The organism is Lachnoclostridium sp. An138 (assembly GCF_002160765.1).
Classification (GTDB): Bacteria; Bacillota; Clostridia; order Lachnospirales; family Lachnospiraceae; genus Laedolimicola; species Laedolimicola faecalis.
In genome coordinates this window covers 230687-288357 of sequence record NZ_NFLF01000001.1, presented here as the reverse complement: position 1 = coordinate 288357, position 57671 = coordinate 230687, and the positions used below count along the sequence as shown (strand labels likewise).

The following is a 57671-nucleotide window of genomic DNA, read 5'->3' as shown; positions in this document are numbered from 1 at the left end:
TCTACAAGCACCAGTTCCAGGATCTGTCCGCAGTGATTTCACGGATTAAAAACCGGAATTACCGCTTTATTATTTATATGGACGACCTGTCCTTTGAGGAATTTGAGATAGAGTATAAATATCTGAAGGCTGTGATTGAGGGCGGTATGGAGACGAAGCCCGACAATGTGCTGATTTATGCCACCTCAAACCGGCGCCACATTATCCGGGAGACCTGGAGCGACCGCAGCGACATGGAGCAGGATGACGGTATGCACCGCTCGGATACCATGCAGGAAAAGCTTTCCCTGGTGGCCCGTTTTGGAGTGACCATCAGCTTCTCCAAGCCGACGCAGAAGGAATATTTCCGGATTGTGACGGAGCTTGCCAGACGGTATCCGGAAATTACGCTGTCGGAGCAGGAACTCTGCGCGGAGGCGAACAAGTGGGAGATGAGCCACGGCGGTATCTCCGGACGAACGGCGCAGCAGTTTATCAATTATCTGGCGGGAAAGGAGTTCTATGGGACAGAGCATGGAAGAAAGCCCGGTGCTTGACTGGGATCTGGAGGAGCTGTGGCGGCGGATGGAAGAGCGTCAGCATAAGACCTTTTATACAGCAAAGGGACTTCCCTTTACCTACGAAATACGGGGAGGGGAAATAGTAATCGATCGGAGGAGCAAGACCATTACAAAGGCCACAGTCAGCCGGGCGCTGGAGAAAATTCAGGAAAATCCGGCGGCCGTCACGGGGGCGAAAGCTCTGAATGTGTTTGGCGCGCCCTACATTCTTGCGGTGCTGCGGGCCTTTTAGAGCGGTAAGAGCTGGCAGACTGATAAGAGTTATGTATCTCAGGAGGTGCTTTTGCATCTCCTGTTTTCCCATCCGAAAACGCAGGGACCTGTTGACAGGGGCTCCGGCGTCTGGGGAGTGGAAGTCAGTTGTTCAGATTTTTTTCAGATACAGTTTTTCCGCCAGATTCAGGCACTGATACAGGCACATGGCCAGGATGCAGAGAATTACAATGGACATCAGCACCATATCCAGCTGGAAGACCTGGCTCCCGTAGATGATAAGATAGCCCAGTCCTTCCCGGCTTCCGATGAATTCGCCGATGATGACGCCCACCAGGCAGAGGCCGATATTGACTTTCATCGTATTCAGAAAGATAGGCACAGAACCGGGCAGGATGACTTTGGTGAGCACATCCCTTTTCCGGCCGCCCAGGGTATAAATGAGTTTGGTTTTCTCCGGGTCCACTTCCAGAAAGCCGGTGTAGACGGTGAGAATGCTTCCGAATATGGCCACGGACATACCTGCCACGATGATAGTCCGCATATTGGCTCCCAGCCATACGATGAGAAGCGGGGCCAGAGCCGATTTCGGCAGGCTGTTCAGGACTACCAGATAAGGCTCCAGGATGCGGGAGAGGGATCTGCTCATCCACAGCAGGACCGCGGCCAGGATGCTTGCGGCAAAGACCAGGAAAAAGCTTAACAGGGTTTCCAGAAGGGTGATTCCGATATGCCGGAAGATAGATCCGTCTGCGGCCATGGAAAGAAAGGTTTCGGCCACCCTCGCCGGACTGCTGAAAATAAAGGCATCAATCAGGCCAAGTCTGGTGCTGGCTTCCCAAAGCATGAGAAAGACCAGAAAAATCAGAATGCGGACCAGAGTGACGGTCCGCAGTTTCTGCTGCCGTTTTTTCAAAAAGCGCTTCTGGGCAGATGAGGGCTCAGCCATTGGTATTCAGCTCCTTCCATATAAGATTGAAATATTCCTGAAATTCAGGCGCGCTCCGGGCGCGCATGGGAGTCCGCTTTTCCATTTCAAAATGAATGGGTACTTCCCGCTGTATCCGGCCGGGACGGCGGGAGAGTACGAGAATCTGGTCGGCGACGCTGATAGCCTCCGACAGGTCGTGGGTGACGAGGATCGCGGTCTTATCTTCCCTTTTTATGATTTCATAGATATCGTCGCAGACGGAAAGCCGCGTCTGATAATCCAGGGCGGAAAAGGGTTCGTCTAAAAGCAGCAGGTCCGGTTCCAGAGCCAGGGTGCGGATCAGAGCGGCCCTCTGGCGCATGCCGCCGGAGAGCTGAGAGGGGCGGGCGTTGCGAAAATCGGAGAGACCGTAGGTATCCAGCATGGCGTCTACTTTCTGCAGACGATCGGGCGTCATTTTTTTCTGTATTTCCAGTCCAAGCACCACATTGCTGTAGACGGTGCGCCATTCGAAGAGATGGTCTTTTTGAAGCATGTAGCCGATATGGGCTCTGGCTTCCTGAAAAGGGAGGCCAAAAAGAGAAATGGTTCCCTCTTCCGGAGTGAGAAGGCCGCAGATCAGGGAAAGAAGCGTGGATTTGCCACAGCCGCTGGGTCCCACCACAGCCAGAAATTTACCGGGCTCCAGGTCAAAGGATATATCAGAAAGAGCCGGAGTCTCGCCCTCTGCTTCGTGATAGGAGAAGCTGACATGGGAAAGCTTCAGCAGTGGATTCATGGGAATGCCTCCTTTTTGTGTCTGCGGTCCGCTGTTCCGGCACCGCCGCCCAGACAGCGCTGCCGCGGCAGGCGCGGATAGGGGCCGCTTGTTATACACCTATTTTATGAAGTCTTATCCCTTTTGTGCATGATGCAAATATGATACAATTTGGATGCAGAATAAGGATGGGTCCATGGCGGTCCTGTAGAGGGCTGGCGGACAAATTCTGATGGAAAGCGGATGAGGGGAGACTATGATACGGATTCTGGTAGTTGAGGATGAGCACGCGATTTCCAATCTGATCGCAGTAAATCTAAAGAAGGCAGGCTATGCCTGTGACTGTGTCTATGATGGTATGGCGGCCGCGGATGCTCTGGACAATGGCCCTTATGATTTGATTCTTCTGGATGTGATGCTTCCGAAGGTGGATGGCTATGAACTGATGAGCTATATCGCGCCCCTGGAGATTCCGGTGATTTTTCTGACTGCGAAATCGTCAGTCACAGACCGGGTGAAGGGACTGCGCCTGGGAGCCGATGATTATCTGACGAAGCCTTTTGAGATTATCGAGCTTCTGGCCCGTGTGGAGACCGTGCTGCGTCGTTACCACAAGACGGAGCAGATTCTGACGGAAGGGGATCTGGTGATCGATACAGCTTCCCATACGGTAAAGAAAAACGGAGAGCCGGTAGGTCTTACCAAGAAGGAATATGAACTTCTGCTCCTGTTTGTGCGGAACAAGAATATAGCTCTGTACCGGGAGACGATCTACGAGCGGATCTGGGGCGGGGAATATATGGGAGACAGCCGGACTGTGGATCTGCATGTGCAGCGCATGCGCAGAAAGGTAGGCTGGGAGGATAAGATTGTGACCGTTTATAAGGTGGGCTACCGCCTGGAAGGATAACGGCCCGGCCTGCGGCGTCAGGCCGGAAATGGTCTTGTGAGAGGGAGAACGCAAATGAAATTTTCCTGGAAAATCTGTGTGTCAGTGCTGGCCTTCAGCCTGCTGATTGTAGGTATCGGGGGATACGCGCTTTTATCAGCCCTGTTTCAGTCCAGTTTTCAGAGAGAGGTGAAGAGCGCGGCGGATGAAAACCGGATGCTGCAGTATTCCTTTGCCGCTTACTGGACCACGACGGTTCAGGACCGGTCTTCCGGATTTCCCGAGACGGATGTGCGGCGCGCCGCCCAGGCCATGCAGGAGGGAATGAGTGGAACAGAACTTCGTTTTCAGCTTTACAATCAGGAAGGAAGGGAGCTTTACGACAGCGGGGCGGAGGAGATCCTGAGGGACAGCCAGCGGGAGGCTCTTTTTTCTGCTGCTTCCGGCGAGACGGGAGCACGGATGATGGTCCGGACCGGAGAGGGCTTCGGCCTGGCGACGGTGAGCACGGTTCTGATGGAAGACGGAACGCTGCTTTACCTGGAGACAGACCGTGATGTGACGGCGCTTTTTGCTGATCGAGAGTCCCAGTATGGAATTTACCGGCGGTGGATGGCGGGGCTTCTGCTTCTGCAGGGGCTTGGCTGTTATCTGATCGCGGTCTGGCTGCTCCGGCCTCTGGGACGGCTGTCCAGAGCCTCCCGCCGCATTGCGGGCGGAAATCTGGAAGTGCGGGCAAAGGTGGAGACCGGAGATGAGATCGGCCAGCTGGCGGAGGATTTTAACCATATGGCGGACAACCTGGAGAAACAGTTTAAGGAGCTTGAGGATGCGGCCCGCAGGCAGGAGGATTTTATCGGAAGTTTTGCCCATGAGCTGAAGACGCCGCTGACTTCCATGATTGGCTACGCGGATATGCTGCGGACCAGAGAGATGGACGAGGAGGAGCGTTTCACCGCCGCCAATTATATTTTCCGGGAAGGAAAGAGGCTGGAAGCTCTGTCTTTTAAGCTTCTGGATCTGATGGTAATCCGCCACGGCGTGCTCCAAAAGCGGAGTGTGAATGCCCGGTGGCTGGCGGAGGAGATACAGGGCGTTCTGAAGCCGGCCCTGGAAAAGGCCGGCATTGCGCTGCAGGTGCTGGTGGAAGAAAAACAGATCCTGGTGGAGCCGGACCTGATGAAGACTGTGCTTCTGAATCTGATGGATAACGGACGGAAGGCCATGGAAGACGGCGGACGGATGTATCTGCTGGGACGTACGGAACAGCAGGGATTTTCCTTTTATGTGCAGGATACCGGGAAAGGAATGCCGGAAGAAGAGCTTTCCCGGATTACAGAGGCTTTTTATATGGTAGACAAGTCCCGGGCAAGGCGCCAGGGCGGTGCGGGACTCGGACTTTCCATCTGCGCGGAAATTGTGAAAAAGCATGGGGGAGACTTGAGCTTTCAGAGTATTCAGGGGAAAGGAACTCTGGCCCGGGTCTGGCTGCCCTCTTAAGAGCGGGGAGGCGGGAGTATGAAAAGACATTTCAGGTCATCTTATGTCAAAGCGGGAATCATCCTGTTTCTGGCGGCAGCGGCAGGCTTTGGCCTTCCCTGGGTTCTGCTCCGTTTTGGGGATGAGCAGCGGCTGGGCCGGGTAGAGCAGGAAGAAGTGTCACAGATGGAGCTTACCGATCAGCCGGTTCTTACGATTGTAGAAAAGATCCGTCTGATGCAGAGAGCTTCTTCCAATTCCATGGTTCTTGCTAAAGGCAGAAATTACAGTACGGATACCATTGGAGCCAGGATAGCAGGCGAGCTGGACGCGCTGTCGGAGCTGGGCCTTCCAGTGCCTTCTGCGGATCTGGAGGACTCGGTATTTTCTATGACACCTGTATTTATGATGGATGTGGAGAGTGAAAATTCCTTTATTGTATGGACTGGAGAAGTGTATGCAGACAGCGGCGTACAGATGGAGCTGTCTCTGGATGATGAGACCGGCAAGATCCTGAGCCTCAGCTGTGTTGGCAGTGTATATGAGGAAATTGGAAGCGGCACGGACGCGGCGGACAGCTTTGGCGGGTATCTGGGCTGTCATGTGGCATCAAAGAGTGTTTCGGATTCTGAAGTGACAGGGTATCTGGATGAAGAGATGAAAAAGATTTATGAAAGTGAGATACAGAACCAGGCAGAGAGCGGCAGTACCTGGGACGACGCCCGGGCTCAGGTGAATGAAAGATGGGGGCTGGATAATCTGGGTTATACAGTCAGCGTGAATTACGGGGATGAGAGCGGAATGGAGGTTCAGTACTGGATATCTGTATCCGAGGGAGACGGAAGCCTGCAGATTCTTCCCAGATAAGACAGAGCATGATACATTTCTGATGCAGTTTCCCGTTAGACTGTTCCTCAAGAGGTGAGAGGAACATGAAAGAACAGAGAATGGAAGAATGGGGAAGCAGGGCGAAAGGCGGCCAGAGAAGCAGACAGGGGCAGCGGCGCCGGAGACAGCAGAAAGCACTCCACAGGAAAATATTCGGCTTCTGCCTGTTCACATTTCTTCTGGGCGTCCTGTTTGGAAAAGCTGTATTTGCGAAAGAGACGGGACTGCTGGTTCAGGCGGGAAAAATGATTCCGTCATCAGCGCAGGAGACCGCAGAAGAGACTGGTCTGGCGGCAGACGGAAAAAGCGGCACGGTTTCAGACGGCGCTTCTCTGTCACGGGAGACGGAAAAAAGCTCAGACTGGAAGCTCACACTGGTGAACGCGTCTCATCCTATGGAGGAAGGGTATGAGCCGGAGCTTGCTGAAATCGAAAATAATTATTATTTTGATGCCCGGGCAGTGAAGTATCTGCAGGAAATGCTGGCTGATGGAAGAAAAGAAGGACTTGACTTTTGGGTTTGTTCGGCTTATCGTACCATTGAAAAGCAGAGAGACCTCTATGAAGATAAGGTGCGCCGTCTACAGGCAGAAGGCATGAGCAGCAGGACGGCTCTTAAGGAAGCGGGAACCGTAGTGGCATATCCGGGGACCAGCGAGCATAATCTGGGGCTGGCTGTGGATATCGTGGCCAAAGATTATCAGATGCTGGATGAGAAGCAGGAACAGACAGCCGAACAGCAGTGGCTGATGGAAAACTGCTGGAAATACGGCTTTATTCTGCGGTATCCCACAGACAAGACGGAAGAGACCGGCATCATTTATGAGCCTTGGCATTACCGCTATGTGGGGCGGGAAGCTGCCCGGGAAATCATGGAGCAGGGAATCTGTCTGGAAGAATATCTGGGAGAGGCATAAGGAATGAACAAGATAAATTATCAGAAAGAACTGGAGAAGGAACTTGAGCGTGTTTTGGCGTCCGGGCGTACGCCCCGGCTGCTGCTGCACAGCTGCTGCGCTCCCTGCAGCAGCTATGTGCTGGAGTATCTGTCGGATTATTTTTCCATTACGGTATTCTATTATAATCCCAATATCTATCCCCCGGAGGAGTTTGGAAAACGGGTGGAAGAACAGAAAAAACTGATTCGGGAACTTCCCATGAAGAATTCCGTGTCTTTTCTGGAAGGTCCTTACGAACCGGAACGCTTTTATGAGATGGCCAAAGGGCTGGAGCGGGTGCCGGAAGGCGGAGAACGGTGCTTTCGCTGCTACCGCCTGCGGCTGGAGGAGACAGCGCAGATGGCACGGGCAGGGAATTTTGACTATTTTACTACGACTCTTTCTATCAGTCCGCTGAAAAATGCGGAAAAGCTGAATGAGATAGGCGCGTATCTGGCGGAGGAATATAAAGTGCCCTACCTGTTCAGTGATTTTAAGAAACGGAACGGCTATAAGCGTTCTACGGAACTGTCAGCGGAGTACGGACTGTACCGGCAGGACTACTGCGGCTGTGTGTTTTCCCTGCGGGAGCGGAAAGAGCAGGAAAGGGGCCGGGATTAACACGGATGTTAATCCCGGTCTTTTTCTGCTCAGAAATCCTTGAATCCCTTTTCCAACTGTGCTACTATGAAAACCAGTCAGACACCAGCGGCGGCAGCGGAGCGTATGTTCAGCCAGTCCTGTCGGCCGAGGGAATATCACAGTGATAAGAGAGGAAAATACATATGGCACAGCTCTGGGGAGGCCGTTTCACCAAGGAGACGGACAAGCTCGTATACAATTTCAACGCTTCAATTTCATTTGATAAAAAATTTTACAAGCAGGACATGAGGGGAAGCATGGCCCATGTGAAAATGCTGGCAAAGCAGGGAATTCTGACAGAGGAGGAGAGAGATGCCATCCTTGCCGGAATCGAAGGAATTCTTGCGGATGTGGAGAGCGGAAAGCTTAAGATTACCGATGAATACGAGGATATCCACAGCTTTGTGGAGGCTGTGCTCATCGACCGGATAGGCGATCCGGGAAAGAAGCTTCACACAGGCCGCAGCCGAAACGATCAGGTGGCTTTGGACATGAAGCTTTACACAAGAGACGAGATTACAGCCATCGACGGCCTGGTGGGGGATCTGCTGGCAGTTCTTCTGCGCCTGATGAAAGACAATACGGAGACTTTCATGCCGGGCTTCACCCATCTTCAGAAGGCCCAGCCCATCACGCTGGCCCATCATCTGGGCGCTTATTTTGAGATGTTCAAGCGGGATCGGAGCCGTCTCCATGATATCTATGAGAGAATGAACTACTGTCCCCTTGGCTCGGGCGCTCTCGCGGGAACCACGTATCCTCTGGATCGGGAATACACGGCGGAGCTTCTGGGCTTTGCGGGACCGACACTGAACAGCATGGATTCTGTGTCGGACCGGGATTACTTGATTGAGCTTCTGTCAGCCCTTTCCACGATTATGATGCATCTGAGCCGTTTTTCTGAGGAAATCATCATCTGGAACACCAATGAATACCGTTTTGTGGAAATCGATGACGCCTACAGCACGGGAAGCAGCATCATGCCCCAGAAGAAAAATCCGGATATCGCTGAGCTGGTGCGGGGCAAGACAGGCCGTGTCTACGGAGCTTTAATGTCTCTGCTTACGACCATGAAAGGGCTGCCGCTGGCATATAATAAGGATATGCAGGAGGACAAGGAGCTGACCTTTGACGCCTTTGATACGGTAAAAGGCTGCCTGGCTCTCTTTACCGGGATGCTGGATACCATGAAGTTCAACAAAGCAGTCATGGAAGAGAGCGCCAAGAAGGGCTTTACCAATGCCACAGACGCGGCGGATTATCTGGTGAATCACGGAGTTCCCTTCCGGGATGCCCATGGAATCATCGGCCGTCTGGTCCTTTACTGTATCGAACAGAACAAAGCCATCGAGGAGCTGTCCCTGGAAGAGCTGAAAACTATCAGTCCTGTTTTTGAAAATGATATTTATGAGGCGGTCAGCATGGAGACCTGCGTGAACAAGCGTTTGACCCTGGGCGCCCCCGGAAAGGCGGCCATGGAGCAGGTGATTGCTCTGAATGAGAAATGGATGGAAGAGCACCCGGTTCTGGAAGAGAAGTAAAAGGCAGAGCTGCAGAAAAGAAAAAATACTTGCAATTTTTCCAAAACTGCGGTAGTATACTTTAAGAAAAAGACATATGTACGCGTCACAAAGACATAGACAGAGGAGTGTATGAGAAAATGAGCAAGAAGCTGAGAGTAGGAATTTTAGGCGGAACCGGAATGGTAGGACAGAGGTTTATCTCCCTTCTGGAGAACCATCCCTGGTTTGAGGTAGTGACCATTGCGGCCAGCGCAAGAAGCGCGGGAAAGACCTATGAGGAGGCGGTGGGCGGCCGCTGGAAGATGGATACGCCCATGCCGGAAGCAGTGAAAAAAATCGTAGTCATGAATGTGAACGAGGTTGAAAAGGTGGCAGCAGGCGTGGATTTTGTGTTTAGCGCCGTGGATATGACAAAGGAGGAGATCCGAGCCATCGAAGAGGCTTATGCGAAGACAGAGACTCCGGTGGTATCCAATAACAGCGCGCACCGCTGGACGCCGGATGTTCCAATGATGATCCCGGAGATCAACGCGGATCACGCGAAGATTATCGAGAAGCAGAGAGAGCGTCTCGGCACAAAGAGAGGATTTATCGCAGTAAAGCCCAACTGTTCTATTCAGTCCTATACGCCGGCTCTGGCAGCCTGGAAGGAGTTTGAGCCTTATGAAGTAGTGGCTACCACCTATCAGGCCATCTCCGGCGCGGGTAAGACTTTTAAGGACTGGCCTGAAATGGTAGAGAATATCATTCCCTATATCGGCGGAGAGGAAGAGAAGAGCGAGAAAGAGCCTCTGCGTGTTCTGGGAACCTGTGAGGACGGCGAGATTAAGCTTGCAGCAGAACCGGTGATCACCTGCCAGTGCATCCGTGTGCCTGTGCTGAATGGCCATACGGCGGCAGTTTTCGTAAAATTCCGTAAAAAAGCCACGAAGGAACAGCTCATTGAAAAGCTTCGTTCCTTTAAGGGAGCGCCCCAGGAGCTTGAGCTTCCCAGCGCGCCCAGACAGTTTATCCAGTATCTGGAGGAAGATAATCGTCCCCAGGTGAAGCTGGATGTGGATTACGAGAATGGAATGGGCGTTTCCATCGGACGGCTCCGTGAGGACCATGTGTACGACTGGAAGTTTGTGGGACTTTCCCATAATACAGTCCGGGGAGCGGCCGGAGGAGCAGTGCTTTGTGCGGAGCTTCTGAAGGCCCAGGGCTATATCGCAGCTAAATAATGGTCCCTGCCTGAATTATTTGAGAGTTTTTATGAAGAAAAAGAGTGTAAAAATGGTCATTTCTGCCGCAGGAATGGCCATTTGCCTGTTATGCGGAAGCTGCGGCGGAAAAGAAGAATCCAGGGGTGCTCTTGAGATGGAAGGGACTGCTGGTAAAAAAGCGGAAGAAGCGTCCCGGCAGGTCTGGGAAGAGCAGGAAGAACGGAAGCAGCAGGAGGCACAGGAAAGGGCCGCCCGGCTGGAAAGTTACCGCACCTGCAGCTCCGGAACGCGGATCAAGGACGTTCTGTCAGAGGAGGAGACAGACAGCCTGTTTTACGCCTCTGAGATACCGGCGGAGGTTTTCCGGCGGATGAACGGAGTCTCTTATGTGGAAAATGACAATATTGCCCTTGCGGATCTCAGGTATCTGAGGATGCTTTATGTGGGATTTGACGGTGAGCCCCACGTGGGCGAAATGGTGGCCAACGTCCAGATCGCGGATACACTGCTTGAGATCTTCCGTACTCTGTATGACAACGGATACCAGATAGAGAAGATGCGCCTCATCGATGATTACGGCGGCGATGATGACGCTTCCTGCCTGGACAACAACACCTCCTGCTTTAATTACCGGGTGGTGGAGGGAAGCACGCGCCTGTCCCGCCACGCCTATGGGATGGCCATAGACATCAATCCTGTTTACAATCCTTATGTAACTTATGAAAACGGCGTCGAACATATCTCGCCGGAAGGCAGTGAGCCTTACGCGGACCGTTCGGCTGACTTTCCCCATAAGATTGGCGGCGAGGGAGAACTGTGCCTGGAATTGTTCGAGGAGCAGGGCTTCACCTGGGGCGGAAACTGGCGGACCCTGAAGGACTATCAGCATTTTCAGATGAGCGGCACCTGACCGACGCGGGATTAAGGCCTGCGGGATGACGGCGGTATACTTGCGGCCTATCGCCGGCCGGGGAGAAATTTTTTTCAAAAGAGTCCGTTTTTTTGCAGCAAATCCGGAGTTTCCTTCGTTATTACTTATAGAGGAGCAGAAGAGATAAGATAAGTAGAGAAGGACGGACGAAGGAGGAGTGGGCATGAAAAAGAAGTACGGGGCCCTGATTTTGATGCTGGCGGTTCTGCTGGCGGCGGCAGGCTGCAGGAACAGAGAAGAAGAAGCAGTGGCAGCCAAGCCGGTGATTTATCTGTATCCGGAAAAAGCGGAGGAGGTCAGCGTCTGGCTGGACTATGACGGAGAACTGACCTGCACGTATCCTGCCTATGAGGATGGCTGGCATGTGATAGCAAGACCGGACGGCACGCTTCAGAATTTGAGGGACGGACAGGAATATTCCTATCTGTTCTGGGAAGGAACGGGGGATGCCCGGTATGATATGAATTCAGGGTTTGTGGTAAAAGGAGAGGATACGGCAGGCTTCCTTCAGGAAAAACTGTCTGAGCTTGGCCTTACGCCTGCCGAGTATAATGAGTTTATCGTATACTGGCTTCCGAAAATGCAGGGAAATCCCTGGAATCTGATTACCTTTCAGACCAGTGTCTACACAGAGCAGGCGAAGCTTCATATTGAGCCGGAGCCTGACAGTGTCATCCGGGTTTTTATGGCGTACCGGGCGTTGGAAAAACCGGTGGAAATGCCGGAACCCATACTGTCGTCCATGCCGAGAAAAGGGTTCACCGTGGTAGAATGGGGCGGAACAGAGGTAAAATAGAAGCAGTATTTTCGCTTTACTCCTGCGGGCAATGAGCCAAATGGAAGCGGCCCAGGCCGCTTTCTTAACTTTGCGCCTGCGCGTCCATTTGGCGAATACCGTGAGGGTAAGTGCCTTGTGGGTGCAAATACCCCACTCTTTGGAGGATTGCTGGTTTGATGCCCTGTTGCTTGCCGCGGGGTGCTTGACTGACGGCAGTTTCTGTAATTTTCTGTGAAAAAATGATTGATTTGTCCTGGAGTTTATGCTATTCTGCATATATCAGCCGGATCTGCTGATTCAAGAGGAGAGATTCTCTCCGCATTTCCCGATTTATATGAATTTCCACTAAATACCGGAATCACAGAAGGAGGCGGCGCTGCGAGCCGCGGCGGCCGGAAAATACAGAAGATACGATTTTCGGAAAGAGAGCGTTGAAACATTGCGGAATATTTTATAAAATGAGGAGGAAAACAGTTGCATAAAACCTTAAAAGAATTGACGCTGCTGACTCCGGCACAGACTGAGAAGGAGCTCAGGACAGCCCCCTGGCTCCGTTCCATCCGCCTGGATGTCTATGCCCTGGATAAAGAGCTCTCAGTCTACAGCACAGAGATGCAGAAGGAATACAGGAATGATCTGGTGAAGCGCAGCAGATATTACCAGTCTCTGATTGACTCGCCGCTTCTGGAACCGGGCAGTGTAAATTTCAACCAGCTCAATAATACTTACATGATTCTCATTATGCCTTTCGATCTGTTCGGGCTGGGGAGGTACTGCTACACTTTCCAGAACTGCTGCCGGGAAGAAAAAGCACTTGAGAGGCAGGCTGGGAAAGCAGAAGGCAGAGTGGAAGGGAAAGCAGAAAGCATCATAGAGCTTCTGGAGGAGCTGGGCCCGGTGCCGGAGGAGCTCCGGAAGAAAATTATGAAGGAGAGGGCGCGGAGACTCTGAAAGGCTGGCTGAAGCTGGCGGCGAAGGCAGCATCTGTGGAAGACTTCTGTTTTCTGCTTGACAGCAGAGAGAAAATATAATAAGATAGACCCAGAAAAACGAACAGACATTCGAAATAAATCTGGGAGAAGGATAAGGAGAAGCAAATGGTTAAGGAAGAGAAGCAGAAAGCGCTGGAAGCGGCGCTGGCGCAGATTGAAAAACAGTTTGGAAAGGGCTCCGTCATGAAGCTTGGCGACAAGGGAGCCAATATGCAGATAGAGACGACGCCTACAGGCTGCCTGAGCCTGGACCTGGCTCTGGGACTGGGAGGTATTCCAAAAGGACGAATCATTGAGGTATATGGTCCGGAATCCAGCGGTAAGACGACGGTAGCGCTTCACATGGTGGCCGAAGTACAGAAGCGGGGCGGAATCGCAGGCTTTATTGACGCGGAGCACGCGCTGGACCCGGTCTACGCGAAAAATATCGGCGTGGATGTGGATAATCTTTATATCTCCCAGCCGGATAACGGCGAGCAGGCTCTGGAGATTGCGGAGACCATGGTGCGTTCAGGCGCTGTGGACATTATTATCGTAGACTCTGTGGCAGCTCTGGTGCCGAAGGCAGAGATCGAGGGGGATATGGGAGACGCCCATGTGGGCCTTCAGGCGAGACTGATGTCCCAGGCATTAAGAAAGCTGACTGCAGTCATCAGCAAGTCCAAGTGCACGGTAATCTTTATCAACCAGCTTCGCGAGAAGGTGGGCGTCATGTTCGGAAATCCGGAGGTGACCACAGGAGGCCGGGCCCTGAAGTTCTATTCGTCCATCCGTATGGATGTGCGCCGGATCGAGACCCTGAAGCAGGGTGGAGAGATTGTGGGAAACCGGACCCGGATCAAGGTTGTGAAGAATAAGATTGCGCCGCCCTTTAAAGAAGCGGAATTTGATATCATGTTCGGAGAAGGAATTTCCAGGGAAGGAGATATTCTGGATTTGGCGGCCAATACGGGCGTAGTGAACAAGAGCGGGGCCTGGTATGCTTACAATGGAGAGAAGATTGGACAGGGACGGGAGAATGCCAAGGTATATCTGAAGCAGAACCCCGCAGTCTGCCAGGAGATTGAAGAAAAGGTAAGAGAAGGCTTCGGTCTGGATTCCGCCGGTCTGGAGAAGGAAAACGGAGAACAGGGAAGTCCGGAGAAAGGAAAAGAGAAGCCTGCGGAAAAGCCTGCAGACAAATAAGCGGTGATTTCAGATGAGACAGAGACAGCCAGGAAAAGACGCTGAGAAATCAGGCGACATCAAGCGGGCCAGGCACCGGGCTCTTCATATTCTGGAGCGCAGCGACAGAACGGAAAAGGAGCTCCGCGCGAAGCTGGAACAGAATTATAAGCCGGAGGCTGTGGAGGATGCAGTAGCCTATGTGAAGAAGTATCATTATCTGGATGATATGCGGTATACGGTGAATTATCTGAACAGCCGCGGCAGGGTTAAAAGCCGCCGGCAGGTAGAACAGGAGCTTCTTTACAAGAAGGGAATTTCAAAGGAAATTCTGGAGGAGGCCCTGCAGGAGGCAGAGCCTCAGGATGAGCGGGAGCAGATCCGGCGCTGGATGGAGAAAAAGCAGATTCATCCGGAGACTGCCAGTCAGGATGAACTGAGAAAGTTTTATCTGTTTCTGATGCGCCGGGGATTTCGAAGTGAAGATATTTTGAGTGAGATAAGGGTTGCTGCTTTCTGACTTCCGGAAAGCAGCAGAAAATTAGAAAATTCTGCTGAAGGCCGAAGGGCAGGGAACAGCAGGAATACAGGATGGGCGGAGCCTCAGGAACCGAGGTCATCCGCCCATTCTGTATATTCGATGTTTTTATGAGTTTTTCCCTTCCTTCCCGGACAGGGAAAGAGCAATCTTTTCCGGGGTAATCGGAAGCTCCCTGTGCCATACGCCGGTAGCCCGGTAGATGGCGTGGGCCAGGGCCGGGGCCGGGGTGTTGATTACGATCTCGCCGATGGATTTGGCACCGAAGGGGCCGGTAGGCTCATAGCTGTGCTCAAATTCCACGTGGAGCTTTCCCATGTCCAGACGGGTGGGAATCTTATATTGCATAAAGGAAGATCCGATGGGTTTTCCATTGTGATCGTAGCGCACGTCCTCCATCAGTGTGTGCCCGATACCCTGGACGATACCGCCCTCCGTCTGGATGCGCGCCAGAGCGGGATTGATGGGAATGCCGCAGTCCACTACGGCCATGTAGTCCAGGATGGTGACAAGTCCGGTCTCCTTGTCCAGCTCGATTTCCACCATGCCCACCATGTAGGGAGGAGGGGAGACCGGAGAGGAGTGGCTTGCGGTGGCTTCGGCTGCCTGGGTATTGAATACCTGGGATTTGTAGCCGATATCCGTAAGGCTTACGGTCTCTTCTGTGCCTATCCGGCGGACCTGCCGGCCCTCAAAGACCATTTCCGAGGCGGCGCAGCCCAGCATTTCCGCGGCGATGGAGCAGATCCGTTCCTTCAGCTCGGCACAGGCCTTTTCCACAGCTTTTCCGGTGATATAGGTGGTGGAAGAGGCGTAGGAACCGGAGTCGTAGGGAGAGGCATCGGTATCCGCGCCGAAGACAGCGATATCGTCCACGCTGCAGTCCAGGCATTCGGCAGCCATCTGGGCCAGAATCGTATCGCAGCCGGTTCCCATGTCCGCCGCGCCGATGATCAGGTTATAGGTACCGTCTTCACCAAGCTTTATGGTGGCGGAGCCCACATCCACATGGGAGATACAGGACCCCTGCATGGCCATGGCCACGCCGGCTGTCCGTACCTTGCCGTTCCCCATATCCCTGACCGGGTATTTTTCGTCCCAGTGGAACATCTGCCGGCAGTGCTCCATACAGCGGTCAAGGGCGCAGGCATTGGCAGTTTCGTTATAATAGGAGGGCATTTTCATGCCTTCTTTTACCATATTTTTATCGCGGATCACAGTGGGGTCCATGCCCAGCTGTTCCGCCAGTTCGTTGACAATGGATTCCAGCGCAAAGATGCCCTGGGTGGCTCCATAGCCCCGGTAAGCCCCTGCCGCCTGGAGATTGGTGTAAACCACGTCATAGCTGAAACGATAGGCCTCCAGGCCTCCTGTGTACAGGGGAATCGCCTTGTGCCCGGACAGGCCCACAGTGGTGGGGCCATGCTCGCCGTAAGCGCCCGTATTGGATAGCGTGTAAAGATCAACGCAGCGGATATGGCCGTCTCTGCCGGCTCCCAGGCGGATGCGGATCTCCATCTCGTGGCGGGGAGAGCCTGCGATCTGAGACTCTTCCCGGGTATAGATCAGCTTGGCGGGCCGCCCGGTCTTCAGAGTGACGAAGGCGGGATAGACCTCGCAGACTGCAGTCTGCTTGGCGCCGAAGCCTCCTCCGATACGGGGCTTTTCCACCCGGATTCTGCTTTTGGGAATGCCGAGGGCGCGGGACAGTATTCTGCGGCAGTGGAACACGATCTGGGTGGAGGAGATGACATGAAGCCTGCCGTAACGGTCCAGCTCCGTATAGGTGCGGAAGGTCTCCATCATGGCCTGGTTAAAGGCTTTGGTGTGATAGGTGCGGTCCAGGACAATATCACAGTCGGACAGCACTGCTTCCACATCTCCATCGCTGTTTACCTCGCTGGCCACCAGATTTCTTTTGGGATCACCGCCCACCTGGCAGGGAGGAAACCAGTCCTCCTCCGGGTGGACCAGAATGGGATTATCCTTGGCCTTACAAAAATCCAGAACAGGCTCCAGAATCTGATATTTTACCTTGATCATTTTCATGGCCCGAAGAGCCGCTTTTTCGGTCTCAGCGGCAATGATTGCTACGGGATCTCCCACAAAACGTACGTGCCGGTCCAGAATCAGACGGTCATAGGGAGAGGGCTCCGGATAGGTCTGGCCTGCGATGGCGAACCGGGTTTTCGGCACGTCCTCCCAGGTATAGACGGCGGCTACGCCGGGAACCTTCAGGGCTGTGGAAGTGTTGATTTCCTGGATAACAGCGTTGGCGTGGGGAGAGCGCAGAAGCTTGACGACCAGCGCATTGCCAGGGGTAATATCGTCCGTGTAGACAGGCCTGCCCAGCAGAAGCTGCATGGCGTCCTTCTTGCGGACCGGTTTATTGATGGATTTATATTCTTTCTGTTCCATAGCTGTCTCCTTGCGTATTCCTTACACTATGCGCGGTGTTCTTTTCTGCGGCTCTCCAGATAATTCCGGATTCCCCTCAGCTGTCCGTCATAGCCGGAGCAGCGGCAGAGATTACCGGCGAGAAACATGCGGATTTCATCGTCGGTGGGATCGGGATTTTCCCGCAGAAGGGCGATGGTGTTCATGACAAAGCCGGGATTGCAGAAACCACACTGATCCGCGCCCTGGTCGGCGATAAAACCGGCGAAGTCAGCTGCTTCCTCCTGCAGTCCTTCCAGCGTATGGATGCTGTGTCCGGCTGCCCGGGCGGCCAGCATGGAGCAGGAGAGGATGGGGCGTCCGTCCATCAGTACGGTACAGAGGCCGCAGCCGGAGGTCTCACAGCCTCTTTTTACGCTGTAGCAGCCGTGGTTTCTTAAAAAGTCGATAAGGAGCAGGCCAGGGTCGATATGATCTGTAACAGGTCTGCCATTCAGTGTAAGCTTCAGTTCCATTTCTGCATTCCTCCCAGTTCCAGAGCGCTGCGTTTTGCCAGCACGTTGACGAGATGGGTCCGGTAGGCGGCGCTTCCGCGGACATTGCTGCCAGTGGGAACCGACTCTGCCGTGTATGCGGCAAAGGCCCGGGCGCTGTCTTCCGTGATGCCGTCTTTCAGCAGTTCCCGCTTATCCCGGATAACCATGGCACGGCCAGGACGTGCTCCGATGACGGCCCGGTACTCTCCTTCCACCTGTGACAGGGCGCAGGTGAGTACGGGAAAGTCCGTGCGCTGGATGCGCATGGCCTGGTATGTGAAAAGTCCGGGTTTCTTTCTGACCAGAATCCGTACCAGGATGTCATTGTCCTGCTTCATGGCCGCAAAGATTTCCAGAGGAATGATGCCTCCTTTATACAGTTCCACATAAGAATCCATGGCGAGAAACAGGGTCAGTACATCAGAAAAGCCGAAACGGCCCCAGATACTGCCTCCCACGGTTGCCATGTTCCGGAATTGGACGCCTATGATATCCTGCACCGCGCGGGCGGCGGCGCCGCAGGTATAGGCATTCAGGCCGGGATGGGTCTCCAGCTGGCGTAAGGCCACCATGGCGCCGATGGAGAACTCTTCTTCTGTCTCTTCGATGGCGTCCAGCCCCAGGCGGCACAGATCAATGGCGGTGCCCACAGTATTTCGGGCCATTTTCATCCAGAGCATCCCGCCGATGATGCGGCCGCTTTTTTTCTGATTCAGCTGATAAGCTTCCTCCAGGCTTTCTGCCTGAACGTAGTTTTGTATATTGATCATGATATAAAGTCCCTTTTCAGGATACCCCTGCAGACAGAACGGATCGCAAATGCTCCTGTGCAGGAGAGGCCTGAAAGATATATGTACAGTGACAGCAGTAATTGAGCCATGCAGCTTTTCTGATAAATACAGGGGAAGTCCGCATGGCTGCCTTAAAATCCTGCAGTCCGGCGTCAGGGCCGGCCGCTTTTTTTGAAAAACGGCAGACCTAAGCTGGACGGTTACGGATTTTGACAATATTATATCAGTATGTCTTGATTTTGGAAAGAGGAATTGCTATAATCCCGTTGTAGTTTTAAAACAATAACGATAAGGAGAAATGAGTTTTATGAAGAAAATACTTTCTCTGCTGCTCGTTCTGGCGATGACGCTGTCTCTGGCAGCCTGCGGCCCGAACGAATCTGCGGCAGACACCCAGACAGCTGTTTCTGAAGAAAGCGGGCAGGAAGACGCTCAGGAAGAGACGGCGGAAGATGCGGGCGGTACTGAGGACGCTGCTTCGGAGGAAAGCGCGGAAGAGGATGCTTCCCAGACAGCCTATCCGGTCACTGTGACAGACCAGGCGGGCCGCGAGGTGGTTATCGAGGAAGAACCCCAGAAGCTGGTCAGCGGATATTACATTTCCACAAGCCTTCTGATTGCCCTGGGACTGGAGGACAGACTGGTGGGAATCGAGGCCAAGGCGGATACCCGTCCTGTCTATCAGCTCAGCGCGCCGGAGCTTCTGGAGCTTCCCAGCGTGGGAACCGCAAAGGAATTTGACCTGGAGGGCTGCGCGGCTCTGGAGCCGGATCTGGTGATTCTTCCCCTTAAGCTTCAGGACTCCGCAGACGCCCTGGAGGAGCTGGGAATTACTGCTCTTGTGGTGAATCCCGAGGATCAGGAGCTGCTGAACGAGACTATAAAGCTTGTGGGAACTGCGTCTAATACACAGGAGAAAGCCCAGTCCCTTCTGAATTTTGCCTCTGAGCAGGAAGCGCGTCTTGGAGAAGCGCTGGCTGACGCGGAGACACCCAGCGTCTATCTGGCCGGCAATTCTGCGCTTCTGTCCACAGCGGGAGATTCCATGTACCAGTCTGACATGATCCGGATGGCAGGAGGCGTGAACGCGGCTGCGGAGATTACCGATGCCTACTGGGCTGAGATAAGCTATGAACAGCTTCTGGCCTGGGACCCGGATTATATCGTGCTTGCGTCTGACGCGGACTATACGGTGGACGATGTTCTGGCAGATCAGAATCTGGCAGACTGTACTGCTGTAGTAAATGGAGACGTTTACCAGATTCCCGGAGACGCGGAAGCCTGGGACAGCCCTGTTCCCAGCGGAATTCTGGGCGCGGTATGGCTTTCCTCCGTCCTTCATCCCGAAGAGTGTCCGGAGGCAGACAGCATGGCGGTGATAGATGAATATTATGAGACTTTCTATGGCTTTACCTACAGTGAAAAGTAGAGTTTTCTGCGCAGCCGGGGCGATCCTGATGATCGCTCTGGCTGCTGCCAGTTTATTTGTGGGGAAATATCCTCTGACTCTGGAGGGGCTTCTGAGCGGGGACGTGATGCAGCTGAGAGTATTCTGGACTCTCCGGGCCAGCCGCACGGCAGTGGGGGTTATCGGCGGTTTTGCCCTGGGGGCGGCAGGCTTTGTCTATCAGACCGTGTTTCGGAATCCTCTGGCGTCCCCGGATGTGATCGGGGTCTCCTCCGGGGCCAGCGCGGGTGCGGCGGCAGGGATTCTGTTTCTGTCCGGCGCGGCGGCAGTGACGGCTTCGGCTTTTGCGGGAGCTCTTGCGGCTGTAGTTCTGGCGCTGGCGCTTTCCTCTCTGGACCGTGCGGGAAGAAACGGCACGATTGTGCTGGCTGGAATCGCGGTCCATGCGCTGGCGCAGACCGCGCTCATGTGCCTGAAGCTGACGGCAGATCCGGAACGGGAGCTGGCTTCCATTGAATACTGGATTATGGGGAGCCTGAATGGAATCAGCGGCTATTCCATCGGTGTAAACCTGCTCCTGTGCCTTCTGTGTGTTTCTGCCCTGTTCCTTCTGCACCGCCAGATCCTTCTTCTGTCTGCAGAGGAAGGAGAGGCCAGAATGCTGGGCGCGGATGTGGGAAGGCTGCGCCTTGCGGTGCTGCTGCTGGCGACCCTGGCTGTCTCCTGTGTCGTAAGCCTGTCAGGGCTTATCAGCTTTGTGGGACTCCTGGCGCCTCACGGGGCCAGACTTCTGACGAAGCGGAACCGTGTGGGCACCATGCTGCTGGGAGGAATGCTTGGAAGCATTCTTCTGACCGGGGCGGATATTCTTGCCCGGAGCGTTTCCTCCACGGAGCTTCCTGTCAGCATCTTTACCAGCCTGCTGGGAGCGCCGTTTCTGATTTTTCTGATAATCCGCGGGAGGCAGAGGGCATGAGTTTTTTTAAGGTGGAAAATTTGACGGCCGGATATGGGGGGAAGCAGGTTGTAAATCATCTCTCTTTTGAGCTGGAGGCCGGGAGTCTTACGGGTCTTCTGGGAGCCAATGGCAGTGGAAAATCCACGCTTTTAAAAGCCCTGTGCGGGATTCTGCCCCACAGGGGAAGCTGTATGCTGGAGAAGCAGTTCCTGGAAGAACTGTCTCCCCGGGAACTTGCCAGGCTGTGCAGCTATATTCCTCAGAGGAGCGGCATCTCCATCGATATTTCCGTCCTGGATGTGGTGCTGATGGGCTTTAATCCGAGGCTGGGGCTTCTGGAATACCCTTCCGCCCAGATGAAAGAAAAAGCCCGCCAGGCTCTGGCCCGGGCAGGTCTTGCAGGGCGGGAGGAAGAGAATTACCTTCATCTGAGCGAGGGGCAGAAGCAGCTCTGCATCCTGGCCCGCACACTGGCGGCGGAAAGCAGGCTTCTTCTTTTGGACGAACCGGAGAGCGCCCTGGATTTCCGTTATCGTTACCGGATGCTGGAGTTCCTGCGGGAGTGGATCAGAGACGGGGAACAGGAGCAGTATGGGCAACGGGCAGCGCTGGCGGCTCTTCATGACCCGTCTCTTGCCCTGAACTGCTGCGACCGCCTGCTTCTGCTGGAAGGAGGAGAGATCCGGTCCGTTCTGCGTCCTTTCGCAGACCCGCTGGAGAAAATGGAAGAGCAGCTTGCCCTGATTTACGGCTGTGTCAGCCTGCACAGATGCATGGATAAAAGCGGCAGAGAACAGCTGGTGATGCTGAAAGAAAACGGAGGATGGGAATGAGAGCGGCAGTCAGGATTATATTTTTGGATGAAAACGGGGAAAAGTTTTTCGGGGAAGGGCCCTGCCGTCTGCTTCATGCCGTGGACGAGACCGGTTCTCTGCGGGCGGCCGCCCAGTCTATGGGAATGGCCTACACCAAAGCCCTGAAAATTATGAAAAACGCGGAGAAGGCCCTTGGTTTTGCCCTGACAGAAAGAATGGCGGGAGGAAAGGACGGCGGGGGAAGTGTTCTGACGCCGGAAGGAAAGGAGTGGCTGAAACGGTATGAAGCCTACCGGGATGCCTGTATACAGGCTGACAGAAGATTGTATCTGGAATTCTTTCCGGAGCAGCGGTAAGCGGCATCTGATCCTGACAGGGGACAGGGGAAGCGGAAAATCAACTCTTCTTTCCGGACTTTTGAGGAAGCTTTCTTCTTCCGGGCCAGTACCCGGCGTTACAACCTGGGCGGAACCGGGCCAGGCGGTGTATTTAAGGGAAAATATTTCCGAAGAGACCGTCCAGGTGGGACGTTTTGACCCATTGCTGCCCGGAAGAGAGAACCGGATGCGGCCGCTGCCGGAGGGCTTTCAAGAGGCAGGCGTACGGATGCTGGGCCGTCTGGCGGAGCAGGAAGGGGAATGGGCTTCCATAGACGAGATCGGGTACCTGGAATCCGGCTGCGCGGACTACTGTGACGCGGTCCGGAGGCTGATGGAGCGGAAACGGCTGGCCGCTGCCGTGCGCAGACAGGATCTGCCGTTCCTTACAGAACTGTGCGGCCGCCCGGATGTGTTTCTGGTGGATCTGGACGTGCCTTTTGGAAAGCTTGGCTGTGTGATCATGGCGTCGGGGCTGGGAAAGCGTTTTGGCGGGAACAAGCTGATGGCAGAGCTTAAGGGAAAGCCGCTGATTCAATACGCGCTGGACGCCACGGAAGGCATCTTTGAGCGCCGTGTAGTGGTGACGCGGCACAAAGAAGTGGAAGAGCTGTGCCGCAGGCAGGGCGTCCCGGTGGTCTTTCACAGCCTTCCTTACCGTAGCGACACGGTCCGCCTGGGCCTGGAAAGCCTGGGAGCCGGAACGGACGCAGGGAAGAGCGGAACAGAGACGGAAATAAAAATAGCGCCGCCTGCGGAAAACGGGCTCGAAGGCTGTATGTTCTGTCCGGGAGATCAGCCGATGCTTGGCCGGGAAACTGTGGCGTCTCTGGCGCTCTGCGCGGCATCCGGAAAAAACACTATCTGGAGAGCGGTCTGGAATGGACAGGAAGGTTCCCCGGTCCTGTTTCCCGCATGGGTCTTTCCGGAGCTGCTGGCCCTTCCGGAAGGGAAAGGAGGGGGTTTTGCAGCTGGAAAGCACCGGGAACTGGTACGGACGGTCTCTGCCCGGAGCCAGTGGGAGCTTAAGGACGTAGACTGCCTGGAAGATCTGGAGCTGCTGGCAGAAAAATGTTGATCTGTGTCTTCTTTTCCTATATACTGTCTCTTATTGGATGATTACAGGAAAGAGAGGATGTATGAATGAATAACACTACTCAGGCAAACGCCGAGCTGATGAAGTTTGACGGCAAGCCTTCCTGGGGAGTTGCTTTTCCCCAGGCGATGCAGCATGTTCTTGCGATGCTTATCGGCAACATCACCCCGCCCATGCTGATTGCAGGTATCTGCGGTCTGAGCGCGGAGGAACAGATTATGTTAACCCAGGCGGCCATGATCATCGGCGGCATTACCACGCTGCTTCAGCTGTTTCCGGTATTCGGATTCGGCATGAAGCTGCCCAATGTTATGGGCGTTGCCTTTGCCTATATGCCGATTCTGACCATTATCGGCGCCAATTACGGCATAGCGGCCATCTTCGGCGCTCAGCTGGTGGCCGGCTTTGCATCGATTTTTATCGGTATGTTTATCGGAAAGATCCGCCGTTTCTTCCCGCCCATTGTCAGCGGCACGGTGGTTATGAGTATTGGTCTGTCTCTGTACCAGACAGCCATCAACTATATCGGAGGAGGCTCTGCGGCCCAGAATAACGGGACCTTTGGGTCAGGAAAATTCTGGATTCTGGCAATTCTCACGCTGATTGTGACACTGGCATGCAACTTTTTCGGAAAAGGACTTCTGAAAGCCTCCGGTATGCTGATTGGAATTATTGTGGGCTATGCCGCGGCCCTGATTATGGGAAATGTGGTCAGCTTTACCGATCTTCAGACCGCGTCCTGGTTTGCCCTGCCCCGCCCCTTCTATTTCGGGCTGGAATTCCATCCGGACGCTATCCTCATGATGATTCTGATGTATGTGGTTCAGGCGGTTCAGACCATCGGAGACGTGTCCTCCACCACCATGGGAGGCTTCGGACGTGAATGTACGGATAAGGAGCTGGGAGGAGCCATCAAGGGCCAGGGGCTGTGCGGTATGATTGGAGCCTGTATCGGCGGTCTTCCCACAGATCCCTACAGCCAGAATGTGGGACTGATCTGCACCACCAAGGTGGTTGCGAGAAGAGTCTTTACCATGGTAGGCGTCATCATGCTGATAGCAGGCGTATTTCCGAAATTCAGCGGACTGATGGCAACGATTCCCCAGCCGGTGCTGGGCGGCGCTACCGTTACCGTATTTGCGGCCATTACCATGTCCGGTATCCAGCTTCTGAATGAGCAGCCCATGAATTACCGGAACAGAATGATTGTAGGTATTGCGCTGGCCCTGGGAATCGGCATTGACGCGGCGCCTGACATTCTGCAGTTCGTGCCGGAACTTCTGAACAATATTTTCGGAAGCTCCCTGATGGTATCCTTCCTGATCGTGTTTGTTCTGAATATGATTATCCCGAAGGACGACACGCCGGAGAACTGACGAGAAACGCCGGCGGATATCCGCATTGCAGTAAAAAGATAGAACAGAAAAGCAAGCCATAAAAAAACAAGCCTGAGCAGGAGCCTTTCAAGCACCTGCTCAGGCGTTTTTTATGGCAGCGTCTGGCAGCACACATATTTTTATATCCGGAAATTCTCCAAAGGGAAGAATACTCCCCTGGAAAAATTACAGATCAGGCCTGTTCCCGGAAGGTAATCGTCCCGGTCTCCGGGTCCATGGCGTCTACGATAGCCAGAGATTCCAGCCGGTATCCCAGATTACGGATGACTCGTCCGCCGATCTGAAATCCTTTTTCAATGGCAATGCCCAGGCCCTCTACAGTGGCTCCCGCAGACTCCACAATGGAAATCAGTCCCTGGAGCGCGCAGCCGTTGGCAAGAAAATCATCGATGATCAGGACATGATCCTCCGGGCCAAGGAATTTTTTGGATACCACCACCTGGTTTTTATTCTGGTGGGTAAAAGATTCTACTTCCGCCACATACATTTCTCCATCGATATTGATGGACTTTGATTTTTTGGCGAAAACCATGGGAACGCCGAATTCATCTGCCACCGGGTAAGCGATGGCGATACCGGAAGCCTCGATGGTCAGAACCTTCGTGACAGGGCAGTCCGCGAACCGGCGGTGAAACTCTTTTCCGATTTCATTCATGAGGTCAATGTCCATCTGGTGATTCAGGAAGGAATCGACCTTAAGGACGCCTCCGGGTTTGACAATGCCGTCTTTTGCAATTCGTTCTTCTAAGAAATTCATAGGGTACCTCCTAAAGATTGGGAACAGTATAACACATTCCGACAGAATTGTCATTCCTTGTCTTTGGAAACTGTATGAATCATGTGTACTTTTCAGTGAAAAAAAGGAAGTTAGCTTGACATAATGCAAAAATAAGTATAGAATTTAAATGTTGTATGTGACACTCGGCTGACAGATTCATATGCGAGGGAAGGGATGCCGGCCGGGTTTGATTTTGTACAATGAAAATTAAATAAGGAGGTGCTCCTGTGCCGTTTTATGTTCCGATAATAGTTGCACTTGTGTCGATTATAGTTACGGCTCTTGTGACGACTTACGTGCGGAAGACGATGATAGAGAAAAAGGTCGGAAACGCGGAAGAAAAAGCAAGGGAAATAATAGATGACGCATTAAAGGTTGCAGAACGGTCCAAGCGCGAAGCTTTGCTGGAAGCGAAGGAAGAATCGCTGAAGACAAAGAACGAGCTGGAAAAGGAAACAAAGGAACGCAGAGCGGAGCTGCAGCGTTATGAGCGCAGGGTTCTGGCAAAAGAGGAAGCTCTTGATAAGAAGTCAGACGCGCTGGAAAGACGGGAAGCAAGCTATGCGGCCAAAGAAGAGAAGCTGGCGAAGCAGAGCGCTGAGCTGAACAAGCTTCAGGAAAAAAGAGTGCAGGAACTGGAAAGAATCTCTGGCCTTACCTCCGAACAAGCAAAAGATTATTTATTAAAGACTGTTGAAGACGAAGTAAAACATGAAGCAGCCAAGCTTGTCAAGGAACTTGACAGCAAGGCAAAAGAAGAAGCCGATAAAAAGGCGAAGGAATATGTGGTTACGGCGATTCAGAAATGCGCTGCCGATCATGTGGCAGAGACGACGATCTCCGTTGTGCAGCTTCCAAATGATGAGATGAAGGGAAGGATCATCGGGCGTGAAGGACGGAATATCCGTACGCTTGAGACGCTGACCGGAATTGATTTGATCATCGATGATACGCCGGAAGCTGTCATTTTATCAGGCTTTGACCCGATCCGACGAGAGGTGGCGCGTATCGCGCTGGAAAAGCTCATTGTGGACGGACGTATTCATCCGGCCCGCATTGAGGAAATGGTGGAAAAAGCACAGAAGGAAGTGGAGACCATGATTCGCGAGGAAGGCGAGGCGGCTGTTCTCGAAGTAGGTATCCATGGAATTCATCCGGAGCTGGTAAAACTTCTGGGAAGAATGAAGTTCCGTACCAGCTATGGTCAGAATGCGCTGAAGCATTCTATCGAGGTGGCTCATCTGGCGGGCCTGCTGGCAGGCGAGGTGGGTGTAGATGTGCGTATGGCGAAGCGTGCGGGACTTCTTCACGATATCGGCAAATCCATTGACCACGAGGTGGAAGGATCACATATTCAGATTGGAGCGGATCTGTGCAGAAAGTACAAGGAGTCTCCCATCGTTATCAATGCAGTAGAATCACATCATGGAGATACGGAGCCGACTTCTCTGATCGCCTGTCTGGTACAGGCTGCGGACACCATTTCCGCTGCCCGCCCGGGTGCGAGAAGAGAGACGCTGGAGACGTATACAAATCGGTTAAAACAGTTAGAGGATATCGCCAATGCTTTCAAGGGCGTAGACAAGTCTTTTGCAATTCAGGCAGGTAGAGAGATTCGAGTCATGGTAGTTCCTGATCAGGTAGATGACGCTACTATGGTATTACTGGCAAGAGATATTTCCAAGCAGATCGAAGCTGAGCTGGAATATCCGGGCCAGATTAAGGTAAATGTTATCCGCGAAAGCAGGGTAACAGATTATGCGAAATAGGAAAGACGGAGGATGCCGCGAAAGCGGCATCCTTTTTGCGATATCGTGTTTTTTATGGAGTTAGTGCCGCCGGGAAAGACCGCGGAAATTCAGGGTGTCCGCGGCAGGCATCAGAGAAAAGAAAGGAGAATCAGGATGGCAACGATAGGATTTATAGGAATGGGAAATATGGGGAAAGCGCTTCTGACCGGGCTTCTCAAAGAATTTCCGGTGGAAGAGCTGGTGTTTACCGCAAAGACGGATGAGACCAGGCGCAGAGTCTATGCGGAAACACAGGTGACTTATATCCAGTCCAACGCAGAATGCGCCAACAGCTGCAAGTATGTAATTCTGGCTGTGAAGCCTCAGTATTATCCCCAGGTGCTTAAGCAGATTCGATACGCGGTGACGGAGGAGCATGTGGTGATTTCTCTTGCGCCGGGAATTACCATAGAGCAGCTGAAGGAGTCCCTCGGCTCTGACCGCAGAATTGTCCGCGCCATGCCCAATACTCCGGCTCTGATCGGAGAAGGAATGACAGGGTTGAGTTTTCTGGCTGAAGAACTTACCGGGGAAGAGATTGATATGGTACATAAAATATTCGGCTGCGCTGGAAAATACGCGGATGTGGAGGAACGTATGATGAGCGCCGTGGTCTGCGCCAGCGGAAGCTCTCCGGCCTTTGTATATCAGTTTATCGAGGCTCTTGCGGACGGGGCCGTGCAGTTTGGACTGCCGCGGGCGCAGGCTTATACGTTTGCCGCTCAGGCAGTGGCGGGAGCCGCTAAAATGGTGCTTGAGACAGGAAAGCATCCGGGCGAGCTGAAGGACCAGGTATGTTCTCCCGGAGGTACGACTATCGCGGGAGTGGCGGCGCTGGAAAATGCCGGTTTCCGGGGAGCGGTTCTGAAAGCATGCGAGGCCTGTTATGAAAAATCAGAATCCATGAAATAAGGAGTCCCGGAGAATCCTCCTGAAACTATCATGAAATGGAAGAGCCTCTCATACACTGATCTGTGTATGGGAGGTTTTTGTATGAAAGAAATCCGGCTGAAGGGACGCAGTCTTTTCCTCACACTTTTTCTTTTGGGATTTGTGGCAGGCGTGCTGTATATTACTCTGTTCGGACGGGCGGCAGTCCATGAGACAACCCTGATGAGCTCCTATTTTTTTACGAAATACCAGCAGGTAGAATTTGCTTCCGACGAACTGTTTTTGTATACCCTGAAAGCGCGCATATCCGTGTTTACCATTCTGTGGCTGACAGGACTGACTGTCCTTGGCATGGCTGCGGTCTGCGTGTTCCTGTTCTGGATCGGAGCCGCTCTGGGAATCACGGTAACGACCGCGGCGGTGAAAATGGGTCCGGCGGGAATCCTGCTCTGTATCGCCGCCGGCCTTCCGCATTTTATTTTATATATCCCGGCAGGCTGCTGGCTGCTGAAAAGAATATGCGCCATGCCGGCAGGCGGGGAATGGAGAGGACGGCAGTGGAGAGACGGAAAAGGAATGTTTTACCGGTATCTGCTGGTGTGGCTTGCGGGAGCGGTGGTCTTTCTGGCCGGAGCTTTCCTGGAAAGCTATGTGAATCCCCTCTTTCTAAAGACAGCGCTGGCGGTCATCTGAGCGGCAGAAAAAAATTTTTCAAGCAGACTTACAATATTTGGTGGTGCAAAAATCAAGGGCAGCCATATCTTGTGGAACAGGGGAAAATCCCGGGTTTTTTTGTAGAATCGGGGAAAAAAGACCATTGCTTTTCTGCTTTTTTGTTACTATAATGTTAAATACATTATCGGTTCAGCGGAGAATCCTGCGCGCAGGATTCTTTTTCAGTGGGCCGCCGTTATTGTGAATCAAGGGGCAGAGGGGTTATGGAGCAGGAGATTAAAGGTTTTGTAGCTTATTTACACAATGTGAAAAAGACGTCGCAGAATACGGAGCTTTCCTACAGGAGGGATCTGGTAAAAATGATGCGCTTTCTGCACGAGCAGAAGATCGACCGGCCGGAGGACGTGACAGAGACGAATCTGAATTCATACATTCTGGATTTGGAGAAAAAGGGAATGTCGGCGGCGACCGTATCGCGCAATATTGCGGCTATGAAGGGATTTTATCTCTATCTCTGGAAGGAGGGAAATATTACCTCCGATCCCGCGGAAAACCTGAAGGCGCCCAAGGTGGAAAAGAAGCTGCCGGATATTCTTTCCGTGGAAGATATGACAAAGCTTCTGGAGCAGCCGGGTGACCGTACGCCCAAAGGGCTTCGGGACAGAGCTATGCTGGAGCTTCTGTATGCTACGGGAATCCGTGTGACGGAGTTGATTTCCCTGCGCCTGGAGGATGTAAACTGGAAGCTGGACTATATCGTCTGCCGGGACAGAAACCGGGAGCGCATTGTGCCTTACGGCTTCAAAGCCCGGAAAGCTCTGGAACGCTATATGAAAAGCGCCCGGGCGGAGCTGATTGGAGGCAAGGAATGCGAGATGCTGTTTCCAAATTGTTCCGGCGAGAGTATGAGCCGACAGGGCTTCTGGAAGCTTTTGAAGCAGTATGTGAAGCAGGCGGGCATCGAGACGGAGATTACGCCTCACACTCTGCGCCACTCCTTTGCGGCTCATCTGGTGGAGAACGGGGCAGACCTGCATGTGGTGCAGGAGATGATGGGCCATTCTGACATTTCCACCACCATGATGTACGCAAACCGCGCCCGGGAGATTTATGCGAAGGCGCATCCGAGAGGGTGAAAAAATATAAGGTGTGTAACAGGGACGGCCGCGAATGTCTGTATCCTGTGTCCGCACACTTCCCGGACGCCTGTATGCCCGGTCCCGGACGGAAGTCCGTCCCGGAACATACAGGCGTTCGTTAAGAGGCGGACACGGGGATATCAGACATTCGCGGCCTGTTCATATACACCTTAAATTTTATCTGAGATACGAAATTTCATGGTGTATAGTATAAAGAGATGGAAACACGATGTGGGCTGCCACATTGTCTAATTGTTCACCTCTTGCAGTATATCGCTTGTCAAAATGTGCACTTCATGGCGGAAATCCTTGGCGATTGCTCTTTCAAGATGCCTGGCATAAAGAGCGCTCTATTTCAGCTCTTAGCTATGATATGATTATAGGAAAACAGCCGCTGTGGAACAATTTCCGCAGAAAAACCTAACGTGTGGCATAGCACAGACCGCGGCTTTCTTCCGCTGCAGTGTCCGGCTTCTCGCGAACGTCTGTATGCTCCGGGACGGACTTTTTTGTCCGTATCCGGGCATACAGGCGTACGTGAGACGTCCGAACACAGGCGGAAGAAAGCCGCGGTCGTCCTGTCACACACGTTATTTTTTTCTAACAGCGCTCCGCTATCTCATACAGCAGTCTTTCTGAATCTTCCCATCCAAGGCAGGGGTCGGTGATGGATTTCCCATACACATGGTCGTGGATTCCCTGACAGCCTTCCTCAATATAACTTTCAATCATCACGCCTTTTACCAGACGGCGGATGTCGTCGGAATAGGAGCGGCTGTGGAGCACTTCCTTTACGATACGGATCTGCTCCTTGAACTGCTTGTTGGAATTGTTGTGGTTTGCGTCGATGATGCAGGCCGGATTCTTTAAATCTCTGGCATTGTAGAGGTCCAGCAGATGGCGGAGATTTTCATAGTGGTAATTGGGAAGAGATACGCCTCTTTCATTTACCGATCCGCGTAAGACTGTGTGGGCCAGCTCATTTCCGGTGGTCTGCACATCCCAGTTGCGGTAGATAAAGGAATGGCCGTGCTGGGCTGCGTATACAGAATTCAGCATGACGGTCAGATCTCCGCTGGTGGGATTTTTCATTCCGGTGGGTACATCGATGCCGCTGGATACCAGACGGTGCTGCTGGTTTTCCACAGAACGGGCGCCGATGGCAATATAGGAAAGAAAATCCATCACATAGCGCAGATTTTCCGGATAAAGCATTTCGTCGGCTGCGGTCAGCCCGGATTCCTCAATGGCCCGGATATGCATATGGCGCAGGGCAATAATGCCTGCCAGAGGGTCCGGCTTTTTCTCCGGGTCCGGCTGGTGCATGATTCCTTTATATCCTTCGCCGGTGGTACGCGGTTTATTGGTATAGATACGGGGAATGATTAAGACCTTGTCCTTGATCTTTTCCTGTACCGGGACGAGTCTGCTCACATAGTCACAGACCGCCTCTTCGTTATCTGCCGAGCAGGGCCCGATAATGACGATAAATTTATCAGATTCTCCGGTGAATACTTTCCGGATTTCCTTGTCGCGTTCTTCTTTTATTTTGGCCGCGTGGGGAGGCACCGGGTAAAGCTCACGGGTCTCCTGGGGTGTGGGCAGCTTTTGTATAAAATCAAATGCCATTTTTCTGTACTCCTTACCTATTGATTATCTCTTGCGCAGAATAAATTTACCTTGCAGCAGGCATTCAGACATAGGATTCCGAAAACCTACGGTATTTATAATAATACATGAATCCTGAAAAGTCACGCATATTTTTTGAGTCAGAGAATTTATATTCGAATTTATATTCAGGAAAGACGGGCTTTCCCGGGCTGCAGATATTCCCGCAGAGCTCTCAGGTTCAGCAGGGTCACAAAGAGCTGGTTGGCAAGAAGCCCCCACAGGTACCCTTCGATGCCTGCCTTGGGGACAAAAAGCAGGATAAAGATAATCCGGATCATGATGCCTGTCAGGTTGTTGAAGAAACCGGCGCTGGTCTTCCCCAGGCCGTTCAGGATACTGTGGAGCGTTCCGTTCAGGTACAGGAAGGGACAGATCCAGGCCAGCGTGATGATAAAGTCGCCGGCCATTTCGCTTTTGAAAAAGAAGGTACCCAGATATTTTCCGAAGAGAAGAAAAATGACGGTAAATGTGATCCCCATGGGCAGGCAGAAGGATACGGTCTTCTGGACGGTACGCTTAAGCTGTTCCCGGCGTCCGGCGGCCTGGGATTCGGAGACAGAGGGCAGCAGCATGACGGAGACTGCGTTGGTCAGCACATTGGGAAACAGAATGAAGGACATGGACATACCGGTCAGGGTTCCGTATACACTTAAGGCACGCTCGGAATTCAGGCCATACTGCTGCAGGGTAAAAGGAATCAGGGTGGCCTCGGCGCTGGTCAGAAGATTCATGCAGACCCGGTTGCCGGTGACGGGAACCGCGGTAGAGAGCATGTTTTTTGCCAGCTGAATCAGAGAGTAGTCCCGTTTTCTTTTCTGCTGTCTGGCAGAACGGTCTGTGGAGATGGCAAAAACGCCAAAAAGCATGGAAGAAAATTCGCCAAGGACCAGGCCGATGACCGCGGCGGCCGGCGTAAGAGAGCGGCCTTCCGACAAGGCGACCCGGTAAATGAGATACACGGCGCTTACCCGCACCAACTGCTCGGTCAGGTGGGCGGCGGCCGGAATTCCCGCCCGGCGGAGTCCATAGTAGTATCCGGTGATGCAGGAATAGCAGGCGCCGAAAGGCACGGTGGCTGACATAATACGCAGAAGGGAAGCGCAGCGCGCGTCATGGAGCAGATAAACCGCGATAAAATCCGCATTCAGATAGAGCAGCAGAACAGCCAGCAGAGAAAGGGAGACAGACAAGAAAAGTCCCAGGTGCAGAACGGAGCGGGCACGTCTCAGATTCCCTCTGGCAGCTTCGCCGGATACAAAACGGGTGACGGCGATCTCGGCTCCGGCTGTAGTCAGCGCATAGCAGACGTTGTAGATGGGAAAAATCATCTGATAAATGCCGATGCCCTCGGCACCGATGGTACGGCTCAGGAATATCTTATAAAAGAAACCTATGAAACGCGTAACGATGCCTGTGGCCGTGAGAATCAGAGCGCCGGTTATCAGAGGGTGTTTCTGTTTCTTCATAGCAGGCTCCTTCCGTATGGCTGAACTGATATAATATATTCCCGAATCAGACTTGACAGAACAGGGCGGGCATGGTATCATCCAATTAAATCCGATTAAAATACTCGGAATTAAATGCGGGGTGAGAAATTATGAAGCTGTCTACAAAAGGAAGGTATGGGCTTCGGGCATTGATAGATCTGGCACTATACAGCGAGAAGGAAGCGGCATCCATCGCAAGCATTTCCGCCAGGCAGCAGATTTCAGAAAGCTATCTGGAGCAGCTTATCGCGAAGCTTCGCAAGGCCGGCCTGGTAAAGAGCGTGCGCGGCGCAGGCGGCGGCTATATGCTCGCAAAGCCGGCGTCGGAGATCTCTGTGGGCGACATTTTACGGGCTCTGGAGGGGAATCTGGATGCGGTGAATTGCCCGGGACTGGAAGAAGATGGTTTCTGCGAGGGCTCAGAATACTGCGTGACAAAGTACGTCTGGCAGAAAATCAATGAAAGCATTAACCGGACGGTAGACGAGATTAAACTGGATCAGCTGATTCAGGAAAGCAAAAATATGAGAGACGGGGCGGGAACGGTAGGTTCCTGCTGTGTCAACTGAAGTGAAGGAGATTACAGTTATGAAAAAACTGATTTATCTGGACAACGCGGCGACTACGAAGACGGCGCCGGAAGTTGTGGAGGCGATGCTGCCGTATTTTTCAGAGCTTTACGGCAACCCGTCCAGCATTTACAGCCTGGCGGGAGAGAGCAAAAAGGCGGTTGACCACGCCAGGGAGATCATTGCCGGGGCTTTGGGTGCGCAGCCGGAGGAAATCTATTTTACAGCCGGAGGAACAGAAAGCGACAACTGGGCGCTGAAGGCCGCGGCAGAGTTTTATAAGAAAAAAGGAAATCATATCATTACCACCAAAATTGAGCATCATGCCATTCTGCATACCTGCCAGTGGCTGGAAAAGCAGGGGTTTGAAGTGACTTATCTGAATGTGGACGAGAACGGCGTGGTAAAGCTGGAAGAGCTGAAAAAGGCCATCCGGCCCACCACGATTCTGATTTCCGTGATGTACGCGAATAATGAGATTGGCACCATTCAGCCCATAAAGGAAATCGGCGAAATCGCCCGGGAACATGGAATCCTGTTCCATACAGATGCGGTACAGGCCTTTGGCCAGCTGCCGATCCAGGTGGATGACTGCCATATTGATATGCTCAGCGCCAGCGGCCATAAGCTGAACGGACCGAAGGGAATCGGTTTTCTTTATATCCGCAAAGGCGTCAAGATCCGTTCCTTTATCCATGGGGGAGCCCAGGAGAGAAAGCGCCGGGCAGGCACGGAAAATGTGCCGGGCATCGTGGGCCTGGGCAAAGCGGTGGAGCGCGCTGTAAGCACCAGGAAGGAGCGCGCGGATAAGGAGAAAGAGCTTCGGGATTATCTCATCGGCAGAGTGCTGAAGGAGATTCCCTATACCCGGTTGAACGGCCATCGGACCATGCGCCTTCCGAACAACGCAAATTTCAGCTTCCAGTTTATCGAGGGAGAGTCTCTTCTGATTATGCTGGATATGGAAGGTATCTGTGGTTCTTCCGGCTCGGCCTGCACTTCGGGTTCTCTGGACCCCTCTCATGTGCTGCTGGCCATCGGCCTGCCCCATGAGATCGCCCATGGTTCGCTGCGGCTGACCTTAAGCGAAGAGACCACAAAAGAGGAGCTGGATTTTGTGGTGGAGAGTCTGAAAAAGATCATTGACCGGCTGCGCAGCATGTCGCCTCTTTACGAGGATTTTGTGAAAAAAGCGCAGTGACAGAGAGAAAAGGAGAAAAACAATGTACAGTGAGAAAGTAATGGACCATTTTCAGAACCCCCGCAATGTGGGAGAGATAGAGAACGCCAGCGGCGTGGGAACTGTGGGAAACGCAAAATGCGGAGATATCATGCGCATGTATCTGGATATCGATGACAACGGCGTGATTCAGGACTGCAAATTCAAGACTTTTGGCTGCGGAGCGGCTGTGGCGACCAGCAGCATGGCTACGGAGCTGGTGAAGGGAAAGACTGTACAGGAGGCCCTGCAGGTGACCAATAAGGCAGTAATGGAGGCGCTGGATGGACTTCCTCCCGTGAAGGTACACTGTTCCCTTCTGGCCGAAGAGGCTATTCACGCGGCGCTCTGGGATTACGCGGAAAAGCACGGCATTCAGATCGAGGGGCTGAAAAAGCCCAAGTCTGACATTCATGAGGGCGAGGAAGAGGAAGAAGAGGAGTATTGATCCGCGGAAGATGAAAGACAGAAAGAAAGTAGTAATCGGAATGTCCGGCGGCGTGGATTCTTCGGTGGCGGCCTGGCTGTTAAAGGAACAGGGCTATGAGGTCATCGGGGTAACCATGCAGATCTGGCAGGAGGAAGAACAGGAAATTCAGGAGGAAAACGGAGGCTGCTGCGGCCTTTCCGCTGTGGAAGACGCCCGCAGGGTGGCCGCCCAGCTGGATATCCCCTATTATGTAATGAATTTCAGGGCGGACTTTAAAAAATCCGTCATCGACTATTTTACAGCGGAATATCTGGCCGGACGGACGCCGAATCCCTGTATCGCCTGCAACCGGTATGTGAAATGGGAGGCGCTGTTGAAGCGCAGTCTGGAAATAGGGGCGGATTATATCGCCACGGGACACTATGCCCGGGTAGAGAAGCTTACCAGCGGCCGTTTCTCTATCCGCCATTCCGTCACCGCCGCGAAAGACCAGACGTATGCTCTTTACAATCTGACCCAGGAGCAGCTTTCCCGCACGCTGATGCCTGTGGGGGAATATTCCAAGGATCAGATTCGGGAGTTTGCGGCCCAGCTGGGGCTCCGCGTGGCAGAAAAGCCGGACAGCCAGGAGATCTGCTTCGTGCCCGATCAGGATTATGCGGGTTTTATCGAGAGGACTACGGGAAAGCCCTCAGAGGAAGGGAATTTTGTGACGGCGGACGGCACGGTGCTGGGCCGCCATAAGGGAATCATCCATTACACCATCGGCCAGCGGAGGGGACTTGGCCTTCCCATGGGCCGCAGGGTAGTGGTGACCCAGATTCGTCCGGAGACCAATGAGGTGGTCATAGGAGAACAGGAAGATGTATTTACCAGAATCCTGTATGCAGACCGGTTGAATTATATGGCGGAACCGTCTTTTGCGTCCGGACAGAAGGCTGTGGCAAAAATACGGTATAACCACCGGGGGACCCCCTGCGCCATTTATCCGGAGGGAGAAGACAGGGTGCGCGTGGAGTTCGACGAACCGGTGCGTGCCGTGACGCCGGGACAGGCCGTCGTCTTTTACGACGGAGACTATGTGCTGGGCGGCGGCACGATTCTGTAATCTAAGGAAAGATGAGCAGCGGAGCGCGCGGTTTTATCATCCGGCGCAATCTGAACTGCGGATTACAGTTTTATAAACTCCGGCTTCCGTTCCCGGAAGATGGTAAAGTAGCGGAAACCGCAGCTTCGAAGCACTTCTTTCGCGTCTTCCAGACGAAAGCCTGTGTACTCGGGGGTATGGGCGTCTGAGCCGGTGGTGATGATTTCGCCGCCCAGCTCCCGGTAGCGCCGGAGAACCTCCCCGCAGGGATTGGGCTCGGAAAGTCCTGCTTTCCAGCCGCCGGTATTGATTTCTATGCCCTTTCCCTTTTCGATAAGAAGCTTCAGGATGGCATCCACCTGATCTCTGTGGGAGGAATAGGAAAAACGGCGTTCTCCGTCAGGAATATACCGGACAATATAATCCAGATGCCCGTAGACATCGAAGCAGTCAAAGGCGCGGACATTTTCCAGGGTGATATCAAGGAAGCGGCCTACAGAAGCTTCCGGCTCCCGGCCGTTCCAGAATTCCGGATAATAGGGATCGGTGCCGTCCACCAGATGGGTGGAGCCGATCAGAAAGTCAAAGGAGAGGCCTTCTGCCATATTCCGCTCCAGCCAGGAATCCAGAAAAGTTCCCAGGCGGGGCTGAAGTCCCAGCTCGGCTCCGACGCGGATCTCGATCCGGCTCTCATAGAGGGCCTGAAGACGGCGCGCTTCCGCAAAATAGGCAGGGGCGTCCAGATCCATACAGACATCGGCATAAGGATAATCCGGGTCAAAATGTTCTGTCAGGCATAAAAGGGAAAGTCCCTTTTCCAATCCGGAGCGGACGACCTCTTCTGTGGGAGTCTCACTGTCTCCGGAAAAACAGGAATGCAAATGATAGTCAGCAGTCATGGCGGTACCTCCTGGTATGCTGGAATAAAATTTTCACAAGACAGGCCGCTGCTCCAGACTCCCCGGAACAGCGGGATTCTCCTTTATACTAGCGGAAAAAATACACAATGGCAAGAAAAAACGGAACAGTATATTCGCTGTTCTGACAAAAAATGCTTCTTACTCAACAAATTTAGAAATGGGACTTGCATTTTTCTTGTGGATTCGTTACAATAAAAACAGGCTGGGCCTTTCCAAAAATAGGGATAGCTCATAAGTCAAAATCTAAATTCATTTTTAGGAGGAATTCAAAAATGGCAGTAAAAGTAGCGATTAACGGTTTCGGACGTATCGGCAGACTTGCATTCAGACAGATGTTTAATGCAGAGGGATATGAGGTAGTTGCAATCAACGACCTGACAAGCCCGAAGATGCTTGCGCACCTGTTAAAATATGATTCTTCTCAGGGCAAGTACGCTCTGGCTGACACTGTTTCCGCAACAGAGGATTCCATCATCGTTGACGGCAAAGAGATTAAGATCTACGCAAAGGCTAACGCAGCAGAGCTTCCGTGGGGAGAGCTGGACGTAGACGTAGTTCTGGAGTGCACCGGCTTCTACACCTCCAAGGAGAAGGCTTCCGCACACATCCAGGCTGGCGCTAAGAAGGTTGTTATTTCCGCTCCGGCAGGAAACGATCTTCCGACCATCGTTTACAATGTAAACCACACAACTCTGACAAAAGAGGATACTGTTATTTCCGCAGCTTCCTGTACAACAAACTGCCTGGCTCCGATGGCTAAGGCTCTGAACGAGCTGGCTCCGATCGAGTCCGGTATCATGTGCACCATCCACGCTTACACAGGCGATCAGATGGTTCTGGACGGACCGCAGAGAAAGGGCGATCTGAGAAGAAGCCGCGCTGCTGCTATCAACATCGTTCCGAACAGCACCGGTGCTGCAAAGGCTATCGGCCTTGTTATTCCGGAACTGAACGGCAAGCTGATCGGCGCTGCTCAGCGTGTACCGACCCCGACAGGTTCCACCACAATGCTGTTTGCAGTTGTTGACAAGGCTGTAACCAAGGAAGAGATCAACGCTGCCATGAAGGCTGCTCAGACCGAGTCCTTCGGATACAACGAGGATGAGATCGTATCCAGCGATATCGTTGGTATGAGATATGGTTCTCTGTTCGATGCTACTCAGACCATGGTTGCTCCGCTTCCGGATGGAAAGACCGAGGTTCAGGTAGTTTCCTGGTATGACAATGAGAACTCCTACGTATCTCAGATGGTTCGTACCATCAAGTACTTCGCAGAGCTTGCATAAGCGTTAAGCCATGCGGACGACGATCAGAATGGCTGCTTGTGCCTGCGCAAAAGCAGACTGCATGAGTCGTAAGTAAAGACCTCAAGAGGTCCGGTCGATGTGGACCGGGCCTCTTTTTGGATTCTGATCTTCTGCGGGAGTTCCGCAGGAAGAATTAAAAATGAAGGAGAGATCAAGATGTTAAACAAGAAATCTGTAGATGACATCAATGTAAAAGGACAGCGCGTCCTGGTAAGATGCGATTTTAACGTACCGCTGAAGGATGGAAAGATCACAGACGAGAACCGTCTGGTAGCGGCTCTGCCCACCATCAAGAAGCTGATTGCGGACGGCGGAAAGGTAATCCTCTGCTCCCATCTCGGAAAGCCGAAGGGAGAGCCGAAGCCGGAGCTGTCTCTGGCGCCGGTGGCAAAGAGACTGTCTGAGCTTCTGGGCCAGGAAGTGAAATTTGCCGCTGATCCGGAGGTTGTAGGACCGAACGCGAAAGCTGCTGTAGAGGCTATGAAGGACGGAGACGTGGTTCTTCTGGAGAACACCCGTTACCGCGCAGAGGAGACTAAGAACGGAGAAGCGTTCTCCAAAGAGCTGGCTTCTCTGGCAGACGTATTTGTAAACGACGCATTTGGAACCGCGCACCGCGCACACTGCTCCAACGTAGGCGTTACCCAGTATGTAAAGACTTCCGTAGTAGGATATCTGATGCAGAAAGAGATCGATTTCCTCGGAAACGCAGTAAACAATCCGGAGCGTCCGTTCGTGGCTATCTTAGGCGGAGCAAAGGTTGCGGACAAGCTGAACGTTATCAACAACCTGCTTGAGAAGTGCGATACTCTGATCATTGGCGGCGGAATGGCGTTTACCTTCCTGAAGGCAAAAGGATATGAAGTAGGAGCTTCTCTGGTAGATGATGAGAAGATCGATTACTGCAAGGAAATGATGGCAAAGGCTGAGAAGCTTGGCAAGAATCTGATGCTTCCGGTTGACACCGTAGCCGCAAAGGCATTCCCGAACCCCATCGACGCGGAGATCGAGGTTGTGGAGGTTTCTGTAGAGGCTATGCCGGCTGACATGATGGGACTGGATATCGGACCGAAGACGGCTGAGGCTTATGCAGACGCTGTGAAGTCCGCGAAGACAGTAGTATGGAACGGACCCATGGGTGTATTCGAGAATCCGGTTCTGGCAAAGGGAACCATCGCGGTGGCCAAGTCTCTGGCTGAGACCGACGCGACGACCATCATCGGCGGCGGAGATTCCGCGGCAGCTGTCAATACGCTTGGCTTCGGCGACAAGATGACTCACATCTCCACAGGCGGCGGAGCTTCTCTGGAGTTCCTGGAGGGCAAAGAGCTTCCGGGCGTAGCTGCAGCAAACGATAAATAGTAAGTGCTTAGCGAAAGCAGGGCAAGGCCGCAGCTTGAGGTTAATGCGAACGTCCTTCCGGACCCCTGGCAAAGGCGAGCTGCAGGCGAAGTCTGAGCTTAGTGTCCGCAAGATATATGAAAAATCATAAAGGAGAACAAGACAATGGCAAGAAAGAAAATTATCGCCGGAAACTGGAAGATGAACATGACTCCCAGCGAGGCAGTAGAGCTGGTAAATACCTTAAAACCGCTGGTAGCAAATGATGAAGTGGACGTAGTATTCTGCGTTCCGGCTATCGACATCGTTCCGGTTGTAGAGGCTGTAAAGGGCACCAACATTCAGGTGGGCGCTGAGAATATGTACTTTGAGGAGAAGGGAGCCTACACGGGCGAGATTTCCCCGAATATGCTGACAGATGCCGGCGTGAAGTATGTGATCCTTGGACATTCCGAGAGACGTGAGTACTTCGGCGAGACCAACGAGGACATCAACAAGAAGATGCTGAAGGCATTTGAGCATGGCCTGACCCCGATCATGTGCTGCGGCGAGACTCTGACTCAGAGAGAGCAGGGCGTAACCATGGATTTCATCCGTCAGCAGGTAAAGGTTGGTTTCCAGGGAATCACAGCAGATCAGGCAAAGACGGCCGTTATCGCTTATGAGCCAATCTGGGCTATCGGAACCGGAAAGACAGCTACCACAGAGCAGGCACAGGAAGTATGCGCCGGCATCCGCGCATGCATCGCTGAGATCTACGATGAGGCGACAGCAGAAGCTATCCGTATCCAGTACGGCGGATCTGTAAACGCGGCTACCGCTCCGGATCTGTTTGCTCAGGCTGACATCGACGGCGGCCTGGTAGGCGGCGCGGCCCTGAAGCCGGACTTCGGAAAGATCGTCAACTATAAGTAATGAAAGAAAATAGCGTCGGTGTACCAAGGGCGTATTGCCTCTTGTACACCGACGCCAAGCAGGAATCATGAAAAACCATCCGATTTCGGTCTTCCGGAACCGGATGGTTTTTTCAATGAAAATGATTCTTGAAATTTTATTTTTTTTGATTTATAATTTTTATAATTAAGCAGGAGGGAGCCGGACCGCGGGATACCTGCGGCCCGGCTTTCGGCTGAACATAAGCCCGCCCATAAGGGAAGGGTGTAAAACTATTGACGGTAATGTTTATCATGTGTAAGGATGAATGATAAGCACTATTTTTTTGTCTTAAGAAAAGGAGGAGTAGAAAAGGACATGATAAGAGAACTGGCAAAAAGTGTCAGGGAATACAAGAAAGCATCTATCATGACGCCCATCTGGGTGGCTCTGGAAGTGGTGCTGGAATGTATCATCCCGTTTATTATGGCCATGCTGGTGAATCAGATTAAGGCCGGATGCACCATGACCGTTATTTTCCAGTACGGGGTGGTTCTGGTAGTTATGGCGCTGCTTTCGCTTTTTTTGGGTATGATGTCCGGCTTCAGCTGCGCGGAAGCGTCCTGCGGACTGGCGAAGAACCTCCGCAAAGATATGTTTTACAGCGTACAGAAGTATTCGTTTGAAAACATTGACAAATTTCTTGTTTCGTCGCTGGTAACGCGTATGACCACAGACGTGACCAACGTACAGCTGGCTTACATGATGATTATCCGTGTGGCGGTGCGCGCCCCGCTGATGCTGATTTTTGCCTTTACCATGGCGTTTATCATGGGAGGAAGAATGGCATGGATTTTCCTTCTGACCATTCCGTTTCTGGGAACGGGGCTGACCCTTGTGATCCGCAGGGCCATGCCGCTGTTCAAAAAGGTATTTAAAAAGTACGATAATCTGAACAGTTCCATTCAGGAAAATATCAAGGCCATGCGCGTGGTGAAATCTTTTGTGCGTGAAGACTATGAGGAAAAGAAATTTGGCACGGCGGCAGAAGACGTCTGTGCGGATTTTACGAAGGCGGAACGAATCCTGGCTTTCAATGGTCCCATGATGCAGTTCTGTATCTATGGAGTGATGGTATTCGTGCTTTCTTTCGGCTCTTATACGATTGTCACTACCAGGGGACTGGCGCTGGATGTGGGACAGCTTTCCTCTCTTCTGACCTACAATTTCATGATGCTGAACAGTCTGATGATGCTTTCCATGGTATTCGTGATGATTACGATGGCAGACGAGTCGGCGAAGCGTATCGTAGAGGTGCTGACTGAAAAGAGCACTCTGGAGAATCCGGAGAATCCGGTTTATGAAGTAAAAGACGGGTCTGTCGTCTTTGACCATGTAAATTTCAAGTATTCCAAAAAGGCAGAGAGAATGGCGCTCTCCAATATCAATCTGGAGATCAGATCCGGCGAGACCATCGGAATCATCGGAGGAACCGGTTCCTCCAAATCGTCTCTGATTCAGCTGATTTCCAGACTTTACGATGTGACGGAAGGTTCCGTAAAGGTAGGAGGCCTGGATGTGCGCCAGTATGATCTGGACTCACTCAGAAATCAGGTGGCAGTGGTGCTGCAGAAAAATATTCTTTTTTCCGGAACCATCAAAGATAATCTGCGCTGGGGAAATAAGGAGGCCACTGACGAAGAGATGATCGAGGCCTGCAAAATGGCCTGCGCCGACGAATTCGTGTCTCAGTTTCCGAACGGCTACGACACCTGGATCGAGCAGGGCGGAGCAAACGTATCCGGCGGACAGAAGCAGAGGCTCTGTATCGCCCGCGCTCTGCTGAAAAAGCCGAAGATTCTGATTCTGGACGACTCCACCAGCGCGGTGGATACCAAGACAGACGCCAGCATCCGGAAAGCTCTTCGGGAGTACATACCGGAGACCACGAAGATTATCATCGCCCAGAGAACGGCTTCCGTGGAGGACGCAGACCGCATTATCGTCATGGAAGGCGGTACCATCAACGATGTGGGAACACATCAGGAGCTCCTTGCAAGAAACAAAATTTACAGTGAAATCTATACGTCTCAGAATAAGGCAGGTGATAATGATGAATAAGAAAAGCGGAAGAGGTTCTATCGTCCTGCGTCTTTTGAAGACAATCCGGGAATTTTATCCGGTTATGATGCCTGTGACGGTGGTCTGCATCGTATTCAGCGCTGTTGTAAGTTCTGTGCCCGCCATTTTCATGCAGAATGTCATTGCGGTGGTAGAACAGAGCTGGAGGACAGGCGACTGGGCCTCTGTGGGAGGACAGATTCTCCATCTGGTATCAATTCTGGCTGTATTTTATGTGCTGTCGCTGACTTCTTCCCTGGCATTCAATCAGCTGATGGCGATTATGACGCAGGGAACCTTAAAGAAGCTGCGTGTCAAGATGTTCAATGGAATGCAGCGTCTGCCGATTAAGTATTTTGATACCAACAACCACGGCGATATCATGAGCTACTATACCAATGATATCGATACTCTCCGCCAGATGGTGTCCCAGAGCTTTCCGCAGATTCTGACCTCATCCATCATGGTGCTGACAGTGTTCTGCATTATGCTGTACTACAGTATCTGGCTGGCTATCGTGATTGTTTTCGGAATGATCATTATGCTGCTGGCAGTACGTAAAATCGGCGGCGGATCGGCCCGGTATTTCTTCCGTCAGCAGGTAGCCGTAGGTAAGGTAGAGGGCTTTGTGGAAGAGATCATGAACGGCGAGAAGGTCGTGAAGGTCTTCTGTCATGAGAGAGAGACGGAGGCAGACTTTGACAAGCTGAATGAAGAGCTGTTCTATGTGGCAAAGCAGGCAAACCGCTATGCGAATATTCTGGGACCTGTATTGAATAATATGGGAAATGTCCTTTATGTGCTGGTGGCGGTAGCCGGAGGACTTCTGCTTCTGTTCCGGGCTCCGAACCTGAGTATTTCCGGACTTGGAATCAGCATCAGCATCGTGGTTCCCTTCCTGAATATGACGAAGCAGTTTTCCGGAAACATCTTTCAGGTGTCCAACCAGATTAACTCTGTAGTCATGGGTCTTGCGGGCGCTGAGCGAATCTTTACGCTGATGGATCAGCAGCCGGAGGCGGACGATGGCTATGTGACGCTGGTCAATGTACAGGAGGAAGACGACGGCACCCTTACTGAATGCAAAGAGCGCACCGGAATCTGGGCCTGGAAGCATCCGCATCAGGCGGATGGAACCATCACCTATACAAAACTGCAGGGGGATGTGCGTCTGTTCGACGTGGATTTTGAGTATGAACCGGATAAGCCGGTACTCCACGATATTTCGCTTTATGCGAAACCGGGACAGAAGGTAGCTTTCGTAGGCGCGACCGGTGCCGGAAAAACGACGATTACGAACCTGCTGAATCGTTTCTATGACATTGCGGACGGAAAGATCCGCTACGACGGAATCAATATCAACAAGATAAAGAAAGCGGACCTGCGGCATTCCATGGGTATCGTTCTTCAGGATGTAAATCTGTTCACGGGCACGGTAATGGAGAACATTCGTTACGGCAAGCTGGACGCTCCTGACGAGGAATGTATCGGAGCGGCGAGACTGGCCGGAGCAGACGACTTCATCCGCCGTCTGCCGGAAGGATATCAGACCATGCTGACCGGAAATGGGGCTAATCTGTCCCAGGGCCAGCGGCAGCTTCTGTCCATTGCCCGGGCGGCTGTAGCCGATCCGCCGGTTATGATCATGGACGAGGCGACTTCCTCCATCGATACCCGTACCGAGGCCATCGTGCAGCGTGGTATGGACGCGCTGATGGAAGGCAGGACGGTATTTGTCATCGCCCACCGTCTGTCCACCGTAAAAAATTCCGATGTGATCATCGTTCTGGATCACGGACGAATCATAGAAAGAGGAACCCACGAAGAGCTGCTGGCTCAGAAGGGACAGTACTATCAGCTGTATACGGGGGCCTTTGAGCTGGAATAAAGGAAATAAAAAGGGTCAGGAATGAAGGAGTGTCAGCTTTTCTGTATCCGGTGTTCGGACATCCCACGTACACCAGTGTGTTCGGATACGGACTTCAGGTCCGTTCCGATCCCACAGGTGTACGTGGGAAGCCGGACACGGGGATATCAGAAAAGCTGACAATTTCAGTTTCTGGCTTTTTATTTTTGGGAAATTATGCTTGAATGTATTTGGTTTGTATTTTATCGGTATATAAATGAAAAAGCAGAAGGCGGCAGGATCAGCGAATGGCGGTATCCTTGGGGTCGAAGAGATAAAAACGGGGGAACTGGTGATTTACTGAATATCAGATACAGCCAGAGTGAAGTTATGTGAAAAGGACGGATAGCTCAATAATAAAATGCCGCGGACTGTCGGGTAGTCCGCGGCATTTGCAGATCAGGCATATTTATTTTGCGGCCGGTCTCTCAAGCTGCGCCAGGGCTTTCCGGAACGTGAAGTAGAAAGTGATGGCTGTAAACGTGACGGCCAGCATATCTGTGACGGGCTCCGCCAGATACACGGCAAAGGTTTTGCTGCCGGGGAACAGGTGGGGCATCAGGTAAATCAAAGGCAGCAGCAGGACAAATTTCCGGACAATGGCCGCAATGGCTGACATGAGCGCGTTGCCGATGGAAACAAAGGTCATCTGACAGGCCATCTGGACGCCGAAGATAAAGAGGACAGCCAGATAAGTGCGCAGAGCCGGAACGGTGAAATCAATCAGCGCCGCGTCGCTGGTAAACAGGGACGCGAAGAGACGCGGGAACAGCATGACAAAGGCCCAGAGCAGCGTGGAGTAGCAGCAGTTGGCCTTCAGCAGCAGCCAGAAGGCTTTTTTGACACGATCCACTTTTCGGGCGCCATAGTTGTAGCTGATGATGGGCTGAGACCCCTGGCCCATGCCCTGAAGGGGCAGCATGGCAAACTGCATGACGCTGGAAAGAATTGTCATGGCTCCTACTGCCATATCTCCTCCGTAGAGCTGGAGGGAAGAGTTGAAGCAGATATTGACGATGCTTTCACTGGCCTGCATGATAAATGTGGAAATGCCGAGCGCCAGGCTTGGGAAAAGAATACGGGGCTGAATTCGGAAATACCGTGCCCGGATGCGTAAAGTTGTCTTTTTCCCCACCAGGAACAGCAGTACCCAGGCGCAGGACAGCGCCTGTGAGATGATGGTGGCGAGAGCGGCGCCTTTTACGCCCATGTGAAAGCCGAAGATCAGAACAGGGTCCAGGACGATGTTGGTGACGGCTCCGATCAGGACGGAAAGCATACCGGTCTTTGCAAAACCCTGGGCGGTAATGAAAGCGTTCATACCCAGAGTGAGCTGTACGAAGATAGTGCCGACAGCATAGATGTTCATGTAGTCCACAGCATATCCGATGGTGTTTTCACTGGCGCCGAAGGCCATCAGGAAGTCGCGGTTCCAGATCAGAAGAACTGTAGTCAGAATCACCGAGATGATGATCTGAGCGATAAAACAGTTGCCCAGGGTGGCTTCTGCGGATTCATAGTCTTTCTTCCCCATGGCGATCGAAGCGCGGGGAGCGCCGCCGTTGCTGATGAGGGCGGCAAAGGCTGATACAATCAGGATCAGAGGCATGCAGACGCCCACGCCGGTCAGGGCGGCGGCCCCCACGTCTTTGATATGGCCTATGTAGATGCGGTCCACCAGATTGTACAGCATATTGATCAGCTGCGCTGTCACGGTGGGAAGAGCCAGACGCAGCAGCAGCTTTCCTACTGGCTCGGTTCCCAGAAATTCTCTGTCGTTATTCATTTGCGTTACACCTGCTTTCCAGTCCGTTCAGGACATTTTCTGTAATTTTGTCAGTGATAGCCTGATACTGCTTGATTTCTGACTCTGTGAGTCCTTCTGCGAGCGCCTGGTAAAAATCCCGTTTTATTTCATCGATCTGGCGGACAATTTCTGAGGCATGCGCGGTGAGGGACAGATGAATGCGTCTTCGGTCCTCTGAGTCCGGAAAACGTTCCAGGTATCCTTTTTGTATCAGGGCTTCCACGCTCTGAGAGACATTTCCCTTTGAAAGCATCCGGTATTCGGCAATATCCCCGGCTGTATCCAGGCCAGGGTTATTGTGCAGAAAACTGATAATTGTGATTTCGATGCGGGAAAGGGAGAAGCTTTTGCGGATGTCATCCATATGCCGGTCGTAAAGTTTCTGAATTCTGCGGTAAAGCAGAAGCAAACCTTTCATCTGGGATCTACACCTTCCTCTTCTTATGGTTTTAAATAAAACAATTCTTTTTGGAACTATTATAACACAGAAATGCCAGCTGTCAATTCTTTTGTATGCACAGCCTGGCAGCGGATAAGCGGCTTTATCTTAACAGCGGATAAGCCGTTTTATCTTTGGATTGACAAGTGCAATAATTGGGAATACAATAGTTGTAACTACAACAGTTGGAGGTTCAAGTTATGCTGATACGTCTGTTTTCTTATATGAAACAGTATAAGAAATATGCGGTTCTTGCTATGATCTGCATCACGGCGGAAGGAATTCTGGAGCTTCTCGTTCCGCTGATTATGGCAGATCTGGTAGATGTGGGCGTGGCTTCGGGAGACACGGCCTATATCTATGAAAAAGGGGCGCAGATGGTGGTCTGCGCGGTGATTGCTCTTATTCTCGGCGTCGGGAGCGCCAGGTTTGCGGCTCTTGCGGGACAGGGGCTGGGAGCGGAGCTCCGCCGGGCGGAGTATGAGAAGCTTCAGCACTTTTCTTTTTCAAATATTGATCATTTCCGGACCTCATCATTGGTGACCAGGCTTACCAGTGATGTCACAAATATACAGAATACGGTTTCCATGGGAATGCGTCCTTTCTGCCGCGGGCCGGTGATGCTGGTGGCGGCGACGGGAATCGCTTTTTCCATCAATCATACGCTGGCAGTGGTGTTCTTTATTGCTCTTCCCATACTGGCAGCGGCGCTTTTTGTCATTACCATGAAGGTGCGGCCTCTGTATTCCCGGATGCAGGGAGCCATTGATACGGTAAACCGGATTATACAGGAAAACCTGACGGCGATCCGCGTGGTCAAGGCCTGCGTCCGGGGAGATCATGAGATTGCCAAATTCGAGGAAGGCAATCAGGAGCTGCGCACCCAGTCTGAGACGGCTTTCCGGCTGGCAGCCCTGAATATGCCGGCCATGCAGTTTGTAATGTATGGCACGATTCTGGGAATTCTTTTGTATGGCGGAGAGCTGATTCAGATAGGAAACATGCAGATTGGTGATCTGACCGGTTTCCTCAGTTATGTACTTCAGATCCTGAATTCTCTGATGATGATTTCCAATGTGTTTCTGATGATGACCCGTTCCATCGCGTCCGGCGAACGAATCATGGAAGTCATCGATGAAAAGATTGACATTACAGATGAGCAGGCAAAGGATATTGAAGTGGAGCGGGGAGACATTTCCTTTGAGCATGTCTGGTTCAAATATAAAAAAGATGCAAAAGAATATGTGCTTTCTGATATCAATCTGCGGATTCAGGCCGGTCAGACTGTGGGTATCATTGGACAGACCGGTTCAGCGAAATCTACCCTGGTACAGCTGATCCCCCGGCTTTATGAGACAGAACAGGGAGCAGTGAAGATAGACGGCATACCAGTGCAGGAATATCCCATGGAGCATCTGCGGGACGCCATAGCCATGGTCCTTCAGAAAAATACGCTGTTTTCCGGAAGCCTCCTTGCAAATCTGAAATGGGGCAGAGAAGACGCTTCCATGGAAGAGGTGGAAGAGGTCTGCCGGATCGCCTGTGTGGACGAGTTCCTGGAGCGTCTGCCGGAAGGATATGACACAGAGATGGGACAGGGGGGCGTCAATGTGTCCGGTGGTCAGAAGCAGAGGATCTGTATTGCCCGCGCGCTCCTGAAAAAGCCAAAGGTGCTGATTCTGGACGATTCCACCAGCGCGGTGGATACGGCTACAGAGCGTAAGATCCGGGAGCGGCTGGCGGAATATCTGCCCTTTATGACGAAGATTATCATTGCCCAGAGAATATCCTCCGTGCGGGACGCGGATCAGATTGTGATTCTGGATGATGGAAAGATCAGCGATATCGGCACCCACGAGGAGCTGCTTGAGAGAAGCGAGATATATCAGCAGATCTATGATTCTCAGAAGGAAGGGGTGGAGCTTTAAATGGCACAATACAGATATGACGGCTATAAGAGGCCGAAAAATACAAAAAAGACGCTTTTTCACCTTTTAAGTTATCTGGGACATCACAAATGGCTGTTTCTGCTGGTGGGGATTCTGGTCTTTATCAGCACGGGAGCCAGCCTGATGGGCACCTATCTGCTGAAGCCGGTCATCAACCGGTTTATTATGCCGGGCGATATGAAAGGACTTGTGGAAGCCGTTATCGGCATGGGAATCATGTATCTGTGCGGCGCTCTTGCCACGCTGGGCTACAATCAGCTGATGATCAAATCAGCCCAGACAGTGGTGCAGGAAATCCGGCGGGATCTGTTCGTGCATGTGCAGAAGCTGCCGCTGAAATATTTCGACGCCCATACCCACGGTGAGCTGATGAGCCGTTTTACCAACGATGTGGACACAGTGCAGGAGGCCATGAACAACAGCTTTGCCATGATCATTCAGAGTTTCCTGACGCTGACAGGCACCGTTGTCATGATGATGGTCCTGAGTGTCCGGCTGTCTCTGATTGTGGTGGTATTTCTTGTTCTGATGTTCGCGTTTATCCGGTTCAATGGAAGCAGGAGCCGGAAATATTTCCAGAGACAGCAGGCGGAACTGGGCCGCATCAATGGGTTTGTGGAAGAAATGATGGCAGGCCAGAAAGTGGAAAAGGTCTTCAACCATGAGAAAAAGGATTTTGAGAATTTCTGTGTGCTGAATGAAAACCTCAGAAGAGAATCTACCAGCGCGCTGGCCTATACGGGCATGCAGGTTCCCACGGTGGTGAGTCTTTCCTATCTGAATTACGCAGTCTCTGCCTGCGCGGGCGGCCTGTTTACCCTGGCCGGACTGATGGATCTGGGAAGCCTGGCGTCCTATCTGGTCTATGTACGCCAGAGTGCCATGCCCCTGAATCAGTTTACCCAGCAGGTAAACCTTCTGATGACGGCTCTTGCCGGAGCGGAGCGGATCTTTGACCTGATGGAGGCGGAGCCCGAAGTGGATGAAGGTGATGTGACCCTCTGTAATGTAAAGGAAGAAAATGGAAATCTTGCGGAAACTGCGGAGCGTACCGGCTGTTTCGCCTGGAAGGTGCCGGACGAAAAGGGAGCCGGGGCCAGCCTGGTTCCGCTGAAAGGCGACGTGCGTTTTGAACAGGTGGTCTTCGGTTATGTGCCGGAGAAGAAGATTCTGAACGGAATTTCCCTGTATGCGAAACCCGGACAGAAAATCGCTTTTGTGGGCTCCACGGGAGCCGGAAAAACGACAATCATCAATCTGATCAACCGGTTTTATGAGATACAGGCCGGAACGATCACCTATGACGGCATCGATATCCGCAGAATCAAAAAAGACGACCTGCGCCATTCGCTTGCCATGGTAATTCAGGAGACGCACCTCTTTACCGGAACCATTGCGGACAATATCCGATACGGGAAACTGGACGCCACGGACGAGGAGATAAGAGAGGCGGCCCGGATCGCCAGCGCGGACTCCTTTATCCGCAGGCTGCCGGATGGCTATGACACCATGCTTCACAGCGACGGCAGCAATCTGTCCCAGGGCCAGCGCCAGCTGCTGGCCATCGCCCGGGCGGCCGTGGCACGGCCGCCGGTGCTGATTCTTGACGAGGCCACAAGTTCCATCGATACCCGTACCGAGCGCCTGATAGAGAAAGGTATGGACGCCATCATGGACGGCCGGACGGTATTTGTAATTGCCCACCGCCTTTCCACGGTGCGCAACTCCAAGGCAATCATGGTGCTGGAGCAGGGCGAAATCATCGAGCGGGGCGATCATGAATCGCTGCTGGAGCAGAAGGGGCGTTATTATCAGCTGTACACCGGACAGTTTGAACTGGAGTAGAAAGCGGGTTGAAATATGAGAAAAAATGAAATCAGAGAGATCTTGCACAGACTGGATATGGAAAGAAAAAAGTTTCTGGGGCCGAAGCTGCAGGTGCTGGGGCTGACCGTGGGCGAAGGGCAGGCGCGTGCCCTTCGCACCCTGCTGGAGGAAGGAACTATGACCCAGAAGCAGCTGGCAGATCTGTGTATGCGCGATGCGGCTACCATGTCCCGGAATATTGACCGGCTGGAAAAGACCGGACTCCTGAAAAGAGAGAATAATCCTGGCTGCCGGCGCTCTTATCTGATCTGCCTTACGGAAGAAGGAAAAGAGAAGGCAAAGCAGGTACAGAAAATCTTCCGGGAACTGGACGAGCGAATCTGGGGGGATATCCCGGAGAAAGAAATGGAACAGCTGTATGAGACGCTGCTGCGGATTGAAAGAAATCTGGAATAAAATGGATTGACAGGAAGCCGCCTCCACCAATATAGTGAAATGGTTACAGGAATGAATCACTTGTAAATGTGCCTGCCGCACATTCTGGCAGTTCTGCCGTGATTTCCAAAAAACGATTTCAATATTATGGCAGAGGGAAGGGGGAGCTTTCCCGGGAATGCCTTTGGCGGAACGGGAGACAGCATGAGAGCAGGCAGGGCCCGGGAAGCAGAAAAATTCGGCTTCCCGGGCCCTGCGTATTGACTGCAGAATGAAGAATCGGGTGTTTCAGATCTCATCAATATCGCCGCTTCCCATAGTGCGCCGCCAGCTGCCTTCCAGCAGAACCATCCGGCCCGCCGCCAGGGATTTCGGCATATCGATGATATTCTGGTTGGAAGAGCCCCGGAAAATCAGGCCGGCATCCTTCAGCTCTTCCACAAATTTACCATCTACCAGCACATCGATATAAGAGAGAAGTTCCCGGAGAACTGCCGGGTCTCCCACAGAACCAGTCAGAAGGTCCGTCTCAAAGGTGAAGCCGGTGTAGCACCAGAGCGTCTTCTCCGGAAAACGCTCCTTGAACAGGCGGGCAAGCTCCAGAAGAGAACCCTGATTCTCGGGCTCCAGAGGTTCGCCGCCCAGAAAAGAAAGGCCGGCTACATAGGAAGGCGCAAGGGCGTTCAGAATCTCGTCTATGGTGTCCCGGGTGAAGGGCTGGCCGTAGGAGAAGTCCCAGGCTTCCCGGTTGAAGCAGTTCCGGCAGTGGTGGCGGCAGCCGCTCACAAAGAGGGAGACGCGGACGCCGGGACCGTTGGCAATATCATTTTTCTTAATGACTGCGTAATTCATGATTTTACAGATGCAGCACGCGCTCTTTGATTTCCTGGGTTCTGCCCTGATTCCAGAACTGGGTTCCGATGTAGCCGCAGGTACGTCTTGCCACGTTCATCTTGTTCTGGTCAGTATTTCCACAGTTCGGGCATTGCCAGATGAGCTTTCCATGCTCGTCCTCCTTGATCTCGATCTCTCCGTCGTAGCCGCATACCTGGCAGTAATCGCTCTTGGTATTCAGCTCTGCGTACATAATATGGTCGTAGATAAATTTCATGACAGCGAGCACAGCTTCCAGATTGTTCTGCATGTTTGGAACCTCCACATAGGAGATGGCTCCGCCCGGAGAGAGAGTCTGGAACTTGGCTTCCAGGGCCAGCTTGTCAAAGGCGTCGATGTTTTCTGTTACATGGACATGATAGCTGTTCGTGATATAGTTGCGGTCCGTGACGCCCTTTACGATGCCGAAGCGTTTCTGCAGGCACTTGGCGAATTTGAAGGTGGTGCTTTCCAGAGGCGTGCCATACAGAGAGTAGTCGATATTCTCCGCAGCCTTCCATTTAGCGGTGTATTCATTCAGTTTTTTCATGATTTCCAGCCCCAGGGCTTCGCCCTCCGGCTCGGTCAGCTTTTTGCCGTTCAGGCTGTAGACGCATTCCCAGAGGCCGGCGTAGCCCAGAGACAGAGTGGAATAGCCGCCGTGCAGGTACTTGTCGATTTTTTCGCCTTTTTTCAGGCGCAGAAGGGCCCCGTACTGCCAGAGGATAGGCGCCGCGTCAGACAGAGTTCCGGTCAGACGCTCATGACGGCACTGGAGGGCCCGGTGGCAGAGCTCCATGCGCTCGTCAAAGATCTCCCAGAATTTCGTCATATCGCCGCCGGCGGAGAGTCCGATATCCACCAGGTTTACGGTGACCACGCCCTGGTTAAAGCGGCCGTAGTATTTGGGCTTTCCGTTCTCGTCCACATAGGGAGTCAGGAAGCTTCTGCAGCCCATGCAGGTGTAGCAGTGGCCCTCGCCGTTTTTATCGATTTTATTCTGGAGCATGATTTTTTCGGAAATGTAATCAGGCACCAGGCGCTTGGCCGTGCATTTGGCGGCCAGCTTTGTGAGATAATAATATTTGCTGTCTTCATGAATGTTGTCTTCCTCCAGCACGTAGATGAGCTTGGGGAAGGCAGGAGTAATCCAGACGCCCTTTTCATTTTTCACGCCCTGATAGCGCTGGCGCAGGGTCTCTTCGATAATCAGAGCCAGATCCTGTTTTTCCTGCTCGTTCTTTGCTTCGTTCAGGTACATGAATACGGTCACGAAGGGAGCCTGTCCGTTGGTAGTCATCAGAGTTACCACCTGATACTGGATCATCTGTACGCCGTTTTTCACCTCTTCCCGCAGGCGCTTTTCAGTGATGGCTGAAATGTCCTCTTCGGTGACGGCTTCCCGGATGGTGTGCAGCTCGTCAGCCACCTGACGGCGGATTTTCTGACGGCTTACATCCACAAAAGGAGCCAGGTGGGTGAGAGAGATGCTCTGTCCGCCGTACTGGCAGGAGGCTACCTGAGCAATGATCTGGGTGGCGATATTGCAGGCGGTGGAGAAACTGTGGGGCTTCTCGATCAGAGTTCCGCTGATGACGGTGCCGTTCTGCAGCATGTCCTCCAGGTTGACCAGATCGCAGTTGTGCATATGCTGGGCAAAATAATCCGCGTCATGGAAATGGATGAGCCCCTGTTCATGGGCGTTTACAATATCCGGCGGGAGCAGGAGACGCTTGGTGATATCCTTGCTGACCTCTCCGGCCATGTAATCCCGCTGTACACTGTTGACCGTGGGATTCTTGTTGGAATTTTCCTGCTTCACCTCTTCATTGTTGCACTCGATAAGGCTCAGGATCTGCTCATCCGTGGTATTGGATTTGCGCACCAGAGCGCGGCGGTAGCGGTAAGTGATATAACGTCTGGCCACATCGAAGGCCCGCTGATTCATGATCTGATCCTCGACCATATCCTGAATCTCTTCCACGCTTAAGGAGCGGTTGATATTCTGTGCGGCGCTCTCCACATCCTCGGCAATCCGCCTGATCTGAACGGCAGACATGCGGGCGCTGGGAACGACGCTGTCGTTGGCTTTTGTTACTGCGATTACGATTTTCTGCGGATCGAAGGCGACCTCGGCTCCGCTGCGCTTGATAATCTTCATAAGACGTTCTCCCTCTATGGTAATTTCTGCAGACTGCTGCAAAATGTTTTCAGATATAGTATACTGCAATCGACGAGATTTATTTTAACAATATATAGTGGTGATGTCAATGACAAATTACTAGATATTGTTGGATGAAAATGTGTGGAAAATGCTGAATCTGTCTCATTGCAGGATGTTCCGGAATGGTATAAAATGAGAAATGATGCTGCGCGGCGCTTTGCTCTGCGGTATTGTGTATTGTGCAATGGAGAAATTTTGGAGGAAGTGGCAGCATGAAGCTTGCTTATGAAAGAAAAGAAAGCGGCGTAGTCATCCGGCGCTGCTATGATTATGGCTCCGAGGCTGAGCTTCCGGAGCAGATAGAAGGCCGTCCGGTGACAGAGCTTGCGCCGTACGCATTTTCGGCGCATATGGAGGAAGGCGCGCTGGAACGGGATATCCGGCAGGGCAGACTGAGACTGTGGGATTCCTGCGGCGCCGGGGACGGCAGGGCAGAAGAATTCCCGGTTTCCGGCGGGAAGAATCTTCCGCCGGCTCTCACCGGGACAGGGCTTACAGCGGTAACGCTGCCGCCGGCCCTGCGGAAAATCGGAGCCTACGCCTTTTATAACTGCAGCAGGCTCCGGTATATCAGTTTCTGCGGAGAGCTGGCAGATCTGGGAGCCGGCCTTTTTACCGGCTGCCATGCTATCAGAGAGCTTCAGCTGCGCCTGGGAGATTCGGAGACTTCCTGTCTCCGGGAGATTCTGATTGAGGTGCCGGAGAAGCTGACGGTGCGGCTGGAAGGGAGTGTAAAAGCAAAGCTGGTATTCCCGGAATTTTTTGAGGAAAGTGTGGAAAATACGCCGGCGCGGATTCTGGTCATTCATACGCATGGAAGCGGGATGAATTACCGGAACTGCTTTTACGACAGAAAATTTGATTTCCGGGCCTATGACGCCTGCTTTTACCACGCAAAGGCAGAGGAGGATTTTGACACGGTGCTGGAGATGACGCTGGCCCGCCTGATGTATCCGGAGCAGCTTCTGCCGGAGGGCCGGGCTGCCTATGAAGCGTGGCTGCGGGAGCATGCCGGACAGGCTCTGGAAAAGAGCGTAGACAGCCATGATATGGAAGCTCTGGAATATCTGACAGAGCTCCTGGCTGTGGAAGAGAAAGCGGGAGCGCTTCTGGAGCAGGCAGCTTCCCGGGCGGTTTCTCTGGAATTCCCGGAAGGGGTGTCTTATCTAATGGACGCTCTTCACAGGAGAAGAAAAGAAAGACGGGAAGAGAAGAGAGAAGAAGCAGAAACAACAGGAAAAGCAGAAATAACAGAGATAACAGGGAAGAGTAAAAGCAGATTTGAGCTGTAGGAGGGATATGAAATGGTGAAGAGCCCGATTCTGGAACAGCAGAAGCTGGAGCTGGAAAAGGAAGAGCTGGGAAGACGAATTCTGACCAGCGTCAGGAATGAGCTGTATCTGAAGCTGAAATATCTGGACCTGGCGCTGGGGAGCCTTCCTTTTGTTCCGGGAGGGACTGAACCGGCCGGGACGGACGGAGGCAGCCTTTTGTTCACGCCGGACAGCCTGATGCGGCTCTATCAGAGAAACCGGGCGGCAGTGGTCCGCCTTTATCTTCATATCTTATTTCACTGCCTGTTCTGTCATCCCTTTGACCGGAAGGGGAGGGAGAAAAAACTCTGGGATCTGGCCTGCGATGTGGCTGTGGAAGCGTTGATTGACAGCCTGTACCTGAAATGCGCGCATGTGTCCAGGGGAGCGTTCCGGGGAAGCTGTATGGCCAGGCTTCAGAAGGAACTGTCTGTTCTGACGGCGGAGGGAATCTATCAGAAGCTGGAACAGTATTCCCTTTCAGAAGCGGAAACAGCCAGATGGACGCAGGAGTTTCATCTGGATGATCACAGCCTTTGGGAAAGTGATCCGGGACGGGGAGCGCAGAATCCGAACAGGAAACGCTGGGATGATATCCGGGATCGGATGCAGACAGAGATTGCCCTTTTTTCCAGAGAGGCCTCCCAGGGAGAGGGAGAGCTGCTGGAGCAGCTTCGGATCAGCAGCCGTTCCCGGTACGATTACCGGGAGTTCCTGCGGAAGTTTACGGCGCTCCGGGAGGAGATGCAGGTGGACCCGGACAGTTTCGACTATATTTTTTACAATTACGGCATGACCCTTTACGGGAATATGCCCCTGATTGAGCCTCAGGAGACGAAAGAAGTGCGCCGTATCGAGGAGTTTGTGATTGTGATCGACACCTCCATGTCCTGCAGTGGCGAGCTGGTGCAGCGGTTTCTGGAAGAGACCTTTCAGGTACTGTCGGAGACAGAGAGCTTTTTTAAAAATGCGCAGATTCATATTCTGCAGTGTGACGAAAGAGTGCAGACGGATGTGCTGCTTCGAAATGCGGAAGAAATGAAGCGGTACATGGAGCATTTTACGCTGAAGGGCGGAGGCGGCACGGATTTCCGCCCGGCCTTTGCCTGGGTGGAGGAACGGATGGCAAAGCGGATTTATGGGAGACTGAGGGGCCTGCTGTATTTTACGGACGGATATGGTATCTTCCCGGCGAAGATGCCGCCCTTTGAGACGGCCTTCGTCTTCTTTCAGAACCAGTACCGGGATGTGGATGTGCCGCCCTGGGCCATCAAGCTGATTCTGGGGGAACATGATTTGACAGAGTGCCGCGGCGGGCGGCAGGACCATGCGGAGCAGGGAGAAAGACAGAGAATGTGATCAGGAGGAGAACGGTTATGAATATAAAACGTGCAAAACAGGAGATTAAGGATGCGGTGGAGGCCTATCTTCTGAAGGATGAGTATGGAACTTATGAGATTCCGGTGGTTCGCCAGAGGCCCATTCTGCTTCTGGGCGCTCCGGGCATCGGCAAGACGCAGATTATGGAGCAGATTGCCAGGGAATGCGGCATTGGGCTGGTGGCTTACACCATCACCCACCACACACGGCAGAGCGCCATAGGACTTCCTTTTATTTCGGAAATGGAATTTGGCGGGCAGAAAAAGGCGGTCACGGAATACACCATGAGCGAGATTGTGGCGTCCATTTATGAAAAAATGAAAAAGACGGGTTTAAACGAGGGGATTCTTTTTATCGATGAGATTAACTGTGTGTCTGAGACGCTGGCTCCGGCCATGCTGCAGTTTCTACAGTGCAAGACCTTTGGAAATCATCCGATTCCGGAGGGCTGGATCATCGTAGCTGCCGGCAATCCTCCGGAGTACAACAAATCCGTCCGGGATTTCGATGTGGTGACGCTGGACCGTGTGAAGAAAATCGAGGTGGAGCCGGATTATCAGGTATTCCGGGAATATGCGGTGCAGGCCCGGATTCATCCGGCCATTATCTCCTATCTTGATGTAAGGCCCCGGAATTTCTATCAGATGGAGACGACGGTGGATGGAAGAAGGTTCGCCACGCCCAGGGGCTGGGAGGATCTGTCCAGGCTGGTTGAAGTCTATGAGAAACTGGGAAAATCTGTGGATAAGGAAGTGGTGCTCCAGTATATCCAGCATGACCGGATTGCCGGAGAGTTTGCGAATTATCTGGAACTGTACCGGAAATATGAGGACGATTACGGGATTGATGAAATACTGAAGGGAGTAATTCGGGAGGGAACGCTGAAAAAGCTGTCCCATGCAGGTTTTGACGAGAGACTGAGCGTGGTAAGCCTTCTTCTGTCCGGCTGTATGAATGAGTTTCACAAAGTACGGGTGCAGGAGCTGTTTACAGAGGTTCTTTTTGGAAAGATGAAAG

52 protein-coding genes (2 of these 52 running past the window's edge) are annotated in these 57671 nt (G+C 52.7%); 39 read left to right on the top strand and 13 right to left on the bottom strand.

Annotation, left to right across the window (positions count from 1 at the left end):
• Nucleotides 1–536, top strand: the 3' portion of a protein-coding gene (locus B5E82_RS01270; protein WP_087305687.1) for an ATP-binding protein. Its footprint begins 805 nt before the window's first position; only the last 536 of its 1341 coding nucleotides appear in the window; the start codon falls outside the window, past its left edge; its stop codon occupies nucleotides 534–536.
• Nucleotides 502–792 (top strand): hypothetical protein, encoded by a 291-nt coding sequence (locus B5E82_RS01265; RefSeq protein WP_242966214.1) that lies wholly within the window; start codon nucleotides 502–504, stop codon nucleotides 790–792. Before B5E82_RS01270 ends, B5E82_RS01265 begins: the two co-directional genes overlap by 35 nt.
• A gap of 132 nt (nucleotides 793–924) precedes the next feature.
• Here B5E82_RS01265 and B5E82_RS01260 read toward each other — a convergent pair whose 3' ends face one another.
• Complete coding sequence (locus tag B5E82_RS01260; protein ID WP_087305507.1) at nucleotides 925–1722, bottom strand: ABC transporter permease; 798 nt, start codon at nucleotides 1720–1722, stop codon at nucleotides 925–927.
• The gene (locus tag B5E82_RS01255; protein WP_087305504.1) at nucleotides 1715–2482 is read right to left on the bottom strand and encodes an ABC transporter ATP-binding protein; all 768 of its coding nucleotides are present in this window, start codon (nucleotides 2480–2482) and stop codon (nucleotides 1715–1717) included. Before B5E82_RS01255 ends, B5E82_RS01260 begins: the two co-directional genes overlap by 8 nt.
• A gap of 235 nt (nucleotides 2483–2717) precedes the next feature.
• Here B5E82_RS01255 and B5E82_RS01250 point away from each other — a divergent pair, with 235 nt between their 5' ends.
• The 12 genes from B5E82_RS01250 to B5E82_RS01195 all read left to right on the top strand — a co-directional run bounded on the left by B5E82_RS01250 (nucleotide 2718) and on the right by B5E82_RS01195 (nucleotide 14410).
• Nucleotides 2718–3371 carry a response regulator transcription factor gene (locus B5E82_RS01250; protein ID WP_087305502.1) on the top strand — a complete coding sequence of 218 codons (654 nt, stop codon included), beginning with the start codon at nucleotides 2718–2720 and terminating at the stop codon, nucleotides 3369–3371.
• Nucleotides 3372–3425: 54 nt separating this feature from the next.
• Entirely contained in the window at nucleotides 3426–4850 is a 1425-nt protein-coding gene (locus tag B5E82_RS01245) for a sensor histidine kinase (RefSeq protein ID WP_087305499.1), read from the top strand.
• 18 nt (nucleotides 4851–4868) lie between these two features.
• Nucleotides 4869–5696, top strand: a complete 828-nt coding sequence (locus tag B5E82_RS01240; protein ID WP_087305497.1) for a hypothetical protein — start codon at nucleotides 4869–4871, stop codon at nucleotides 5694–5696.
• 65 nt (nucleotides 5697–5761) lie between these two features.
• A complete protein-coding gene (locus B5E82_RS01235) occupies nucleotides 5762–6634 on the top strand; it encodes a M15 family metallopeptidase (protein ID WP_242966213.1) in 873 nt (290 codons plus the stop codon).
• Nucleotides 6635–6637: 3 nt separating this feature from the next.
• Nucleotides 6638–7276 carry an epoxyqueuosine reductase QueH gene (locus B5E82_RS01230; RefSeq protein ID WP_087305495.1) on the top strand — a complete coding sequence of 213 codons (639 nt, stop codon included), beginning with the start codon at nucleotides 6638–6640 and terminating at the stop codon, nucleotides 7274–7276.
• 164 nt (nucleotides 7277–7440) lie between these two features.
• The gene (argH, locus tag B5E82_RS01225; RefSeq protein WP_087305493.1) at nucleotides 7441–8838 is read left to right on the top strand and encodes an argininosuccinate lyase; all 1398 of its coding nucleotides are present in this window, start codon (nucleotides 7441–7443) and stop codon (nucleotides 8836–8838) included.
• A 119-nt stretch (nucleotides 8839–8957) separates the two neighbouring features.
• Entirely contained in the window at nucleotides 8958–10043 is a 1086-nt protein-coding gene (asd, locus tag B5E82_RS01220) for an aspartate-semialdehyde dehydrogenase (protein ID WP_087305491.1), read from the top strand.
• A gap of 31 nt (nucleotides 10044–10074) precedes the next feature.
• Nucleotides 10075–10935, top strand: coding sequence for a M15 family metallopeptidase (locus tag B5E82_RS18365; protein ID WP_242966212.1), 861 nt, complete (start codon nucleotides 10075–10077; stop codon nucleotides 10933–10935).
• A gap of 184 nt (nucleotides 10936–11119) precedes the next feature.
• Nucleotides 11120–11752 (top strand): hypothetical protein, encoded by a 633-nt coding sequence (locus B5E82_RS01210; RefSeq protein WP_242966211.1) that lies wholly within the window; start codon nucleotides 11120–11122, stop codon nucleotides 11750–11752.
• 456 nt (nucleotides 11753–12208) lie between these two features.
• A complete protein-coding gene (locus tag B5E82_RS01205) occupies nucleotides 12209–12685 on the top strand; it encodes a PD-(D/E)XK nuclease family transposase (protein ID WP_087305487.1) in 477 nt (158 codons plus the stop codon).
• 146 nt (nucleotides 12686–12831) lie between these two features.
• On the top strand, nucleotides 12832–13911 hold the full coding sequence (gene recA / locus B5E82_RS01200) for a recombinase RecA (protein ID WP_087305485.1): 1080 nt from the start codon (nucleotides 12832–12834) through the stop codon (nucleotides 13909–13911).
• A 13-nt stretch (nucleotides 13912–13924) separates the two neighbouring features.
• Nucleotides 13925–14410: a regulatory protein RecX gene (locus tag B5E82_RS01195; RefSeq protein ID WP_087305483.1), complete on the top strand. Its 486-nt coding sequence runs from the start codon at nucleotides 13925–13927 to the stop codon at nucleotides 14408–14410.
• A gap of 126 nt (nucleotides 14411–14536) precedes the next feature.
• On the opposite strand, the gene B5E82_RS01190 is transcribed toward B5E82_RS01195, so the two are convergent.
• From B5E82_RS01190 to B5E82_RS01180, 3 genes are read right to left on the bottom strand one after another with little or no spacing between them, the layout of a single operon-like run.
• Nucleotides 14537–16846, bottom strand: a complete 2310-nt coding sequence (locus B5E82_RS01190) for a xanthine dehydrogenase family protein molybdopterin-binding subunit (protein WP_087305481.1) — start codon at nucleotides 16844–16846, stop codon at nucleotides 14537–14539.
• A gap of 26 nt (nucleotides 16847–16872) precedes the next feature.
• Nucleotides 16873–17340: a (2Fe-2S)-binding protein gene (locus tag B5E82_RS01185; RefSeq protein ID WP_087305479.1), complete on the bottom strand. Its 468-nt coding sequence runs from the start codon at nucleotides 17338–17340 to the stop codon at nucleotides 16873–16875.
• A complete protein-coding gene (locus B5E82_RS01180; protein WP_087305476.1) occupies nucleotides 17331–18131 on the bottom strand; it encodes an FAD binding domain-containing protein in 801 nt (266 codons plus the stop codon). The genes B5E82_RS01185 and B5E82_RS01180 overlap by 10 nt, the downstream gene beginning before the upstream one ends.
• Before the next feature lie 328 nt (nucleotides 18132–18459).
• Between B5E82_RS01180 and B5E82_RS01175 the strand changes: the two genes are divergently transcribed.
• The 6 genes from B5E82_RS01175 to B5E82_RS01150 all read left to right on the top strand — a co-directional run bounded on the left by B5E82_RS01175 (nucleotide 18460) and on the right by B5E82_RS01150 (nucleotide 24182).
• A complete protein-coding gene (locus tag B5E82_RS01175) occupies nucleotides 18460–19581 on the top strand; it encodes an ABC transporter substrate-binding protein (protein WP_242966210.1) in 1122 nt (373 codons plus the stop codon).
• Complete coding sequence (locus B5E82_RS01170; protein ID WP_087305472.1) at nucleotides 19556–20536, top strand: FecCD family ABC transporter permease; 981 nt, start codon at nucleotides 19556–19558, stop codon at nucleotides 20534–20536. The genes B5E82_RS01175 and B5E82_RS01170 overlap by 26 nt, the downstream gene beginning before the upstream one ends.
• Nucleotides 20533–21351 carry an ABC transporter ATP-binding protein gene (locus B5E82_RS01165; RefSeq protein ID WP_087305470.1) on the top strand — a complete coding sequence of 273 codons (819 nt, stop codon included), beginning with the start codon at nucleotides 20533–20535 and terminating at the stop codon, nucleotides 21349–21351. The genes B5E82_RS01170 and B5E82_RS01165 overlap by 4 nt, the downstream gene beginning before the upstream one ends.
• A complete protein-coding gene (locus B5E82_RS01160; RefSeq protein ID WP_087305467.1) occupies nucleotides 21348–21689 on the top strand; it encodes a winged helix-turn-helix domain-containing protein in 342 nt (113 codons plus the stop codon). The genes B5E82_RS01165 and B5E82_RS01160 overlap by 4 nt, the downstream gene beginning before the upstream one ends.
• Nucleotides 21616–22788: an NTP transferase domain-containing protein gene (locus B5E82_RS01155; protein ID WP_087305465.1), complete on the top strand. Its 1173-nt coding sequence runs from the start codon at nucleotides 21616–21618 to the stop codon at nucleotides 22786–22788. The genes B5E82_RS01160 and B5E82_RS01155 overlap by 74 nt, the downstream gene beginning before the upstream one ends.
• A gap of 65 nt (nucleotides 22789–22853) precedes the next feature.
• Nucleotides 22854–24182, top strand: coding sequence for a uracil-xanthine permease family protein (locus B5E82_RS01150; RefSeq protein ID WP_087305463.1), 1329 nt, complete (start codon nucleotides 22854–22856; stop codon nucleotides 24180–24182).
• 193 nt (nucleotides 24183–24375) lie between these two features.
• Here the strand turns inward: B5E82_RS01150 and B5E82_RS01145 are convergent, their stop codons facing one another.
• Nucleotides 24376–24960, bottom strand: coding sequence for a xanthine phosphoribosyltransferase (locus B5E82_RS01145; protein WP_087305461.1), 585 nt, complete (start codon nucleotides 24958–24960; stop codon nucleotides 24376–24378).
• Between the two features lie 248 nt (nucleotides 24961–25208).
• Here B5E82_RS01145 and rny point away from each other — a divergent pair, with 248 nt between their 5' ends.
• From rny to xerD, 4 genes are all read left to right on the top strand, one after another.
• Nucleotides 25209–26750 (top strand): ribonuclease Y, encoded by a 1542-nt coding sequence (gene rny / locus B5E82_RS01140; protein WP_087305459.1) that lies wholly within the window; start codon nucleotides 25209–25211, stop codon nucleotides 26748–26750.
• Between the two features lie 135 nt (nucleotides 26751–26885).
• On the top strand, nucleotides 26886–27683 hold the full coding sequence (proC, locus tag B5E82_RS01135; protein WP_087305683.1) for a pyrroline-5-carboxylate reductase: 798 nt from the start codon (nucleotides 26886–26888) through the stop codon (nucleotides 27681–27683).
• A gap of 81 nt (nucleotides 27684–27764) precedes the next feature.
• Nucleotides 27765–28355 (top strand): stage II sporulation protein M, encoded by a 591-nt coding sequence (locus B5E82_RS01130; RefSeq protein ID WP_162610671.1) that lies wholly within the window; start codon nucleotides 27765–27767, stop codon nucleotides 28353–28355.
• A gap of 245 nt (nucleotides 28356–28600) precedes the next feature.
• Nucleotides 28601–29473, top strand: a complete 873-nt coding sequence (gene xerD, locus B5E82_RS01125) for a site-specific tyrosine recombinase XerD (protein WP_087305455.1) — start codon at nucleotides 28601–28603, stop codon at nucleotides 29471–29473.
• Between the two features lie 603 nt (nucleotides 29474–30076).
• Here the strand turns inward: xerD and B5E82_RS01120 are convergent.
• Nucleotides 30077–31105, bottom strand: a complete 1029-nt coding sequence (locus tag B5E82_RS01120) for a 3-deoxy-7-phosphoheptulonate synthase (protein WP_087305453.1) — start codon at nucleotides 31103–31105, stop codon at nucleotides 30077–30079.
• Nucleotides 31106–31272: 167 nt separating this feature from the next.
• Nucleotides 31273–32613, bottom strand: coding sequence for a putative polysaccharide biosynthesis protein (locus B5E82_RS01115; RefSeq protein WP_162610670.1), 1341 nt, complete (start codon nucleotides 32611–32613; stop codon nucleotides 31273–31275).
• Nucleotides 32614–32744: 131 nt separating this feature from the next.
• Here B5E82_RS01115 and B5E82_RS01110 point away from each other — a divergent pair, with 131 nt between their 5' ends.
• From B5E82_RS01110 to mnmA, 4 genes are read left to right on the top strand one after another with little or no spacing between them, the layout of a single operon-like run.
• The gene (locus tag B5E82_RS01110) at nucleotides 32745–33203 is read left to right on the top strand and encodes an RrF2 family transcriptional regulator (protein WP_087305449.1); all 459 of its coding nucleotides are present in this window, start codon (nucleotides 32745–32747) and stop codon (nucleotides 33201–33203) included.
• A gap of 19 nt (nucleotides 33204–33222) precedes the next feature.
• Nucleotides 33223–34404, top strand: coding sequence for a cysteine desulfurase NifS (nifS, locus tag B5E82_RS01105; protein ID WP_087305448.1), 1182 nt, complete (start codon nucleotides 33223–33225; stop codon nucleotides 34402–34404).
• Nucleotides 34405–34426: 22 nt separating this feature from the next.
• Nucleotides 34427–34870, top strand: coding sequence for a Fe-S cluster assembly scaffold protein NifU (nifU, locus tag B5E82_RS01100; RefSeq protein WP_087305446.1), 444 nt, complete (start codon nucleotides 34427–34429; stop codon nucleotides 34868–34870).
• Between the two features lie 10 nt (nucleotides 34871–34880).
• Complete coding sequence (gene mnmA, locus B5E82_RS01095) at nucleotides 34881–35960, top strand: tRNA 2-thiouridine(34) synthase MnmA (RefSeq protein ID WP_087305444.1); 1080 nt, start codon at nucleotides 34881–34883, stop codon at nucleotides 35958–35960.
• Between the two features lie 62 nt (nucleotides 35961–36022).
• Here the strand turns inward: mnmA and B5E82_RS01090 are convergent, their stop codons facing one another.
• Complete coding sequence (locus tag B5E82_RS01090; protein ID WP_087305443.1) at nucleotides 36023–36838, bottom strand: histidinol-phosphatase HisJ family protein; 816 nt, start codon at nucleotides 36836–36838, stop codon at nucleotides 36023–36025.
• 293 nt (nucleotides 36839–37131) lie between these two features.
• Between B5E82_RS01090 and gap the strand changes: the two genes are divergently transcribed.
• From gap to B5E82_RS01065, 5 genes are all read left to right on the top strand, one after another.
• Entirely contained in the window at nucleotides 37132–38145 is a 1014-nt protein-coding gene (gap, locus tag B5E82_RS01085; RefSeq protein WP_087164360.1) for a type I glyceraldehyde-3-phosphate dehydrogenase, read from the top strand.
• A gap of 177 nt (nucleotides 38146–38322) precedes the next feature.
• Nucleotides 38323–39528 (top strand): phosphoglycerate kinase, encoded by a 1206-nt coding sequence (locus tag B5E82_RS01080; RefSeq protein ID WP_087305682.1) that lies wholly within the window; start codon nucleotides 38323–38325, stop codon nucleotides 39526–39528.
• A gap of 144 nt (nucleotides 39529–39672) precedes the next feature.
• Nucleotides 39673–40422 carry a triose-phosphate isomerase gene (tpiA, locus tag B5E82_RS01075; RefSeq protein WP_087305441.1) on the top strand — a complete coding sequence of 250 codons (750 nt, stop codon included), beginning with the start codon at nucleotides 39673–39675 and terminating at the stop codon, nucleotides 40420–40422.
• A 336-nt stretch (nucleotides 40423–40758) separates the two neighbouring features.
• On the top strand, nucleotides 40759–42501 hold the full coding sequence (locus B5E82_RS01070) for an ABC transporter ATP-binding protein (protein ID WP_087305439.1): 1743 nt from the start codon (nucleotides 40759–40761) through the stop codon (nucleotides 42499–42501).
• Nucleotides 42491–44389, top strand: coding sequence for an ABC transporter ATP-binding protein (locus tag B5E82_RS01065; RefSeq protein WP_330398193.1), 1899 nt, complete (start codon nucleotides 42491–42493; stop codon nucleotides 44387–44389). Before B5E82_RS01070 ends, B5E82_RS01065 begins: the two co-directional genes overlap by 11 nt.
• 427 nt (nucleotides 44390–44816) lie before the next feature.
• Here B5E82_RS01065 and B5E82_RS01060 read toward each other — a convergent pair whose 3' ends face one another.
• Both B5E82_RS01060 and B5E82_RS01055 read right to left on the bottom strand, forming a co-directional pair.
• Nucleotides 44817–46193 carry an MATE family efflux transporter gene (locus B5E82_RS01060; RefSeq protein ID WP_087305437.1) on the bottom strand — a complete coding sequence of 459 codons (1377 nt, stop codon included), beginning with the start codon at nucleotides 46191–46193 and terminating at the stop codon, nucleotides 44817–44819.
• Nucleotides 46186–46632, bottom strand: coding sequence for a MarR family winged helix-turn-helix transcriptional regulator (locus B5E82_RS01055; RefSeq protein WP_242966209.1), 447 nt, complete (start codon nucleotides 46630–46632; stop codon nucleotides 46186–46188). Before B5E82_RS01055 ends, B5E82_RS01060 begins: the two co-directional genes overlap by 8 nt.
• 224 nt (nucleotides 46633–46856) lie before the next feature.
• Here B5E82_RS01055 and B5E82_RS01050 point away from each other — a divergent pair, with 224 nt between their 5' ends.
• From B5E82_RS01050 to B5E82_RS01040, 3 genes are read left to right on the top strand one after another with little or no spacing between them, the layout of a single operon-like run.
• Entirely contained in the window at nucleotides 46857–48581 is a 1725-nt protein-coding gene (locus B5E82_RS01050) for an ABC transporter ATP-binding protein (protein ID WP_442911300.1), read from the top strand.
• Complete coding sequence (locus B5E82_RS01045) at nucleotides 48582–50447, top strand: ABC transporter ATP-binding protein (protein ID WP_087305433.1); 1866 nt, start codon at nucleotides 48582–48584, stop codon at nucleotides 50445–50447. It abuts the gene before it with no gap.
• A gap of 15 nt (nucleotides 50448–50462) precedes the next feature.
• Nucleotides 50463–50885 (top strand): MarR family winged helix-turn-helix transcriptional regulator, encoded by a 423-nt coding sequence (locus B5E82_RS01040; RefSeq protein ID WP_087305431.1) that lies wholly within the window; start codon nucleotides 50463–50465, stop codon nucleotides 50883–50885.
• A gap of 267 nt (nucleotides 50886–51152) precedes the next feature.
• On the opposite strand, the gene nrdG is transcribed toward B5E82_RS01040, so the two are convergent.
• Both nrdG and nrdD read right to left on the bottom strand, forming a co-directional pair.
• Nucleotides 51153–51716, bottom strand: coding sequence for an anaerobic ribonucleoside-triphosphate reductase activating protein (nrdG, locus tag B5E82_RS01035; RefSeq protein WP_087305429.1), 564 nt, complete (start codon nucleotides 51714–51716; stop codon nucleotides 51153–51155).
• A 4-nt stretch (nucleotides 51717–51720) separates the two neighbouring features.
• Nucleotides 51721–53898 carry an anaerobic ribonucleoside-triphosphate reductase gene (gene nrdD / locus B5E82_RS01030; protein ID WP_087305427.1) on the bottom strand — a complete coding sequence of 726 codons (2178 nt, stop codon included), beginning with the start codon at nucleotides 53896–53898 and terminating at the stop codon, nucleotides 51721–51723.
• A 275-nt stretch (nucleotides 53899–54173) separates the two neighbouring features.
• On the opposite strand from nrdD, the gene B5E82_RS01025 reads away from it, so the two are divergent.
• The 3 genes in view from B5E82_RS01025 to B5E82_RS01015 are tightly spaced (at most 17 nt apart) and all read left to right on the top strand, a layout consistent with a single transcriptional unit that may run on beyond the window.
• Complete coding sequence (locus B5E82_RS01025; protein ID WP_087305425.1) at nucleotides 54174–55253, top strand: leucine-rich repeat protein; 1080 nt, start codon at nucleotides 54174–54176, stop codon at nucleotides 55251–55253.
• Nucleotides 55254–55268: 15 nt separating this feature from the next.
• Nucleotides 55269–56633, top strand: coding sequence for a VWA-like domain-containing protein (locus B5E82_RS01020; RefSeq protein ID WP_087305679.1), 1365 nt, complete (start codon nucleotides 55269–55271; stop codon nucleotides 56631–56633).
• 17 nt (nucleotides 56634–56650) lie between these two features.
• Nucleotides 56651–57671, top strand: partial view of an ATP-binding protein gene (locus B5E82_RS01015; RefSeq protein ID WP_087305424.1) — the 5' portion only. It continues 506 nt past the right edge of the window; only the first 1021 of its 1527 coding nucleotides appear in the window; its start codon is at nucleotides 56651–56653; the stop codon falls past the right edge of the window.

Coding starts and splice junctions, on each gene's coding strand:
- B5E82_RS01195 (WP_087305483.1), top strand. CDS start 13,925: ATGAGACAGAGACAGCCAGGAAAAGACGCTGAGAAATCAGGCGACATC.
- B5E82_RS01025 (WP_087305425.1), top strand. CDS start 54,174: ATGAAGCTTGCTTATGAAAGAAAAGAAAGCGGCGTAGTCATCCGGCGC.
- B5E82_RS01170 (WP_087305472.1), top strand. CDS start 19,556: ATGGCTTTACCTACAGTGAAAAGTAGAGTTTTCTGCGCAGCCGGGGCG.
- B5E82_RS01045 (WP_087305433.1), top strand. CDS start 48,582: ATGGCACAATACAGATATGACGGCTATAAGAGGCCGAAAAATACAAAA.
- B5E82_RS01110 (WP_087305449.1), top strand. CDS start 32,745: ATGAAGCTGTCTACAAAAGGAAGGTATGGGCTTCGGGCATTGATAGAT.
- nrdG (WP_087305429.1), bottom strand. CDS start 51,716: ATGAATTACGCAGTCATTAAGAAAAATGATATTGCCAACGGTCCCGGC.
- B5E82_RS01185 (WP_087305479.1), bottom strand. CDS start 17,340: ATGGAACTGAAGCTTACACTGAATGGCAGACCTGTTACAGATCATATC.
- B5E82_RS01250 (WP_087305502.1), top strand. CDS start 2,718: ATGATACGGATTCTGGTAGTTGAGGATGAGCACGCGATTTCCAATCTG.
- B5E82_RS01245 (WP_087305499.1), top strand. CDS start 3,426: ATGAAATTTTCCTGGAAAATCTGTGTGTCAGTGCTGGCCTTCAGCCTG.
- B5E82_RS01210 (WP_242966211.1), top strand. CDS start 11,120: ATGAAAAAGAAGTACGGGGCCCTGATTTTGATGCTGGCGGTTCTGCTG.
- B5E82_RS01065 (WP_330398193.1), top strand. CDS start 42,491: ATGATGAATAAGAAAAGCGGAAGAGGTTCTATCGTCCTGCGTCTTTTG.
- B5E82_RS01260 (WP_087305507.1), bottom strand. CDS start 1,722: ATGGCTGAGCCCTCATCTGCCCAGAAGCGCTTTTTGAAAAAACGGCAG.
- B5E82_RS18365 (WP_242966212.1), top strand. CDS start 10,075: ATGAAGAAAAAGAGTGTAAAAATGGTCATTTCTGCCGCAGGAATGGCC.
- B5E82_RS01235 (WP_242966213.1), top strand. CDS start 5,762: ATGAAAGAACAGAGAATGGAAGAATGGGGAAGCAGGGCGAAAGGCGGC.
- xerD (WP_087305455.1), top strand. CDS start 28,601: ATGGAGCAGGAGATTAAAGGTTTTGTAGCTTATTTACACAATGTGAAA.
- B5E82_RS01180 (WP_087305476.1), bottom strand. CDS start 18,131: ATGATCAATATACAAAACTACGTTCAGGCAGAAAGCCTGGAGGAAGCT.
- B5E82_RS01230 (WP_087305495.1), top strand. CDS start 6,638: ATGAACAAGATAAATTATCAGAAAGAACTGGAGAAGGAACTTGAGCGT.
- B5E82_RS01190 (WP_087305481.1), bottom strand. CDS start 16,846: ATGGAACAGAAAGAATATAAATCCATCAATAAACCGGTCCGCAAGAAG.
- B5E82_RS01130 (WP_162610671.1), top strand. CDS start 27,765: ATGAAAGAAATCCGGCTGAAGGGACGCAGTCTTTTCCTCACACTTTTT.
- B5E82_RS01080 (WP_087305682.1), top strand. CDS start 38,323: ATGTTAAACAAGAAATCTGTAGATGACATCAATGTAAAAGGACAGCGC.
- gap (WP_087164360.1), top strand. CDS start 37,132: ATGGCAGTAAAAGTAGCGATTAACGGTTTCGGACGTATCGGCAGACTT.
- tpiA (WP_087305441.1), top strand. CDS start 39,673: ATGGCAAGAAAGAAAATTATCGCCGGAAACTGGAAGATGAACATGACT.
- B5E82_RS01115 (WP_162610670.1), bottom strand. CDS start 32,613: ATGAAGAAACAGAAACACCCTCTGATAACCGGCGCTCTGATTCTCACG.
- B5E82_RS01060 (WP_087305437.1), bottom strand. CDS start 46,193: ATGAATAACGACAGAGAATTTCTGGGAACCGAGCCAGTAGGAAAGCTG.
- B5E82_RS01240 (WP_087305497.1), top strand. CDS start 4,869: ATGAAAAGACATTTCAGGTCATCTTATGTCAAAGCGGGAATCATCCTG.
- B5E82_RS01040 (WP_087305431.1), top strand. CDS start 50,463: ATGAGAAAAAATGAAATCAGAGAGATCTTGCACAGACTGGATATGGAA.
- B5E82_RS01255 (WP_087305504.1), bottom strand. CDS start 2,482: ATGAATCCACTGCTGAAGCTTTCCCATGTCAGCTTCTCCTATCACGAA.
- B5E82_RS01165 (WP_087305470.1), top strand. CDS start 20,533: ATGAGTTTTTTTAAGGTGGAAAATTTGACGGCCGGATATGGGGGGAAG.
- B5E82_RS01120 (WP_087305453.1), bottom strand. CDS start 31,105: ATGGCATTTGATTTTATACAAAAGCTGCCCACACCCCAGGAGACCCGT.
- argH (WP_087305493.1), top strand. CDS start 7,441: ATGGCACAGCTCTGGGGAGGCCGTTTCACCAAGGAGACGGACAAGCTC.
- recA (WP_087305485.1), top strand. CDS start 12,832: ATGGTTAAGGAAGAGAAGCAGAAAGCGCTGGAAGCGGCGCTGGCGCAG.
- B5E82_RS01265 (WP_242966214.1), top strand. CDS start 502: ATGGGACAGAGCATGGAAGAAAGCCCGGTGCTTGACTGGGATCTGGAG.
- B5E82_RS01155 (WP_087305465.1), top strand. CDS start 21,616: ATGAAGCCTACCGGGATGCCTGTATACAGGCTGACAGAAGATTGTATC.
- nifS (WP_087305448.1), top strand. CDS start 33,223: ATGAAAAAACTGATTTATCTGGACAACGCGGCGACTACGAAGACGGCG.
- B5E82_RS01055 (WP_242966209.1), bottom strand. CDS start 46,632: ATGAAAGGTTTGCTTCTGCTTTACCGCAGAATTCAGAAACTTTACGAC.
- mnmA (WP_087305444.1), top strand. CDS start 34,881: ATGAAAGACAGAAAGAAAGTAGTAATCGGAATGTCCGGCGGCGTGGAT.
- B5E82_RS01145 (WP_087305461.1), bottom strand. CDS start 24,960: ATGAATTTCTTAGAAGAACGAATTGCAAAAGACGGCATTGTCAAACCC.
- B5E82_RS01070 (WP_087305439.1), top strand. CDS start 40,759: ATGATAAGAGAACTGGCAAAAAGTGTCAGGGAATACAAGAAAGCATCT.
- B5E82_RS01160 (WP_087305467.1), top strand. CDS start 21,348: ATGAGAGCGGCAGTCAGGATTATATTTTTGGATGAAAACGGGGAAAAG.
- B5E82_RS01175 (WP_242966210.1), top strand. CDS start 18,460: ATGAAGAAAATACTTTCTCTGCTGCTCGTTCTGGCGATGACGCTGTCT.
- nrdD (WP_087305427.1), bottom strand. CDS start 53,898: ATGAAGATTATCAAGCGCAGCGGAGCCGAGGTCGCCTTCGATCCGCAG.
- proC (WP_087305683.1), top strand. CDS start 26,886: ATGGCAACGATAGGATTTATAGGAATGGGAAATATGGGGAAAGCGCTT.
- asd (WP_087305491.1), top strand. CDS start 8,958: ATGAGCAAGAAGCTGAGAGTAGGAATTTTAGGCGGAACCGGAATGGTA.
- B5E82_RS01090 (WP_087305443.1), bottom strand. CDS start 36,838: ATGACTGCTGACTATCATTTGCATTCCTGTTTTTCCGGAGACAGTGAG.
- nifU (WP_087305446.1), top strand. CDS start 34,427: ATGTACAGTGAGAAAGTAATGGACCATTTTCAGAACCCCCGCAATGTG.
- B5E82_RS01150 (WP_087305463.1), top strand. CDS start 22,854: ATGAATAACACTACTCAGGCAAACGCCGAGCTGATGAAGTTTGACGGC.